This window comes from Kitasatospora sp. NPDC048540, from assembly GCF_040651175.1.
Lineage (GTDB): Bacteria > Actinomycetota > Actinomycetes > Streptomycetales > Streptomycetaceae > Kitasatospora.
The window spans coordinates 1-57,671 of record NZ_JBEZIR010000026.1 but is presented as its reverse complement, the minus strand read 5'-3'; the positions used below and the strand labels follow the sequence as shown (position 1 = coordinate 57,671).

Sequence of the window (57,671 nt, the reverse complement as noted above, 5' to 3'; positions counted from 1 at the left end):
GGAAGCGGGAGCCGAGCAGCAGGCGCGGGCCGCCGAGCAGGTGGAAGACGACGGCCCCGGCGAAGGCGGCCAGCGCCAGCTGGGCGGCGTTCCACAGCCGGCGCACCGGACCGGGCCGGGCGGCGTTGCCGAACAGCGCGGCCGGCACCGCGACCAGCGCGGCGGCGGCCGGGGGCAGCATCAGCACACCCGCGAACAGGACCGGGAAGAAGCTGCTGCCACCGCGCCGGCCCGGCTGGTCGGGGTGCGGGGCTCGGCCCGCCAGCCGGCGCCAGAGCCGGGAGCACGGGGTGGGCATGCCGTCCGCGAGCGATTCGAGGCACAGGTGCAGCAGCGCCAGGGGCGCGAGCCGCCGCAGGTCCACCGGGCCGCCGAGCCAGTCGGCGGGCGCGGGCGCCACCAGGGGCAGCAGGCACAGCAGGCCGGCCAGCAGCACCCCGGCGACACAGACGGCCACCGGGCCCGGCAGGGGCGCCCCGTCGCGATTCCTGGCGATACCGGCCTCCCCACCGCGTGCTCCGGCCCTGCGTCGTGAGGGCCAGTCAGGAGGATAGGGCGCGACCCGCGGGCTGCGGCGCACGATGGCGGATTGCCGCTGCCGCCACCGCGACAGCTCACCCGAACGAGTGAAACGGCGTGCCGGTGGGCCGGATCCACCGCCGCGCCGCAACGGGACCTTAAGAGAGTCCCAAGCCTGCCCCGGGCTCTTGACCCCCACAGGTGGTCCAGTCCATTTTATGGAGCAGCCCGGTCTCCGGTCAGGTCGGTCCCGGGCCGCAATCCCCCTGCTGCGCACCTCGGTTCAGCGCCATCCGTCCGCGCCCCGCCGCGCACGGGCGATCCCCCACACCCCCACTCGGAGAGGTTCCGCCATGGAACGCACCAAGCTCCGCTCCCCCGCCGCCACGCCCGGACGGCACCGCCGCCGCCGGGGCGCGGTCGCCGCCGCCGCCACCGCCGCGCTCGGCCTGCTGGCCGGCGGCGTGGCCGCGCTGTCCGGCACCGCGGCGTCCGCCGCCCCGGCCGCCGCCGAAGCCCTGGGCAGCAACTGGTACGCCTCGGCGCCGTACCTGATGCCGGAGGACAACAGCCCGCCGGACCCGGCCGCGGTGATGGACGCGACCGGCCAGAAGGCCTTCCAGCTGGCCTTCATCCTGGACGCGGGCGGCTGTCGGCCCGCGTGGGGCGGCACCTCCTCGATCGACACCGACACCGTGATGCCCGCGGTCATCCAGAAGATCCGGGCCAAGGGCGGCGACGTCTCGGTCTCGGTCGGCGGTTACGGCGGCAACAAGCTCGGCCAGGGCTGCGGCACTCCGGAGGCGACCGCGGCCGGGTACCAGAAGGTGATCACCAAGTACCAGCTCAAGGCGATCGACTTCGACCTGGAGGAGCCCGAGTACGAGAACACCGCGGCGATCCACAACGAGATCGGCGCCGCGAAGATCCTCCAGCGCGACAACCCCGGCCTGTACGTCTCCATCACCACGGCCGGCACCAACGCGGGCACCGGCTGGTTCGGGACCCAGATGCTGCTGGAGGCCAAGGGCCAGGGCTTCAGCCCGGACAACTACTCGATCATGCCGTTCGACGGCGGTTTCAACGGCGCCGCCGCGCAGACCGACGCGCTGGTGAAGTTCAACCAGATCCTGCAGACCACCTTCGGTTGGAGTGAGGCCACCGCCTACGCCCACGAGGGCGTCTCGCTGATGAACGGCCGCACCGACGCCGCCGAGTACTTCCGGCAGGCCGACTTCCAGACCGTGCTGGACTTCGCCACCGCGCACAGGCTGGCCCGCTACACCTACTGGTCCGTCAACCGGGACCGCCAGTGCGCGGGTTCGGTCGATCCGGGCCTGTCCGGCTCCTGCTCCAGCGTGGCGCAGAACGACTGGGACTTCACCAAGTTCACCGTGAAGTTCGCCGGGGCGACGCCGCCCACCACCCCGCCGACCAGTCCGCCGCCGAGCAGCCCGAGCCCCAGCACCAGCCCCACCTCGGGCTCCTGCACGCTGCCGGCCTGGAGCGCCACCACCACCTACACCAACGGCAACCAGGTCTCCTACCAGGGCCACAAGTACCACGCGAAGTGGTGGACCCTGAACGAGGTCCCGACGGCCAGCGGCCAGTGGGGCGTCTGGGCCGACGACGGTCCCTGCTGACGACGGCGCGGGCCGGCTCCGGGACCGCCCGGGGCCGGCCCGCGCGCGTGCGGGTGCCGGGACGCTACTCGGCGGTGGCCGCCGCCGGGGCGCCGTGCCCGGCCGGCGGACCGTCGGCCGAGGCCGCGGCGGCCTGCGCGGAGCGCTGGCCGGCCCGGATCGAGTCGATCCGCGCCAGCACCTTGGTGCGCAGGTCCGCGGGCGTGTCGTCGCAGCCGCAGGACCGCTTGATCAGCGCCTTGATGGCCTGTTCGAGACCGTACTTCTCCAGGCAGGGGGAGCACTCCTCGAAGTGCACCCGCAGCTTGGCGCAGTCGCCCTCGGCCATCTCGTTGTCGAGGAATTCGTAGAGGTGGTCGAGCACCTCGCCACACTCGGTGTCGTGCGGATCGCCGCAGCTCATGAGCCCGCGCCCTTCGCTTCCTGCCCTGCTCCACTGCCCGCCGGGACCAGCCCGCGGTCACGGGCGTAATCCTCCAGCATGCCGCGCAGCTGACGACGGCCCCGGTGCAGTCGGGACATCACCGTACCGATGGGTGTACCCATGATGTCCGCGATCTCCTTGTACGCAAAGCCCTCTACGTCCGCGAGATACACCGCGATGCGGAATTCCTCCGGGATCGCCTGCAGGGCGTCCTTCACGTCGCTGTCCGGCAGGTGGTCGAGTGCCTGCGCCTCGGCCGAGCGCAGCCCGGTCGACATGTGCGACTCGGCGCGGGCCAGCTGCCAGTCCTCGATCTCCTCGGCCGCGGTGCGCTGGGGCTCGCGCTGCTTCTTGCGGTACGAGTTGATGAAGGTGTTGGTGAGGATGCGGTACAGCCACGCCTTGAGGTTGGTGCCCTCACGGAACTGGTGGAAGGACGCGTACGCCTTGGCGAACGCCTCCTGCAGCAGGTCCTCCGCGTCGGCCGGGTTGCGCGTCATCCGGAGCGCCGCCGAGTACATCGGGTCGAGGTACATCAGCGCGTCGCGCTCGAAGCGCTCGCGCCGGGCCTCCTCGCTCTCGTCCGCGGACACCCGGAAGGTGTCCTCGCCGATCGCCTCGGCCAGCTCCTCGCCGGTCAGCGCCCCGCCCGCGGGCAGCCCCTCGTCCGGGGTGCCCACGTCCGGCACGGACTCGTCATCGGTCGCGACGACCGGACCCACCTCCTCGACAGCACCGGCCCGGCCCACCACGGGCCGACCCGAGATGGAGGATATCGGGCTCACGGGCTTCTCGCCCGCGACCAGCCACTCCGACCAGTCGGGTACGAGGGCGTTGGCCGCCGCTCGCTCCTCCGGCCGCTCGGGGCACGCGATCGAACCCATGTGCTGCGCCGCCTTTCACCCGGGACTCTGCTGACGGTGGGGTCAACCATCGGACACCGTTTCGCATTCCCGGGCGCGGCGGCGGCCCGGCCGGGCGGCTCAGACCAGGCGGGCCAGCCAGTCCGCGACCGCGCCGGTGATCAGGTCCAGCACCTCCTGCGGACCGAGCGCGGCACGCTTGGGGACCTTGAACCCGTGGCCCGCCTCGGGCACCTCCACCAGCCGGTGGGTGGCGGGCAGCCGCGGGAACTCCCCGGGCCCGCCGAAGGTGTCCGCGCCGCCCTGCACCACCAGGGTGGGCAGACCGGTGCCGAGCAGTTCGGCGGCCCGGCTGCGCTCGGGGCGGCCCGGCGGGTGCAGCGGGAAGGACAGCGCCAGCACGCCGGCCGCCCCGGACGCCAGACCGGTCCGGCAGGCCACCCGGGCGCCCGCGCTGCGGCCGCCGACCACCAGCGGCACCTCGGCCGCGGACAGCGCCGGGACCACCGGCAGCCAGCCGCCGTCCAGGGTCTTCGGCGGCGGCGCGACCTTCTTCCCGGCCACCCGCCAGGGCTGCTCGACCAGCGCGACGGCAAAGCCGAGCGGCGGCAGCACCCGCGCCAGCGCCTGCAGGTCGGCGGCCTCCACGCCGCCGCCGGCGCCGTGGCCGAGCGCCAGCGTGGCCCGCGGCCGGCCGGCCGGCTCGAACAGGGTGATCCGGGCGTCGCCGGCGGGGGTGGGGACCAGACTCTGCACGCGTGGCTCCGGGGGTCAGAAGAGGGTGGTGCGGTCCTCGTCGGTCAGCTCGCGGACCAGCTCGGGACCGTTGTTGCGGATGCTGCCGACGGCGGCGCCCACCGGGTGCACCCGCAGCGCGCCGGGGGCGGGCGGCGCCAGCAGCGACCGCAGGTCGTCCGGGTCGGTGCGGTCCGGGTCGAGCCAGGCGTCGAAGCCGCCCGGGTCGAGGAAGAGCGGCATCCTCTCGTGGATCGGCGCCAGCAGCGGCTCGGCCTCGGTGGTGACGACCGTGCAGGTGACCCGCCAGGCGTCCGGGTGGTCGGCGGGCAGCGTGCGGTCGCGCCAGAACTCGTACAGGCCGGCCAGCGCCAGCACCCCGCCGTCCGCGCGGGAGACGAAGTACGGCTGCTTGCCGGCCCGGCCCTTGGCGCCGGGTATCTGCTGCCACTCGTAGTAGCCGTCGATCGGGAGCAGGCAGCGGCGGGAGGCGAAGGCCTGCCGGTAGGCCGGCTTCTCGTGCACGGTGTCGGCCCGGGCGTTGATCATCTTGACCGCGGTCTCCGCCGACCTCGACCACGCGGGCACCAGGCCCCAGCGCAGCACCCGCAGCTGCCGCACCGGCGCCGGGCCGCCCCTGGGGGTGCGGTCCAGCACCACGTAGGCCCGGTCGGTGGGGGCCACGTTCCAGCTCGGCGCGAGCGTCTCCGCGGGATCCCACTGCTCCACCCCGAAGAGCTCGACCAGGTCCTCGGGCTTGGTGGAGGAGGCGAAGCGACCGCACATGGAGATCAGCTTGCCATGCCCGCCGCCGCCGCACGGCGGGGTTGCGCGGAACGGACCCGCCGACCGGGACGGCCGCGGGGAGAACCGCGCGCTACCGCTGCACCGTCCCCGCATGGGAGGCTGCCGCTCCGGCAGAGGACCGAGCGAGGTGGACGGTACGGATGGACATCGCTGACGTGTGGCACCGGCTGGTGGACCCGCAGCCCATGCCGCCTGGCTGGCTGGTGCTGGCCACCGCCGCCGCCGCGCTGCTCGCGGTGGTGCTGCACCCGGCCTGGCGGCTGAGCCGCAACGTGGTGACCATCGCGCACGAGGGCGGACACGGCCTGGTCGCCCTGCTCACCCGGCGGCGGCTGTCGGGCATCCGGCTGCACTCCGACACCTCGGGCCTGACCCTGTCCTCCGGTCCGCCGACCGGTCCCGGCATGGTGCTGACCGCGGCGGCCGGCTACACGGCGCCGTCGCTGCTGGGGCTCGGCGGCGCCGCCCTGCTGGCCGCCGGCCGGGTCACCGCGCTGCTGTGGATCTCCATCCTGCTGCTGGCCGGCATGCTGATCATGATCCGGAACGCCTTCGGCGTGCTCTCGGTGGTGGTCACCGGCGCCGCGTTCGTGCTGGTCTCCTGGTACGGCGGCGACGAGCTGCAGGCGGGCTTCGCCTACCTGGGCGTCTGGTTCCTGCTGCTGGCCGGGGTACGGCCGGTGGTCGAGCTGCAGCGCAAGCGGCGGCACGGCGGGGCGCCCGACTCGGACGCCGACCAGCTCGGCCGGCTGACCGGGGTCAGCCCGCTGCTGTGGGTCACGCTGTTCCTGGTGGTCTCGCTGGTGTGCCTGCTGATCGGCGGCGGCCGGCTGCTGGACTGGCCCACCCACTGAGCTGCGGCCGGCCGGGGCGGGGCGCGACGTCCGCACGCCCCCGGCACGCGCCCGGGCGCCGCACCGGCCGGTACACCCACCACCCCTAGACTTGGCGCATGACCGACACCCTGTGGCCTGCACCCGTCGCCACCGCCGCCGTCGACGCGACCGTGACCATCCCCGGCTCGAAGTCCGCGACCAACCGCGCGCTGGTGCTGGCGGCGCTCGCCGACGGCCCGGGCTGGGTCCGCCGGCCGCTGCGCAGCCGCGACTCGCAGCTGATGGCGGACGGTCTGCGGGCGCTCGGCGTCGGCATCGAGGAGACGGTCAACGCGGCCAGCGGCGGCACCGGCGGCGGCGAGGCCTGGCGGGTCATCCCGGCCGGCCGGCTGCGCGGCCCGGCCCAGGTCGACGTCGGCAACGCCGGCACCGTGATGCGCTTCCTGCCCCCGCTCGCGGTGCTCGCCGACGGCGCGGTCCACTTCGACGGCGACCCGCGCTGCTACGAGCGCCCCCAGCACGGCGTGATCGACGCGCTGCGCGCCCTCGGGGCGCGGATCGACGACGGCGGGCGCGGCGGCTTCCCGCTCACCGTGCACGGCACCGGTTCGCTGGACGGCGGCCCGGTCGAGCTGGACGCGTCCTCCTCCTCCCAGTTCGTCAGCGCCCTGCTGCTGTCCGGCGCCCGCTACAACAACGGTGTGGAGATCCGGAACACCGGCTCCACCGTGCCCTCGCTGCCGCACATCCGGATGACCGTCGACATGGTCCGCAAGGCCGGCGGCCAGGTCGACGCCCCCGAGGACGGCGGCGAGAAGGACGTCTGGCGGGTCACCCCGGGCGCGCTGATCGGCCGCGACCTGGTGGTCGAGCCGGACCTCTCCAACGCGGCGCCGTTCTTCGCCGCCGCGCTGGTCACCGGCGGCCGGGTGACCGTCCGGGACTGGCCGAAGCACACCTACCAGCCGGGCGACCAGCTGCGCGAGCTGTACACCCGGATGGGCGGCGAGTGCCGCTTCACCGACGAGGGCCTGGAGTTCACCGGCACCGGCCGGATCCACGGCATCGAGGCCGACCTGCACGACGTCGGCGAGCTCACCCCGGTGATCGCCGCGGTGGCGGCGCTCGCCGACTCGGAGTCCCACCTGTACGGCATCGCCCACCTGCGGCTGCACGAGACCGACCGGCTGGCCGCGCTGGCCAAGGAGATCAACGACCTCGGCGGCGACGTCACCGAGACCGAGGACGGCCTGCGGATCCGCCCGCGGACCCTGCACGGGGGCGTCTTCCACACCTACGAGGACCACCGCCTCGCCACCGCCGCCGCCGTGCTCGGCCTCGCGGTCAAGGGCGTCGAGGTGGAGAACGTGGCGACCACCGCCAAGACCCTTCCGGACTTCCCGCAGATGTGGGCCGACCTGCTGGGCCAGAGCTGACGGGAAGTAGAACAGCATGCGCCGCTACGGCAAGGACGCCGACGAGGACGACATCCGCAACCGCCCGGGCCGCAAGGGCTCCCGGCCGCGGACGCGGATCCGGCCCAAGCACGAGGACGCCGCCGAGGCGATGATCCTCACCGTGGACCGGGGCCGGCTGACCTGCCTGGTGGACGCGGGCACCAAGCAGGAGCGCCAGGTCATCGCCATGAAGGCGCGCGAGCTGGGCCGCAAGGGCGTGGTGGTCGGCGACGTGGTGAACGTGGTCGGCGACCTGTCCGGCGAGGCCGACACGCTGGCCCGGATCGTCCGGGTCGAGGAGCGCAGCTCGGTGCTGCGGCGCACCGCGGACGACGACGACCCGTACGAGCGGATCGTGGTCGCCAACGCCCAGCAGCTGGCGATCGTCACCGCGCTGGCCGACCCGGAGCCGCGGCCCCGGCTGATCGACCGCTGCCTGGTGGCGGCGTACGACGCCGGGATGGAGCCGCTGCTGGTGCTCACCAAGTCCGACCTGGCCCCGGCCGAGCCGCTGCTGGAGGCGTACGCGCCGCTGGGCATCCGGTACGTGGTGACCCGGCGGGACGAGCTGGAGACGGCCGGCGCGGAGGCGGTCCGGGAGCGGCTGCGCGGACTGTCCACGGTCTTCATCGGCCACTCCGGCGTCGGCAAGACCACCCTGGTGAACGCGCTGGTACCGCTGCACCAGCGGTCCACCGGGCACGTCAACGCCGTCACCGGGCGCGGCCGGCACACCACCGTGTCGGCGCTGGCACTACGGCTGCCGCCGCCGCCCGGGGTCAAGCCGGGTTCCAAGAAGGCGCTCGATCCGGGCTGGGTGATCGACACCCCGGGCTTCCGGTCCTTCGGGCTCTCGCACATCGACCCGTCCCGGGTCATCCTCGCCTTCCCCGACCTGGAGCCGGGCACCGTGGACTGCCCGCGCGCCTGCAGCCACGACGAGCCGGACTGCGCCCTGGACGCCTGGGTCGCGGACGGGCACGCCGACCCGGCCCGGCTGTACTCGCTGCGCCGGCTGCTCTCCACCCGCGAGGCGGGCGAGGGCGACTGACCCACGTTCGGCCGGTCGGGAGGTGTCGGACGGCCCCGGCGTGGCGATCATAGGAAGGTCGGACCGTCCGGTCCGGTGCCGCCGGGCGCAGGGAGACAGCGCGATGCCATGGGCCATGGTGGTCCTCGCCGGTCTGCTGGAGACGGGCTTCGCGGTCAACCTCAAGCTGAGCCACGGCTTCACCAAGCTCTGGCCCACCGTCGCGTTCTGCTGCTTCGCGCTGGGCAGCTTCGGTCTGCTCACCCTCTCGCTGAAGTACCTGCCGGTGGGCAGCGCCTACGCGGTGTGGACCGGGATCGGGGCGGCCGGCACCGCGGTGTACGGCATGGTCTTCCTGGACGAGTCCAGCAGCACCCTGAAGCTGCTCTCGATCAGCCTGGTGATCGCCGGGGTGGTCGGGCTCCAGCTCAGCGGCGGCGGGCACTGACGGCCGCGGCGGCCCGGGCGGTCCGGCCGGCCCTCGCGTCCACCGAGCGAGCCGTGGTGTCGGGATCGCGGGCGGCTCGCTATCGTTCGGGCATGGCCGACTACCACGACGATCTCCGCCTTGCCCACGTCCTCGCCGACTCGGCCGACTCCGTCACCATAGAGCGCTTCAAGGCGCTGGACCTCAAGGTCGAGACCAAGCCCGACCTGACGCCCGTCAGCGACGCCGACAAGGCCGCCGAGGAGCTGGTGCGCAGCGTGCTGCAGCGGGCCCGGCCGCGCGACGCGGTGCTCGGCGAGGAGTACGGCCTGCAGGGCAACGGCCCCCGGCGCTGGGTGGTCGACCCGATCGACGGCACCAAGAACTACGTCCGCGGGGTACCGGTCTGGGCCACCCTGATCGCACTGCTGGAGGAGGGCGTGGACGGCGAGCTGCAGCCGGTGGTCGGCATCGTCTCCGCCCCCGCGCTGAACCGCCGCTGGTGGGCGGCCAAGGGCCTGGGCGCGTACGCCGGCCGCAGCCTGGCCAAGGCGAGCCGGATCTCGGTCTCGGGCGTGGCCGACCTCGGCGACGCCTCGCTCTCCTACTCCTCGCTCACCGGCTGGGAGGAGCGCGGGCGGCTCGACCCGTTCCTGGACCTCACCCGGGCCTGCTGGCGGACCCGGGCGTACGGCGACTTCTGGTCGTACATGATGGTCGCCGAGGGCGCGGTGGACATCGCGGCCGAGCCCGAGCTGAGCCTGTGGGACATGGCCGCGCCGTGCATCGTGGTGCAGGAGGCCGGCGGCCGCTTCACCGGGCTGGACGGCTACGACGGGCCGAACGGCGCGGACGCGGTCGCCAGCAACGGGCTGCTGCACGAGGAGGCGCTGCGCCGGCTGAGCGTGTGAGCCGCTCGTCCGGCCGACTGGTCGCGGGCCCGGGAGCAGCCGTGCTGCTCCCGGGCCCGCAGCTCGTGCGGCCAGCGCTACTTCTGCTTGCGCAGCCCGCGGACGGCCTCCTCCAGGCGGCGGCCGTAGTCGGCGTCGGCCCGGCGGAAGTTGTCGATCGCCCGCTCGACGATGTCGTCGCGGTCGGCCGAGACCTTGGCGATGAAGCCCGCGAGATTGGCGATCAGGCGCTGCTTCTCCTCCTCGGAGAACAGCCGGTAGAGGGTGCCGGCCTGCCCGAAGTCGTCGTCCTCGGCGTGCGCGGGGGCCTCGTGGGTGCCGGTGGCGCCGGCCACCGGGACGGCGGCCCACAGCGGGCGGCCGGTCTGCACCGGGCCGCCGAAGCTGTTGGGCTCGTAGTTCTTGCGGCGGCCGTGGCGGCCGTCGTAGAGGTGGCCGTCGCGGTGGTTGGTGTGCGCCTCGGTGGCGTGCGGGCGGTTCACCGGCAGGTGGTCGGCGTTGATGCCGACGCGGTAGCGGTGGGCGTCCGCGTAGGCGAACAGCCGGCCCTGGAGCATCTTGTCCGGGGACGGGCCGATGCCGGGGACGAAGTGCGCCGGCGAGAAGATCGACTGCTCGACCTCGGCGAACACGTTGTCGGGGTTGCGGTTGAGCTCCAGGCGGCCGATCTCGATCGGCGGGTAGTCGGCGTGCGGCCAGACCTTGGTCAGGTCGAAGGGGTTGAACCGGTAGGCGGCGGCGTCGGCGGCGGGCATGATCTGCACCTGCACGGTCCAGCTCGGGAACTCGCCGCGCTCGATCGACTCGCGCAGGTCCCGCTGGTGGCTGTCCGGGTCCTCACCGGCGAGCGCGTTGGCCTCGGCCTGGGTGAGGTTGCGGATCCCCTGGTCGGTCTTGAAGTGGTACTTGACCCAGAAGTGCTCGCCGGCCTCGTTCTGCCACTGGTAGGTGTGCGAGCCGTAGCCGTTCATGTGCCGCAGCGTGGCCGGGATGCCGCGGTCGCCGAACAGCCAGGTCACCTGGTGGGTGGACTCGGGCGAGAAGCCCCAGAAGTCCCAGACGTTGTCCGCCTCCTGCGAACCGGTGTACGGGTCGCGCTTCTGGGTGTGGATGAAGTCCGGGAACTTGACGGCGTCCTTGATGAAGAAGACCGGCGTGTTGTTGCCGACCAGGTCGTAGTTGCCGTCCTCGGTGTAGAACTTCAGCGCGAAGCCGCGCGGGTCGCGGACCGCGTCCGCGGAGCCCAGGCTGCCCGCCACGGTGGAGAACCGCAGGAAGGTCTCGGTCTGCTTGCCGACCTCGGACAGGAACGCCGCCCTGGTGTACGGCGTCACGTCGGCGGTCACCGTGAAGGTGCCGTACGCGCCCGCGCCGCGGGCGTGCACCACGCGCTCCGGGATGCGCTCGCGGTTGAAGTGCGCGAGCTTCTCGAAGAGGTGCTGGTCCTGGAGGAGCGCGGGGCCGCCCACACCGGCCGTCTCGGTGTTCTGGTTGTCGGCGACGGGCGCGCCGGCCTCCGTGGTGAGGGTGGGCCGCAGGTCGTCCTGGGTGGTCATGGCATGCCTCCGCGTGGTCCGGTCGTGACAGACCAGATCCTAGCTTGGACATTGTCTAAGTCAACACGCACACCAATCCCAGAGGCCACCTACATCACCGGAAGGGGCGCTTTCAGGGGCGCGCGGAACTGCGCCCCTGGGGGTGACCCTGAGCGTCGCCGGGGAGCACCCCAGGGGTACGCCTCAGGCGCTGAGTTCCGCGTTGAGCGCGCCCAGCAGCCGCGCCGCCCGCTCCGCGACCTCCGCGGGCCCGTACTCGCCGGCCCGGCGGCACCAGTTCTCCGCCTGCACCGGCTCACCCCGCCGCAGCGCCAGCAGCGCGAGCCGCAGCGCCGCCCGCCCGTGTCCGGCATCCGCGGCCCGGGTGTACCAGAGCATCGCCTCCGCCTCGGAGTCCTGCCGGGCCAGCAGCAGCCCGAGGTTGAACGCCGCGCTGCGGCTCCCCGCCTCCGCCGCCCGCCGGTACCAGCTCTCGGCGATCTCCAGCGCGCCGCGCTCGGCCGCCCGCACCCCCATCCGGACCTGCGCCCGCCGGTGCCCGGCGTCCGCGGCCACGGCGTACCAGTGCTCGGCCTCGGAATCCGCGTCACCGCGCCGGTCCAGCAGCGAGGCGAGCCGGAACGCGCCCTCCGCGGAACCGCCGACCGCCGACTGGCGGTAGCGCTCCAGCGCCGCCGTCAGGTGGCCGCGCTGCTCCTGGGCGACGGCCAGTTGGAGCGCCGCCTCGCCGTGCCCCTCCGCGGCGGCGCGCGCGTACCACTCATGCGCCTGCTGCTGGTCCCCGCGCCCGGCGTGCAGCACGCCGAGGTTGAACGCGCCGTCCACGCTGCCGGCTTCGGCCGCCTTGGAGAACCAGGGCTCGGCACCGGACTCGTCGCCGCGCTGCAGCAGGATCACCGCCAGCGCGTTGCAGGCCTCGCGGTGCCCCGCGTAGGCGGCACGGCGGTACCACTGCTCGGCCTGCGCCTCACGTCCGGCGCCCGCGCACAGCAGGCCGAGGTTGAACGCGCCGTTGTGGTCGCCCGCCTCCAGTGCCACCCGGTACCAGCGCTCGGCCTCGACCGGCTCGTTGCGGCTCGCGTGCAGCGCGCCGAGCGCGTTGGCCGCGGTGCCGTCACCGGCGTCGGCCGCCTCCTGCCACCACTCGGCGGCGGCGGTCAGGTCACCGGTGTCGCGCAGCAGGAAGCCCAGCGCGCAGGCCGCCCGGGCCTCGCCGTTCTGCGCGGACTGCCGGTACCAGCGCGCGGCCTCCTCGACCAGCGCGGGCTCCTCCTGCGCACGCTCCTCCAGCAGCACGCCGAGCCGCAGCGCGGCCCGGGCGTGGCTGCGCGCGGCGGCGGTGCGGTACCAGGTCTCGGCGGTCTCCTTGTCACCGGCCGCCTCCCGCATCCGGGCCAGCCGGTACGCGGCCTCGCGGTGCCCGGCGTCGGCGGCCGCCTTGAACCAGCGCTCCGCCCGGACGTCGCGCCGATGCTCCATCAGATCGCCCAGCACGTACGCCCCGAGCGGGTGGCCGTGCTCGGCCGCGAAGTGCAGCCAGTACTCGGCGGCCTCCTCCTCGCCCTGGTCGCGCAGTTGCAGACCGAGCGCGTGCGCCGCCGGGGCGCTGCCCGCGACGGCGGCCTGCCGCCACCACTGGGCGGCCTCGGCACGCTGGCCCTGCTGGTGCAGCAGCACGCCCAGGTTGTTGGCGGCGGCCCGCAGTCCGGCCGCCGCGGCCGAACGCAGGTACGGCTCGGCGTCGGCGAGGTCGCCCCGGCGCAGCAGCAGCGCGCCGAGCTGGCTCGCCGCGTTGGCGTCACCGCCGTCGGCGGCCTGCCGGTGCCGGGACTCCAGGGCGGCCTGCTCGCGGGCGGCGAGGGCGCTCTCAAAGCTCGCGGCCTCCGGCTCGACCGCCTCGGGGGCGGCGCTCCGGGCGTACGGGCCGATGGCGTCGACGAGTTGCCGGGCGGAGACGTGCACCAGGCTCTCGGGGCCGTAGCCCTCGGGCCGCGGCGCGGTCTGCACCCCGGTGCGCTGGGCGGGCAGAGCGGTGTGCGTGTCGTCGGGGCTGATCGCCCAGCCCTCGGTGTCCGCCTCGATACCGTGGTGCGGGTCGTCCGCGCCACGGGCGGCGCCGGTCCCCGCTCCTCGCTCGTTCCTGCCGATCAGCTTCATGCCGACTCCCGCTCCCCCAGAGTGCTGCGGCACCCTCCCCCAGCCTTCGGCCGGGGGTACCCCCACCCCAGCCTCCCGACCAGGACGGACCCCCACCCCAGCCTCCCGACCGGGACGGACCCCCACCCCAGCCCACGGCCGGGCGAACCCGACCCACGGCCGGAAGTGGACCCCCGAGGGACGTGTCGGAGCCGACGGCCCGTCAACGGCCGTACTGCGTCCCCCATGTGCTCCATCGTCGCACCACCCGCAACCCGCGTACACCTGCCCCGGACGAATTTGACGGGGCGGAGCCGAAGCCCGGCGAGATTGCTTCAGCGCTTTGTCGATTTCCCGACACTTGTCCCCCACAAACCCCGGTCAGGCATCGTACCGGAGTTGATCACTCATTCGGCCACTCATGACACCCACCTCATGGCGAAGGCCCGGAGGATCTGATCCTCCGGGCCTTCTGCTACTGAGTAGCGGGGACAGGATTTGAACCTGCGACCTCTGGGTTATGAGCCCAGCGAGCTACCGAGCTGCTCCACCCCGCGTCGGTAACTCCACAGTAGCACGGACGCGGGGCAGATCATCAATCGGTTACCGCAGCTCAGGAGCCGGGCGTGGGCGAGGCACTCGGCGCCGCCGACCCGGTCGCACCCGGCGAAGGCGCCGGCGCGGGGCTGCCCCCGCCGCTCGGCTGCGCCGCCGACTGCGCCGCGGCCGCCCGGTTGAGCGCCTCCTGGAGCGCCTTCTGGGCCTCGCCGTACTTGGCCCAGTCACCGCTCTTCAGCGCCGCCTGGCTGTCGTCGTACGCCTTCTGCGCGTCCTGGATCGCCTTGGTCACCGCCGGGTCCGTACCCGGCCCCGGGGTGCTCGGGGTGGCACCCGGGCTCGGGGTGCTCCCCGGGCTGGGCGTGGTGGGTGCGGTCGGGGTGGTCCCCGGTGCGGTCGGCGCCGTCGGCGTGATCGGCGCGCCGCTGGCCGCGTTGCCGAACACCTTGGCGAGCGCCTTCTCCAGGGTGTCCTCCAGCGCCACGTTGTCGTTGCCGTACACCGCGAGGACCTTCTTCAGCACCGGGACCTTGGCGCTGCGGCCGAGCAGGTAGACCGGCTCGACGTTGAGCAGGCCGCCGCCGACCGGGAGGGTCAGCAGGTTGCCGTACTCGATGTCGGAGTCGGTGCCGGTGCGCAGCAGGGTGAGCTGGTTCGCCACGGCCGGGTCCGAGTTGAACTTGGCCTGGGTCAGCTTCGGTCCGAGCGCGCCGGAGCCGCTCGGCACCTTGAGGATCCGGATCTTCCCGTAGTCCGGGCCGGGGTCCGCGCTGACGGCCATGAAGGCGGCCAGGTTGTCCCGGCCGCTGGGCACGAAGCTGGTGGTCAGCGAGAAGCTCGCGGCCGGGGCGTCGGGCATCCGGACGGTCAGGTAGTACGGCGGCTGGACCTCACCGGCGGCGGTGGTCGGGTCGACCGGCACCTGCCAGATGTCGGTGCCGTTGAAGAAGCCGCTGGCGTCGGTCATGTGGTACTGCGAGAGCAGGTCGCGCTGCACCTTGAACAGGTCCTGCGGGTACCGCAGGTGCGGCAGCAGGGTGGCCGGAATGTCGGCCCTCGCCTTGACCGTGCCGGGGAAGGCCTTCATCCAGGTCTTCAGCACCGGGTCGGTGTCGTCCCACTGGTAGAGCGTCACCTCGCCGGTGTAGGCGTCGACGGTGGCCTTCACCGAGTTGCGGATGTAGTTGACCGTGTTGACGGCGGTCAGCGTGCGGCCGCGCTGGTCGGTCAGCGAGTCCTTGGTGACGTCGCCGAGGGTGGTCTTGGAGGAGAACGGGAAGCCGTCCGAGGTGGTGTAGCCGTCCAGCACCCAGACCAGCTTGCCGTCCTGCACCACCGGGTACGGGTCGGCGTCGATCGACAGCCACGGGGCGACCTTCTCCACCCGCTCCTTGGGGGTGCGGTCGTAGATCACCTTGGCGCCGTCGCCGATCGCACCGGAGTAGAGGATCTGCGGCTCGGCGAACTTCACCGCGTACGCGGCCCGGGTGAGCGGGTTGTCCAGCGAGACACCGCTGCCGCCGCTGTACTTGTAGCTGACCGCGGCGCCGGACTCCGAGGTGTAGTCGATCTCGTCCATGTCGGTGCCGGCGACGATCGAGTAGGTGCCGGTCTTCTCGCCGTAGTAGACCCGCTGCTGGTAGTCGCCGAGCGAACCCTGGGTCGGCAGCGAGGACTCGGTGTAGACCGGGTTGCCCAGCGCGTCGACCTGGTTGCCCTTGGCGGCGACCAGGCCGTAGCCGTGGGTGTACTTGAAGTGGTCGTTGATCCAGTTGCGCTGCTGGACCCCGTTCAGGTCGAGTTCGCGCACGCCGACCACGGTGTCCTGGCTGCCGTACCGGTCGACGTCCAGGGTCTTGGGGAACGCGTAGTACTTGCGCAGCGCCTCGTTCTGCTGGAACGTCGGCGAGACCACGTTGGGGTCCAGCAGCCGGATGTCGGCGACCGTCTGGGCGTCCGGCTTCAGCGCGTCGGCGCTGGTGGTGCCCTTGGGGTCGTACTGCTGGGTCCGGCTGTCCGCGATGCCGTACGCCTGCCTGGTGGCGTCGATGTTCTTCTGGATGTACGGCGTCTCCTTGGCCTGCTCGTTCGGCTTGACCTGGAACTGCTGCACGATCGCCGGGTACAGGCCGCCGATCAGCACCGCCGAGAGTGCCATCAGACCGAAGCCGATCAGCGCCGGGGCCCAGGTGCGGCGGACCGGGGTGAGGAAGAACAGCAGTGCGCAGATGATCGCGACGAAGAACAGGATGGTCTTGGCCGGCAGGAACGCGTTGGCGTCCACGTAGCGCAGGCCGGTCCAGCCGTCCACGCCCTTGTACGCACCGGACTTCACCGCCAGCGCGTACCGGTCCAGCCAGTACGCCACCGCCTTCAGCAGCACGAACACGCCGAGCAGCACCGCGAGATGGCCCTGCGCGCCGGCGCTGGCCCGGCGGCCCGGGCCCTGCAGCCGCAGGCCGCCGTACAGGTAGTGCACCAGCAGCGAGGCCAGCAGCGAGACGATCACCGCGCTGAACGCGAAGCCCAGCAGGAACTCGTACCAGGGCAGTTCGAAGGCGTAGAAGGAGACGTCCAGGTGGAACTGGCTGTCCTTCACCCCGAACGCGGTCTCGTTGGTCCACAGCATCCAGGTCCGCCACTGGCCGCTCGCCGCGGCGCCCGCGACCAGGCCGACCAGCAGCGAGACGCCGATCAGCAGCCACTTCCGGTACGGGGCCACGCCCATCCGGTAGCGGTCCAGGCTCTGCTGCTCGACCGACATCGCGGCCAGCGGCGGGCGCAGCCGGTAGGCCAGCCAGAGGTTGGCCCCGACCACCACGGCCATCAGCAGGCCGAAGACGGCGAACAGCCCGGCCTTGGTCCACAGCTGGGAGGTGAAGACGGAGGAGTAGTGGACCGACTTGAACCACAGCCAGTCCGTCCACACGCCGGAGAACAGCACGAAGAGCACGAACAGGGCGGCGAGCACGCCCGCGGTCAGCAGGAGCACCTTGGTGCGACGGGAGGGCGGGCCGACTCTGGCACGGAAGCCCGGGCCGGGGCGATCCGGCATCTGGAATACCAAGGTGGCACCTCTGCTGTTGTGTCGTGGACGTGTGTCGCGGACGTGTGTCGTGGACTTCGTGGTGGGTCGGACTCCAGTGCAACTTAATCGGTCTTTACCGGAGTTCCCACGGTTGGGAACGAGATCGGGCCTTCCCCGGACCCGGCCCCGCGGCCCGGCGGAGCGGCGGTCCCTTCGGCGCATGTGAGGATTGGGGCATGTCCGATGCCCACAACATCCCGTCCGGCACGCCGTCCGAGGCCGCCGGCCTGCCCGCCGCGACCCCGCTCACCCGGGCCGCGCTGGAGATCGACGAGTACGCCGCCACCCTCGGCTGGGACCTCCCGGCCCGGCTGTTCGCCCTGGTGGACACCGCGAAGCTGCGCAAGGCGGACCCCCGGCTGGCCAAGCAGCTCGGCCTGACCGACGGTGACGCCGCCGGTCTGACCCCGGTCGAGCAGGAGGAACTGCCGGCCGGTGCGGCGCTGGACAAGTTCCTCGGCACCATCGCCTGGCCGGACCAGGTGGTCGGCTGCGCGCTGGTGGTCGAGCGGCTGATGCTCCCGCCGGGCGCCGAGCAGACCCGCCCCAAGAACGCCACCGAGGCCGAGCTGGCCGACTGGGTGGCCAACCACCCGGCCCGCCAGGAGGTCCGGATCACCGCGGCGGTGCTGCGCGACGGCTCGCGCGAGATCGCCCTGCGGCTGCGCGAGAAGGACGTCGCCCGTGAGGTGCTGACCGGGCCCGACCTGGTGCCGGGGCTGACCGAGGCTCTGCTGGCGACCTTCTCCTGACCGGCCGCCCGTCCCGCCTCCGCGGGCCCGGCCGGGTCAGCGGGGGCAGGCGGGCAGCGCGTCGTTCTGGCCGGCCCGGACGGAGTCCAGCGCCTTGAGCGCGCCGTCGAGGTTGTCCACCTTGATCAGGGTCAGCCCGCTCGGGGTGCCCTTGACGGCCTCGGCGCAGTTGTCGGCCGGGGTGAAGAAGTACTGGGCGCCCTTGTTCCGGGCGGCGATCAGCTTCATCTGGATGCCGCCGATCGGCCCGACCTTGCCGTCGTCGGCGATGGTCCCGGTGCCGGCCACGAACTTGCCGCCGGTCAGGTCGGTGGGCGTCAGCTTGTCGACGATGCCGAGCGCGAACATCAGGCCGGCGCTCGGGCCGCCGACGTCCTGCAGCCCGATGTCGATCTTGAACGGGTAGGTGTGGTCGATCCCGGGCACGATGCCCACGATCGCCCGGTCGCCGCCCTGCGCCTTCGCCGTGGGGATCGACACGTCGGCCTTTGCGGAGTCCGCCGCGCCGTGCGGGACCACGGTGAAGACGGTGGTCTCACCCGGCTTGTGCTTGGTCACCTGCTCGGCCACCGAGGCCGCGGTGGTCACCGGCGTGCCGTCCACCGCGAGGATCCGGTCCCCGGCGTGCAGCCGGCCCTCGGAGGGCCCGCCCGCCGCCACCGAGGCCACGATCACCTGCGCGCCGACCGGGATGCCGAGCTCCGTGAGGGCGGCGGTCTTCGCGCTGTCCTCGGAGGAGGCGAACTCCTCGGCGTTCTGCTGCTGGGCCTCCTTGTCGGTCTGGCCCTTGGGGTACACGTTGTCGTGCGGCACCACCAGCACGTCGTCGCGCAGCCAGCCGACCACGGCGGAGACCAGGCTGGGCTGGTAGTTGGCCCCGGTCACCTGGACGGTGGTCATGTTGAGGTTCCCGCTGGTCGGGTACGTCTCGTGCCCCGTGATGCTGATCACCGGCTGCCCCGTCCCGTCCTGCACCCCGAGGGTGTTGAAGGTCGGACCCGGGCTCATCTCGGTGTACGGGACCTTCATCACCACTGAGGCGCAGAGCAGGCCTATCAGCAGCAGAGTGGCGGCGAGCATCGTCGCGGAGCGGCGTGGCATGGCTCGACAGTACGGGAAGCCGGTGACCGGGCGCTGCCGGGGCCCGGGCTCAGCGCCCGCCGGGTTCGCGGCCGCCGGCCGTGCTGCGCTCCATCGCGGCGCGGAAGCGCTGGTGCTCGGCGAGCGAGGCGGGATCGGCGGTGGCTCTCGGGGTACGGGCGGCCCACAGGGCCCACAGGGTGCCGAGCAGCAGGGCGACAACGGGAATGATCAACCAGGCGAGCGCAGCCATATCCGTACTCCCAGCTCGTCGTGTCTATGAGCAGATTAGCCGCCCGGGTGGAGAACGGCTGCAGCGCCATCCGGGTTACGGGACCCCCGGAGGCGTCACCGCCACGGGGGATCCCCGGCACCGCCCGTCGGCCGAACGGGTGAGGAACCGGGCGCGCTCAGCAACCGCCGGCGCCGACCCACTCCTCCTCGCCGTCGGCGAAGACCTGGTGCTTCCAGATCGGCACCTCGTGCTTGAGGTCGTCGATCAGCCGGCGGGCCGCCGCGAAGGCCTCGCCGCGGTGCGCGCAGGAGACCGCGACGATCACCGCCTTGTCGGTGATCTCCAGCCGGCCGATCCGGTGCACGGCGGCCAGCGCCCGGACCGGGAAGTCCGCGACGACCTTCTCGGCGACCCGGCGCAGCTCGCGCTCGGCCGTGGGGTGGGCGCTGTACTCCAGCGCGGCGACCGACTTGCCGCCGTCGTGGTCGCGCACCGTCCCGACGAAGACGGTGGTGCCGCCGGCCGCGTCGTCGCCGACCGCCTCGTAGACCTCGTCGAGCGAGAGCGGGGTCTCGCGGATCGCGAGCAGACGGATCGGGTCGTGGTTCTCGGACATGCCCCCAATGATTGCCCATCGCCGCCGCGGGAGAGCAAGAGTCTTCCGCATTACGATTCGACAATTTCGCATCGTGACAATGCCGAGGTCCGGACGGGTAGGAGCAGGCACGGGCCGGTGCGGGCAGGTACGGGCCGGTGCAGGTACGGGCCGGTGCAGGTACGGATCCGCCGGCCCGGCCGGCGGCCCGGTCTCAGAACCGGCGCCGCTTGCGGGCCCGGCGCACCAGCGCCGCGGTACCGACCAGGGCGACCGTGGCCCCCGCCGCGCCCAGGCTGGTCGCCGCCTCCTTGCCGCCCAGCCGGCGTCCGGCCACCGCGTGCTTCCCGGAGACCTGCGCGAGCAGCTCGGCCAGCACCTCCTCATTGGTGAAGCCCGGCCGCCAGCCCGCCTCGTGCAGCCGGCTGCCGGAGACCACCCACGGGTACATGGTGTACGCCAGGTCCCCGGCCGGGGCCGGGGTCAGGCCCAGGCGGTGCAGCCGGGCCGCGGTGCCCAGCGCCAGCGCGGCCGGCAACTCCATCCGGCGGATGCCGGAGAGCTTCTCGACGTCCTCCTGCTCCAGCCAGCCGTCGCAGCCGACCGTCACCTCGCCCTCGACCAGGCCGAGCGCCGCGTACTCCAGCGCCGACGCCAGGTCGTCCACGTGGCAGAACTGCCAGCACGGCCGGGACCCGGCCACCACCAGCAGCCTGGGTGCCTCGAAGTGCCTGGTCAGCACGGTGTCGATGCCGGGGCCGACCACCACGGCCGGGCGCAGCACCGTCACCTGCAGGCCCGGGTGGGCGCGCGGTGCCCGGCGGGCCAGCCGCTCGATCTCCAGCAGGTCGCCGACCAGCGAGGCCTCCTCGGTGGCCCGCAGTTCGGAGTCCTCGGCCAGCGGCACCTCGTTGTCCGGCAGCGCGCCGTAGACCATCGCCGAGGTGCACAGCACCACCCGGTGCACACCGGCGGCCGCAGCGGCGGTCACCACCGTCTGCGCGCCCCGCACGTTGTACGCACTCCGGGCGCGCGGGTCCGACTCCATGCCGAGGTCCATCGCCAGGTGGACCACCACGTCGACGCCGGCCAGCCGTTCGGCCACCGCCGGGTCGCGGATGTCCAGCACCCGCCACTGGGCGCCGGGCACCTCGCCGCGCCGGTCGTCGACGGCGAGCACCTTGCGGACCGCGGGCGAGGCCACCAGGCGCGCGGCGACCCGCTCACCGAGCACCCCGGCCGCGCCGGTGACCGCCACGGTGAGCGGCCGGCCGCCGTAGGCTGGAGGCGGCGAACCCGTGGTGACAGGGGCGTCCTCATCTCCGGTCAGCCCAGAGCGAACGTCCGAAGGCGGGGAACTCACCGACCATCCTCCACGGTTAGCTTATGTGCGTACGTACGAGTGTCACGTACGGTCCATCCTGCCCGAGGCGCGGGTCCAGCGGTGCACCCGGCGCGGTCGGGCCGCCAGACCGTTGTCCCGCCCGCCGCCGCGGGCGCGCCGCCTCCCCCGCCACACCACCTGCGTGACGGCCGACCAGATCGAGGACCCCGTGAGCGACCTCCCCTTCGGATTCTCCACCCCGCCCGAGGAGCCCGAGGACGGCAAGGGCAAGCCCGGACAGAGCGGCCAGGACAAGGACAGGAGCGGCCAGGACGAGGGCGCCTCGAAGGATCCGGGCACCCCCGGCGCCTCGGGCACCTCTCCGGAAGGTACCCCGCCGCAGCAGCCCTTCGGCTTCGGTCCGGGCAATCCGCTGGGCGCGTTGTTCGGCATGGGCGCCCCCGGAGGCCCCGGCGGCCCCGCCGGGGACAACCCCTTCGGTGCGATGCTCGGCAACCTCAACCCGGGCGACCTGGGCGCGGCGTTCCAGCAGCTCGGCCAGATGCTCTCGTTCGAGGGCGGCCCGGTGAACTGGGACCTCGCCAAGGACATCGCCCGGCAGACCGTCGTCGCCGAGCAGCCCGAGGGCCGCTCGAAGGACCGCTCGGTCAGCGCCACCGAGCGCACCGCGGTCGCCGACGCCGTCCGGCTGGCCGAGCTCTGGCTGGACTCCGCCACCGAGTTCCCCTCCGGCGCGAACACCGCCGTGGCGTGGAGCCGGGCCGAGTGGATCGAGGCCACCCTGCCGGTCTGGAAGGACCTGGTGGACCCGGTCGCCGAGCGGGTCGGCAACGCGATGGGCGGCGTGCTGCCCGCCGAGATGCAGGCGATGGCCGGTCCGCTGATGGGCGTGATGCGCTCGATGGGCGGCGCGATGTTCGGCACCCAGATCGGCCAGGCGCTCGGCGCGCTCGCCGCCGAGGTGCTCGGCTCCACCGACGTCGGCCTGCCGCTCGCGCCGGCCGGGAAGGCCGCGCTGCTGCCGCAGAACATCGCCGAGTTCGGCGAGGGCCTGAGCGTGCCCGCCGAGGAGGTCCGGCTGTACCTGGCCCTGCGGGAGGCCGCCCACCAGCGGCTGTTCGCCCACGTGCCGTGGCTGCGGGCGCACCTGTTCGGCGCCGTCGAGGCGTACGCCCGCGGTATCAAGGTCGACAGCTCCCGGATGGAGGAGCTGGTCGGCGAGCTCGACCCGAGCAACCCCGAGGCGCTCCAGGAGGCGCTGGCCGGCGGTCTGCTGCAGCCCGAGGACACCCCCGAGCAGAAGGCGGCGCTGGCCCGGCTGGAGACCGCGCTCGCGCTGGTCGAGGGCTGGGTCGACGCGGTGGTGCACGCCGCCGCCGAGCCGCACCTGCCGCAGTCCGGCGCGCTCCGCGAGACCCTGCGCCGCCGCCGCGCCACCGGCGGCCCGGCCGAGCAGACCTTCGCCACCCTGGTCGGCCTGGAGCTGCGCCCGCGCCGGCTCCGGGACGCCTCCCGGCTGTGGGCCTCGCTGGCCGACGCCCGCGGCATCGACGGCCGCGACGCCCTGTGGAGCCACCCCGACATGCTGCCGACCGCGGCCGACCTGGACGACCCGGACGGCTTCGTGCACCGCCCCGCCGGCGACGGTCTGGAGGGCGGCATCGACTTCGACGCCTTCGACAAGCTGCTCGGTGACGCCGCCAGGGGCAAGGACTCCGCGGACGGCACCGGCACGCCCCGGGAGCGCGGCGCCGACGGCGGGCCGGCCACCGACGGCGGGTCCGACACCGACGACCGCAGCGAAGGCGACCGCAACGACGGCGAGGGCCCGAAGGCATGACGACCGCGCACACCGGCGCCGGGCCCGACACCTCGGCGGCGCTGCACGCGGACGCCGTCCGCGCCCTCGCCGCCTGGGCCGCCGAGGGCCCGGACCAGCGGCAGCTCCGCCAGGACTACCTCGACCACCTCGCCGCCCACCCGGACGGCCTGTGGCGGGACTGCCTCCCGGCACACATCACCGCCAGCGCGGTCGTGGTGGACCCGGCCGCCCGCCGGGTCCTGCTCACCCTGCACCCCAAGGTCGGCCGCTGGCTCCAGATGGGCGGCCACTGCGAGCCGGGCGACCCGGACCTCGCGTCGGCGGCACTGCGCGAGGCCACCGAGGAGTCCGGCATCCCCGACCTGGAACTGCTCGCCCCCGACGGCGGTCCGGCGCCGGTCAAGCTCGACCGGCACCAGGTCCGCTGCTCCGGCAAGGACCGGCCGGAGAACACCCACCTCGACGTCCAGTACGTGGCCCTCGCACCGGCCGGGGCCACCGCCCTGATCAGCGAGGAGTCGCTGGACCTGCGCTGGTTCGGCTACGACGAGCTGCCCGAGCTTACGGACTCCTCCGTCCGCGAGCTGGTCGCCATCGCCCGGCGGCTCACCGGCTGACCTGCCGATCCGACTGTTGGCCGGGGCCCGGCGGTCCGCCGCCGGGCCCCGGCCATCGGTGGTCCTGGGGCGCGTTGACAGAGTCCCGCCGGGGACGGCGCAGCCGCGGGCCGGAGGCCGGGCGGTCGCTCAGCCGCAGATCTCGTGGGATCCGGCCGGGTCGTCGGCGTCGTCCCCGGGCCGGCCGGGGCCGGTCCGGGCGCCCGGGATGTGCGGCAGCCGGGCGGCCGAGGCGACGCCCTCCAGATAGCCGCGGGCCCGTTCGGTCCGCGGGTAGCTCTCCAGCAGCGCCCAGAATCGCGGGCCGTGGTCGGGCACCAGCAGGTGCGCGAGCTCGTGCAGCAGCACGTAGTCGACGACGTACTCGGGCATGCCCTGCAGGCGGTGGGAGAGCCTGATCGTGCGCTCGCTCGGGGTGCAGGACCCCCAGCGGGAGTTCTGGTTGGTCACCCAGCGGACCTGGCCGGGCACCGCGCGGCCGTCCAGGTACGCCCGGGACAGCTCGGCCGCCCGGCGCTCCAGCGCGTCGTCGCCGAGCGCGCGGCGGCTCTCCTGCGCGGCCAGCCGGTCCAGCATCTGGGCCACCCAGCGCTGCTCCTCGGCGTGCGACATCCGGGCCGGGATCAGCACGATCGTCCGGTCGCCCTCGCGGTAGGCCGAGACGGTACGGCTGCGGCGGGCGCTGCGGCGGACCTCGACCTCGGGGCGGTGCGCGGGTGACGGCTGGGTACGGGACCCGCCCGCCTCGCCCCTGGGGACGGCGCTCGGGGCGGTCGACGGGCCGGTGGCCCTCTCGGCGGCTGGCCGGCCGCGCGCGCCTGGCGCCGCGACCCCTGCCCCGGAGGCCGGCCGCGCACGCCGACGCGACGCCGACCGCTGGGAATCCCGTTCGGCTGTCACGGCACAGGACGTTACCTGGTGGCACTGACAGAAGTCCGCTGTCGCGGCCGGAACCGGGGAGAACCGCCGGGGGCGAGCGGGAGAAAGTTATCCACAGGCTGTGCATGCAGCTTGTCCGACGATAGGCCAGGGCCTGTGGACAACCGGATTCACGGCCTCCACGAGGTCGGGCATGCTGCTCCCACCAGGGCGGCCGGCCCTGGTGTACGACGGCCCTGGAGGCAGCCATGCGTCCGATGCTCAAGCCTGCCCTGCCCCGGCTCTGGCGTGACCGGGAGACCCTGCAGTTCGGCGCGGTCCGCCGGCACGCCCGGGTGGTCGAGTCCGTCGACCGCGCGGTGGCGGCCTTCCTGGAGCTGATCGACGGCAGCCGGGACAGCCCCACCCTGCTCGCCGCCGGGGAGCGGCTCGGCCTCGACCGCGACTACTGCAACGCCATGCTGGACTCCCTGGCCCGCAGCGAGCTGCTGGACGACGCGGACGCGCTCCAACAGGCGCTCGGGCGCCATCCCCGCCCCCGCCAGGAGTTGCTGGGCCCGGACCTGGCCTCGCTCTCCCTGGTCCACCCGGAGCCGGGCGAGGCCGCCGAGGTGCTGCAGGGGCGGGTGCTGGCCAGGGTCGAGGTGCGCGGGGCCGGCCGGGTCGGCTCCGCCGTCGCGGCCGTCCTGGCGGCCGGCGGGATCGGTGCGGTCACCGTGGCCGACCGCGGCCGGGTGTCGGCCCGGGACTGCTCCCCGGCCGGCTTCCCGCCGACCGAGGTCGGACGGCTGCGCGCGACGGCCGCCCGGGAGGTGGTGCACCGGGCCGGCGGCGCGGCGGCGGCCGACCGGCAGCGGCACCGGCGGCCGGGTGCCGAACCACCCGGCCCGCCGACGCTGGTGGTGCTCGCACCCCGCAGCGGCGGCGGTGCCTTCACCGGCCTGGCCACCGAGGCGCGGGAGCTGATGCGCTCCGGCCGCCCGCACCTCTACGTCGGCGTCCTGGAGCACCTGGGCGTGGTCGGGCCGCTGGTCGTACCCGGCGCCTCCGCGTGCGGCAGCTGCGCGACCCTGGCCCGGACGGACGAGGACGAGGCCTGGCCGAGACTGCTCGCCCAGCTCGCGGACGACGGCCCGGGCCGCGCCCGCAGCCCGGCCTGTGACAGCGCGCTGGCCACCACGGTCGCCGGGCTGGCCGCCCTGCACGTGGAGCTCTACCTGGACGGGGTGCTGCCGCCGAGCGTCGACGGCTGGTGCGAGATCTCGGCGGCCGACGGCATGGTCAGACGGCTGCGGCTGCCCGGCCACCCCGACTGCGGCTGCCGCTGGCAGTCGGTCCCGCTGGCCCGCCCCGGGCCGGCCGAGACCGTACGGGGAGGGTGAGGCGGTACGGCGAGGCCCGACCAGAGCTCTCGAGCTCTCGAGCCCCCGCCGCCCGGCAGCGCGGCAACCCGGCGGCCTGTCGACCCCAGCAGCGCCGCTACCCGGCTGCCCTGTGCGTCGAGCGGCGACCCGACAGCCACCGGGCGGGCACCCTCGCCGACCTCACGCCACCGGGTCGGCGCACTCCTGGTCCTCCACGCCCCGATCCGCAACCACCCGACGGCGCATCCGCCCCGAGCATGCGCCTGCCGTCCACCGCCCGCGCCCGCCCGCGACGTCGGCGACGCGGTCACCTCGGCCCGCCGCCCACCGAACACCCTCCACCGCCGACCATCCCGCCGCCGATCCCACCGCTGATCCCTCCGCCGATCCCGCCGACGGCCCGCGGGTTGGATCGGCAGGCCGAACGGCAGTCCGGATTTTCCGTCGGCCGCAGAAGGACGAGCGGGCACAATGGCCTGGTGACCACGGCCCCGTGGTGCGCCGCGCCACACCGTGGGCGGCGGCGACGGCACGGGGCGTACCAAGAGGGAGGCCCGGGTTGAGCGATCTTCCGCGCAAGGCAGTGACCCGCACGGCGCGGCTTGCCGCCCTGCCGCTCGGCATTGCCGGCCGGGCCACTCTCGGGCTGGGCAGGCGGATCGGCGGGCGCCCGGCCGAGGAGGTGACCGCCGAACTCCAGCAGGCCACCGCCGACCAGCTGTTCAAGGTGCTCGGGGAGCTCAAGGGCGGCGCGATGAAGTTCGGTCAGGCGCTCTCGGTCTTCGAGGCCGCGCTGCCCGAGGAGGTCGCGGGGCCATACCGGGCGGCCCTGACGAAGCTTCAGGAGGCCGCTCCCCCGATGCCCGCGGCCAAGGTGCACGCGGCGCTCGCGGAGCGGCTGGGCCCGCAGTGGCGCAAGCAGTTCCGCAGCTTCGAGGACCGGCCGGCCGCGGCCGCGTCGATCGGCCAGGTCCACCGGGCGGTCTGGCACGACGGGCGGAAGGTCGCGGTCAAGGTCCAGTACCCGGGCGCCGGGGACGCGCTGCTCGCCGACCTCGGCCAGCTCAGCCGGGTGGCCTGGCTGATCGGCCCGCTGATCCCCGGCCTGGACGTCAAGCCGCTGATCTCCGAGCTGCGCGCCCGCGTGGCCGAGGAGTTGGACTACCAACTGGAGGCCGAGGCCCAGCGCCGGCACGCGGAGGTGTTCGCCGATGATCCGGACATCCTGGTGCCCGGCGTGGTCGCGCAGGCCGACCAGATCCTGATCACCGAGTGGATGGACGGCACCCCGCTGGCCGAGGTCATCGCCAAGGGCACCCAGGAGGAGCGCGACCGGGCGGGCCGGCTGCTGGCCCGTTTCCTGTTCGCCGGGCCGTCCAGGACCGGGTTGCTGCACGCCGACCCGCACCCGGGCAACTTCCGGCTGCTCAAGGACGACGGGCCGATCGAACGGTGGCGGCTCGGGGTGCTCGACTTCGGCACGGTCGACCGGCTGCCCGGCGGCCTGCCGACCCCGATCGGCGACTCGCTGCGGATGGCACTCGCCGGTGACGCGGCCGGGGTGCTGGAGATGCTCCGGGAGGAGGGTTTCGTCAAGCCCTCGGTCGAGTTGGACCCGGACGCGGTGCTCGACTACCTGCTGCCGATCATCGAGCCCGCCGCGGTGGACACCTTCCACTTCACCCGGAACTGGATGCGTGCCCAGGCCGCCCGGATCGCCGATCCGCGTTCGCCCGCCTACAACCTCGGCAAGCAGCTCAACCTGCCCCCCGCCTACCTGCTGATCCACCGAGTCACGCTGAGCACCATCGGGGTGCTCTGCCAGCTGGGCGCCAACGCGCCGTTCCGGGAGGAGATGCTGACCTGGCTGCCGGGCTTCGCCGGGAAGTCGACAACCGCCTGACGGCCCGGCCCGGACATCCTCCGGCCCGACCAACGGCGATGGCCGCTCCCCCTGCGCGGGGAGCGGCCATCGCCGTCTGTAGTGCTGGTCCCGTCGGCGCCCGCCCCACCCGCACCGACCCACCGCACCGTTCCACCGCACCGACCCTGGCGGCCGCTGGTCGTGCGGGTGGTGGTGCTGGTGTCGGACAGTGCTGGCGTTGGACGGTGCCGGTGGTGCTGGTGGTGCCGGCGGCGGGCGGTGCCCGTGGCCGGCGGTGTCACCGCCGGCCGTCGGGGCTACCGGTGACCGGCCGTCACATCAGCGCGACGGCAAGCGCCCGGCGGGCGCGCAACGAGGCCCGCTCGGCCTTCCGGACGAGCTTCGCCGCCCGGTGGGCCCGCAGGGCCATGCGTTGGTGTTCGGCCTCTTGCAGGCGTTCCTGCATATGGGCTCGGGCCAGGGATTCCTGGAGAAGATGCATTTCGAGGGTCCTGTTCTGGATCTGAAGTTCGGTGGCCCGTTCGGCGCGGGCGGTCATGTCGATGGCGTTGGTGGTCATGTGGTGGTCCTGCTTGTGATGCGTCGTCGGAAAGTGGCTGGCTGCTGCGGCATCCGCCTTGGCGGCGGCGAGGCGTACGGACAGGCGCAGTGCGCGGTCCGTCGGGGGCTGCTCTCCCCGTCGGATCACGGCTGAGCGTGCGGTGGTCGTACCGGCGGGGTTCACGCCATGACCTCGGTCTTGCGCGGACGGCCACGCGGCCGCTTCCGGGCCACGACCACACCCTGGACGAAGAGCTCGCCGCCCCAGACGCCCCACGGCTCGCGGCGCTCCAGCGCACCGGTCAGGCAGGCCGCCTTGACCGGGCAGGTGCCACAGAGCGACTTGGCGTACTCGACGTCGGCCGGCGTCTCCGCGAAGAAGACCTCCGGGTCGAAGGAGCGGCAGGGGACGGGCACGCCGAGGGCGTCGGCCTCGTCGATCGCGGTGAGCTGCATAAGAGAAACCTCCGGGGGGTCGGCCTGGTCGGCCTTGACGGTCTTGTCGGTCGGTACGGACGGGAGTGGCGGCGGTGTGATGACCGTGGACACGTGGTCTTCCTCGTCTTTTCGCTGTGGGTCCGGCTCAGCTGGCTGGTCGGGCTGGCCGGAGGCCCCGGAGGGCCTGGGTGGTCTTTCGTACCGGACAAAACAGAAGGGCCGCGGATCCCGGTGAAGGATTCCGCGGCCCTGGAGGCTCGACCTGAGGGTTGCTCAGGTTCGTTCTCTCCAGGGTTCAGGCCCGCGGAAGGCCTGCATCCGGATGGCCGAGGCGCCATTGATGGCGGCCTTGACCTGGTCGATCTGCTGCTCGTCCTGCTTCTTGGTGGCTCCGGCACCGATGACCTGCAGATAGCCGCCATGCTTCGCTGCTGCTACTGCCGCCTTCGGTGCCTGGGTCGGTCGCTCATCGCGCAGCCCGAGGCCGCCGGCGAACGTCGCCCAGTCACGGGACAGACCCGTCTCGACGGAGATGCCCGCAGTGTCGCCCAGGCCACTGACAGTGAGACCACTGACAGCGGAACCCGCGGCAACGCAGACACCGGTGGCGTCGAGACCCAGACCGCCACCGGCAAGCACGACCACGTCACGCACCTGCGTGGCGCTGGTCGAGAAGCCGGGAGTGCCGAACGAAGAGACGGCACCCGGAGGCATGGCGATAACGGTCTGGCCAGTCATTTTGGTGATCATCATGGTGGTTTCCACTGTCTTCGCCTCCTCTCGGCGTCTCGCGGTGCCCAGTCCCCCGGGCCCCGATGTTCGGATGTTGGTCAGGTCAAGCAGGTATTGCCACATGCGGAAGGAGGCCCTTCCACCAGCGGCTTGCGATCTCGTCCCCTTGACCGCTCCGGCAGGCTATTGCGCTCCATGCACGGGGCGCAAACTATTTTCCCGGCGAGTTTTCCGGTCGGCCGGGCGGCCGCCCTTCGAGCGGCTCAGGCCGGCTCGTCCGTCTCCCCGTCGGGCTCGGGCCCGGGCTCCTCCACGGGCTCGCCCGCAGGCTGCTCCGCGGAGTCCTCCCACGGATCCTCCCCCGCACACAACGAGAGCACGGCGGCCCCGTACTTGTCCAGCTTCATGGCGCCGACCCCGGAGATCATCGCGAGTTCGCGCTCGCCCGCGGGCACGTCCTCGGCGATCGCCATCAGGGTCGCGTCGGTGAAGACCACGTACGCCGGCACCGCCTGCAGCTTGGCCTGCCGGGCCCGCCACTCGCGCAGGCGCTCGAACAGCGCCTCGTCCATCGACGAGGGGCAGCTCTCGCACCGGCGGAGCTTGCGCTCCACCGCCTCGGTCAGCGTGCGGTCGCAGACCCGGCACTTGACCGGACCGCGGGCCCGGCGCGCGGCCGAGCCGGACCCGCCCTGCTCGACCCCGCCGCGCCCGCCGCGGGAGCGCGGGCCGGCCGAGCCCGAGCCGGGGCGAAGCCCGTCCAGGAAGCGCGTCGGCTTGCGGCTCGCGCGCCCCCCGGGGGAGCGCGAGAGCGCCCAGGAGAGCGACAGGTGGGCGCGGGCGCGGGTGACGCCGACGTACAGCAGCCGGCGCTCCTCCTCGACCTGCTCGTCGGTCTTGGCGTAGATGATCGGCAGGGTGCCCTCGGTCAGGCCGACCAGGAACACCGCGTCCCACTCCAGGCCCTTGGCGGCGTGCAGCGAGGCCAGCGTGACGCCCTCGACGGCGGGGGCGTGCTGGGCGGCCGCGCGGGCGTCCAGCTCCGCCACGTACGCCGCCAGGTCGGCCCGCTCACCGGACGCCCGGCGGCCCGCCTCGAACTCCTCGGCCAGCCGCACCAGCGCGGCCAGCGACTCCCAGCGCTCGCGCACCGCGCCGGAGCCGGCCGGCGGGTTGGCGCCGAAGCCCCGGGTGGCGAGCACCGCGCGCACCTGCGCGGCGAGGTCGGGGGCGTCCGCCGTGAGCGGGTCGTCGGCGGCCCGGGCGGCGCCCTTGAGCAGCACCCCGGCCTCCCGCACCTCGGGCCGCTCGAAGAACCGCTCGGCGCCCTTGAGCTGGTACGAGATGCCCAGATCGGCGAGGGCCTGCTCGTAGACCTCGGACTGGCCGTTGGTCCGGAACAGCACCGCGATCTCGCTGGCCCGCACGCCCTGCGCCATCAGCTCCCTGACCCGCTGCGCGGTGGTCTCGGCCTCGGTCGGCTCGTCGGCGTACTCGGCGTAGACCGGCTCGGGGCCGGCCTCGCGCTGGGAGACCAGCTCCAGCCGGTGCTGGGCGGCCTGGCCGCGGGCCTGCGAGAGCAGCCCGTTGGCGAGGTGGACCACCTGCGGGGTGGAGCGGTAGTCCCGGACCAGCTTGACCACGGTCGCCTCGGGGTGGCGGTGGCGGAAGTTCAGCAGGAAGTCGGGGGTCGCGCCGGTGAAGGAGTAGATGGTCTGGCTGGCGTCGCCGACCACGCACAGGCTGGCGCCGCCGCCGGTCCACTGGTCGAGCAGCCGCTGCTGGAGCGGCGAGACGTCCTGGTACTCGTCGACGGTGAAGTGCCGGTACTGGGCGCGGACCCGCTCGCCGATCTCCGGCCGGTCCTCCAGGATCGCGGCGGTGAGCAGCAGCACGTCCTCGAAGTCGATCACGCCGCGGTCGCGCTTGGTCTGCTCGTAGGTTGCGTAGACCCGGGCGATCTCGGCCGGGTCGCGCGGGGCGTCGCGCCCGGTCTTGAGCACGGCGGCCGGGTAGTCGTCCGGCACGATCTGGGTGACCTTGGCCCACTCGATCTCGGCGGTGAGGTCGCGCAGCTCGGTGCGCTGGACCCGCAGGCCGCTGCGGCCGGCCGCCTCGGCGACCAGCTGGACCTTGCGCTCCAGCAGCCGGGGCACCTCGCCGCCGACCGCGCGCGGCCAGAAGTACTGGAGCTGGCGCAGGGCGGCCGAGTGGAAGGTGCGGGCCTGGACGCCCTCGGCACCGAGCTGGCGGAGCCGGCCGCGCATCTCGCCGGCCGCGCGCGCGGTGAAGGTCACCGCGAGCACCTGCTGGGGCTGGTAGACGCCGCTGCGCACGCCGTAGGCGATCCGGTGGGTGATGGCCCTGGTCTTGCCGGTCCCGGCGCCGGCGAGCACGCAGACGGGCCCGTGCAGGGCGGTGGCGACCGCGCGCTGCTCGGGGTCGAGACCGGCCAGCACGGCGTCGGCGCCGGGCGGCGTCGCGCCGCCGGGGCCGTAGGCGTCGTACCGGCCGAGGTCACCCAAGAGCTCTTCCTGCATGCGGTCCATCCTCTCAGCCCGGCGGGCCCGGCCGACGGGTCCCGACATCCTGACAGGCTCTGCCGACAGTCTGCCCGGGATTGTCCACAGCTCGACCGCAATGGTCAGACCATCACCACGGCCCCCGGCGCGTGCGCGGAATCACACGCCGGGGCGGCCGTGGAATGGCCGGGGCGCGCCGCGCGTTCAATCCGGCGACCGTACGCCCACCCGACCCGAGGGAGCTCCAGCCATGTCCGGCAGCGTCACGATGTACAGCACGACCTGGTGCGGCTACTGCAACCGCCTCAAGAGCCAGCTGGACCGCGAGGGCATCGGCTACACCGTCATCAACATCGAGGAGGACCCGGACTCGGCGACCTTCGTCGAGTCGGTGAACGGCGGCAACCAGGTGGTCCCGACCGTGCTGGTGGTGCCGGCCGGCGGTGGCGACCAGGTCGTGATGACCAACCCGAGCCTGCGTCAGGTCCAGGCCGCGCTGGCCGGCTGAGCCCCACCGCGCCGCCCGGCGGCCGGCAATCCCGGCATCCCGGGCGGGATCCCGCGGCCCCGCACCGGCCCGCCGTCGGCGGGGTGCGGGGCCGCGGCGGCTCGACGGCCAGCCCGGCGGCGGGTTCAGGCGTCGGCGGGTGCGGGGCGTCGGCGGACCCGGGGCGTCGGCGGGTGCGGGGCGTCGGCGGGTCAGCGCGGAACCGGCGGCCGGCCGGCCGCCTCGCCGAGGCCGTACAGCAGGCGGCAGCGGTCCGCCGCGTAGCGGGTCTCGATCACCCGGACCGGGCCGCGCCGGTCCGAACTGACCCGGGTCTGCACCAGCAGCGGCACCCCGGGGCCGATCTCGAACCAGGCCGCCTCGGCGGGCCCGGGCATCCGGGCCACCAGGTGGTCCACCCCGCCGGTCTCGGTGCGGTCGATGGCGGCGAGCGCCGTCTCGTCCCCGCCGGGCACCGGCTCGGGCTCCATCAGCGCGGTGCCGGCGGCGAGCCCGGCGCGGTAGTGGCTCTCCTCGATGGAGAACGGCTCGCGGTCCGTCATCCGCAGCTGACGGCGCACCACCACCGCCTCGCCGGGGACCAGCCCGAGCCAGCCGGCGATGTCCGCCCGGGCCCGGACGATGAGCATCTCGAAGTCGACGGTCAGCCGGCGCCCGGTCTCCCGGGCCTCCTTCGCGTAGACCTCCGAGGGGGCCGCCAGCGAGTCCCGCTGGCCGGGGACGCGCGCGGGCGCGTACGCGCGGTGGTCCAGCAGGGGCTGCTGCTTCAGGTAGGTGCCCTTGCCCTGGAGCCTGACCAGCCGCCCCTCGTTGACCAGCAGGTCGACCGCCAGCCGGACGGTGTTCCTGGCCACGCCGTAGTGGTGCTCCAGCTCGCTCTCGACCGGGAGCTGGGCGCCGCCCTGCCATTCGCCCGCCTCGATCCGGCGGCGCAGGTCGGCCGCGAGACGCTGGTACTTGGGAGACGGCACGCCGCCGCGAGGGATTGTCACCCGAGTGAATGTAGCCATTCGGCTTGCGCCATTTCAGCGAAACCCGCCAATATTGGCCAGGCCCGGGGATTCCGAGGCCGATCCCGGCCGGATCGATCGCAGTCGAATTCTTCCCATCACGCGCACCCCGGGGGCGGACCATGCCCGTCAGCAGTACCCCGCAGCGGCGGAACGCCCGCCACCTCGAGCAGCACCCGACCGACTCCTCCGGCGCGGCCGGACGGCCCGGCCGCGCGTTGTCCGCGGCCGAGCGCGGCTCCTGGTCGGCGACGGCCAGCTTCCCCCCGCAGCCGCGGAACGTCGCGCTGGCCCGCCGGCTGACCCGTACCGCGCTGGCCGCCTGGGGCGTTCCCGAGCTGGCGGACAGCGCCGAACTGGTCGTCTCCGAGCTGGTCACCAACTCGGTGCGGTACGGGCGCGGGGCGGTCTCCCTCACGCTGGTGCTGACCGACGGCGCGCTGCAGATCTCGGTCGCCGACTTCGGGCGCGGCCTGCCCCGGGTCCGCCGGGCCGGTGACGACGAGCCCACCGGCCGTGGCCTGAGCATCGTCACGGCGATCAGCGCGCGCTGGCTGGTGACCACGCGGCTGACCGGAAAGACCGTCAGCTGCTGGCTGGACCGGTAGGACCGGACGGTTCGGGCACACTCGGACCGGGCCTCTCGGCGACGGCCGGAAAGTGATTGCGCGCCGAACGCAAGGGGCGCGCGGAGAATCCGCGCGCCCCTTTTCGCAACCATTCACGGCCGCCCGCCGTATTCACGGCCGGACCTCGGCCCGTGGCCGAATGCCTGCCGAAATGTTTCGAACCCCATTCGACCCCGTTTTCGATACGTTCCGGGGCCGCTGCCGCTCCGGGGCCACACCCGCTGCCGTTCCGGGGCCGCTGCCGGCTGCTACCAGCGGGCCGCGGAGGGCAGCGGTTCGCCGTACCAGAGCTCGACCAGGTGCCGGGCGATGGAGATCCCGGACGGCGGCAGGATCTCGCCCGCCGCCATCCCGGCCCGGAGCTCCTCGCGGGAGAACCAGCGGGCCTCCGCCAGCTCCTCGCCGTCCACCGTGATCCCGGTGCCGGACGGGTCGGCGGTGCCCATGAACCCGAGCATCAGGCTGGACGGGAACGGCCAGGGCTGGCTGGCCACGTACCGGACCTCGCCGACCTTGACCCCGGCCTCCTCCAGCACCTCCCGGGCGACCGCCTGCTCCAGCGACTCGCCCGGCTCGACGAAGCCGGCCAGGGTGGACCAGCGGCCCTCCGGCCAGAGCGCCTGGCGGCCCAGCAGGCAGCGGTCCTCGCCGTCGGTGATCAGCATGATCACGGCGGGGTCGGTCCGCGGGTAGTGCTCCGCCGCGCAGGAGGTGCAGCGGCGGACGTGCCCGGCCCCGGCCTTCTCGGTCGGGTGCCCGCAGCGGGAGCAGAAGCTGTGCAGCCGGTGCCAGTGCTCCAGCGCCACCGCGTGCACCAGCAGACCGGCGTCCCGGTCGGTCAGGCTCGCGCCGACCTCGCGCAGTCCGGCCGGCCGGGCGTCGCCGTCCAGCCGGCCGGGCAGGCTGTCGACGGCCAGCGCGAAGTAGGACACCCCGGCGTCGTCGGTGCCGAGGAAGTAGCGGTCCCCGGTCTGCGGCGCCTCGAAGGAGGGCAGCAGGACCAGTTCGCAGCCGTCCTCGGTGTCGACCACGAAGGCCTCGCCGGCGGAGATCGGCAGCACCTGGGTGCTGGGGTGGCTCCACGCGGCGGCCAGCCACGGCTCGTCGAAGCGGTGGTGCGCGGCCCGGTCGACCCCGGCGCGGGCCAGCGCCAGGTGCTTGGTGTCGGGCACGTCAGGCACGCTGCTCAAGTCGGCTCTTCCCGTTCGGATCATCAGGAGCGGTCATCTTCGGTCTGTCTGCGCGGCCGGGCGCGGCCGGCCGGGAGCAGGGCTGCGGCCCGGGACCGGCCTCGACGGCGGTCCCGGCCGGGGAGCCGCTCACGCCTGCGGCCAGGTCTCGGCGAGGTCGCCCCACAGGTACGCGGCGGCCTCGACGCCCTTGCGCAGCAGGTCGAGCTCCACCTTCTCGTTGACGGAGTGCCAGCCGTCCGAGGGCACCGAGATGCCGAGGAACAGCACCGGCGCGCCCAGCACGTCCTGGAGGTCCGCGGCCGGTCCGGAGCCGCCCTCACGGGTGAACAGGATCTTCTGCTCGAAGGCCCGGCCCATCGCCCGGACGGTGGACTGCAGCGCCGGGTGGTCCAGCGGGGTCAGGCAGGGCCGGGTCGCTCCGGGGAAGACGATCTCGTGCCGGATGCCCTCCGGGACCCGTGCGGCCACCCAGTCGCGGACGGCCTCGCGGACCTTCTCCACCTCCTGGCCGGCCACCAGGCGGAAGGACAGCTTGAGGTGCGCCTCGGCCGGGACGATGGTCTTGCCGCCGGGGCCGGTGTAGCCGCCCCAGATGCCGTTGACCTCGGCGGTCGGCCGGGCCCAGACCCGCTCCAGGGTGGTGTAGCCGCGCTCGCCGCGGGTGCCGTACGACTTGGCCACCCGCAGCCACTGGGCCTCGTCGAACGGCAGCTCGGCGAAGAGCGCGCGCTCCTCCTCGGTCAGCTCGACCACACCGTCGTAGAAGCCGGGGACCGCCACCTTGCGGTCTTCGTCGTGGAGGGCGGCCGCCAGCTCGGCGGCGACGGCGGCCGGGTTCGGCACGGCGCCGCCGAACGAACCGGAGTGGATGTCGCTGTCCGGACCCCGGAGGTCGATCTGGCAGTCGGCCAGGCCGCGCATGCCGGTGCAGACGGTCGGGGTGTCCTCGGCCCACATCCCGGTGTCCGAGATGATCACCACGTCGGCGGCCAGCCGCTCGGCCTCGCGGCGCACCAGCGCGGCGAAGTTCGGCGAACCGGACTCCTCCTCGCCCTCCACCAGCAGCTTCAGGTTGACGGCCGGGGCGGTGCGGCCGGTCGCGGCCAGGTGGGCGCGCAGGCCCAGGGTGTGGAAGAAGACCTGGCCCTTGTCGTCGGCGGCGCCGCGGGCGAACAGCTGACGGCCGATCACGGTCGGCTCGAACGGCTCCGTCGCCCAGCCGTCCTCCTTGGCGGCGGGCTGCACGTCGTGGTGCCCGTAGACCAGCACCGTGGGCGCGTCCGGGTCGCCGGACGGCCACTCGGCGAAGACCGCCGGAAGGCCGTCGCTCTCCCACACCTCGGCGACCGGGAATCCCGTCTCCCGCAGCTTGGCGGCCAGCCACTCGGCGGACCTGCGGACCTCTCCGGCCAGGCCGGGGTCGGCGGAGACGGAGGGGATGCGCAGCCAGTCGGCCAGGTCCTGCAGGAAGCCGGCCTCGTGCTGGTCGATGTAGGAGCGGACGGCGCTGTCCGGGGTTTTCGTCATACGGACGACTTTAGTTCGCCCGGGTGGGCGCGCGCCCGCGCCCTCCGGCGTCCGGCCCCGTAACCTCCGTCACTCGACGGTGGCCACGGGGCCGGGGCGTCCGCGCGGCGGCCCACACCGCCCGCGGACTCAGGCGCGGCGGCGGACCAGGCTCAACCGGGAGCGGGTCAGCAGCATCGCCAGCACGGTGGCCACCAGCGGCAGCCCGATCAGGGTGATCGCCATATCCGCCCAGGGGAAGGCGATCACCGGCTTGGCGGTGGCGGCGAGCGACACCGGCCCGTACGAGGGCGCCGTGGCCGCCTCCAGCTTGCGCAGCGCCACGGCCGGAACCACCCCGGCCAGGGTGCCGAGGACCGCGCCCATCGCCGCGATCGTCCCGCACTGGAACCCCGCCAGCCGGCGCCGGATGCCCCCGGTCGCCCCGACCGCCGAGAGGGTCGCCAGGTCCTGCTGGGAGTCGGCCGCCGCCAGCCCGGTGGCGATCCCGGCCGCACCGAGGGCGACCAGGGCCGCGAACCCGGTCAGGCCGAGGGCGATCAGGGTCCGCTGCGGCTCGAACCCCCGCTCGACGGAGAGCTGGGCGCTGTCGCCGATCTTGGCGACGGCGGCCGAGGCCTTCTGCTCCGCACTGTCGGCCGGGGCGGCGTCGGGCAGCCAGACCGACCCGACGGCCGTGGTGTCGAGGTGCAGCCGCTGGGCGGTGTCGGGGGTGATGAACGCCCCGCCGCCCGGCGTACCGGACGCCACCACCACCGCGTCCAGGCTGACGTGCTCGACCTTCGGCCGGTCCGCGGCATCGACTCCGGACCGCCCGCGGTTGGGACCCGGCCGCTCGGAGCGGGCCGTCAGGTCGAGGGTGATCTTCCCGTCCTTGACGTACAGCTCGTCGAAGACCACGGCCTTGCCCTGGGCGAGCGCCCGGGCCGCGGCCGGGTCGTCCACCCCGAACAGGTTGTGCAGCGCGGTGGCGTCGCCGACCGGAATCGGGCCGAACTCAGCGCCGCCGTACGCGAAATCGTGCCGGCAGCGCGGGTCCTCCCGCATCACCCGCTTGAACTCCGGGTCGTCGTAGGCGGGCGGCTGTTCGAGGTCGGCGTCGGTGACCGGGCAGCGGCGCTCCTTGGGGATGGACACCTCGATGCTGCCGCAGTTGTCGGCGGTGCGGCAATCGCCCTGGTAGTGGGCGGTCGACAGGTCACCGCGCGCGCCGAGGTCGGGCATCGACGCGGCGACCGCAGCCCGCAGGGCGGGCAGCTTGGCCGGGTCGGCGTCCGGGCCGTACCCGATCGACAGCGAGACCGCCCCGGCCGGCAGGCTCGCCCGGTAGTCCTGGCGTTCCTGCTCGTCGGTGCTGGTGGTGTAGATGCCGACCGCGACCGATCCGGCCACCGCCGCCATCACGGCGGCGACCGCGGGCGCGGTCCGGCCGCGGTGGCGGACGGCGTCGCGCAGGGCCAGCCGCGGGGCGAGCGGCAGTTGCCGGCCGAGCCGGCCGAACAGGCCGACCAGCATCGGGGTGAGTGCCACCATGCCCAGTTCGGCGATGGCGGAGCCGCCGAGCACCGAGGTGGAGCGGCCGCCGACCCCGGTGCCGCCGCCGATCAGCGCCAGCGCGGCGCCACCGCCGACCATCACCAGGCCGAGCACGGCCAGCTTGCGGTTGGGGGGCTTGACCGAGCCGCGCCCGGTGAGCGCCTCCACGACGTCCTGGCGGGAGGCCTGGACGGCCGGTACGACGGCCGCGAGCAGCCCGGTGACCAGACCGATCGCCGCCACCGCGAGCATGTCCAGCGGTTGCAGGTTCAGGTGGCCGAACCGGGTACCGCCCTGCACCTCGAGCCAGGGCCGGGCGGCCACGACCAGGGCGACCGCCAGCACCACGCCGACGACGGCTCCGGTCAGGCCCAGCACCACCCCGCCGCCGAGCACCACGGCCCGCACGTGCGCGCGGTCGCCGCCGCCGGCGGCCAGCAGGCCGAGCTGGCGGCGGGAGCGGCGGGCGCCGACCGCGAAGGCGGGCCCGGCCAGCAGGACGATCTCCAGCAGCGCCATGCCGACCACGGTGCCCAGGACGATCAGCGCGGTGTTGGAGCCGTCCCCTGATCCGGCGCGGCCGTCCATCTCCACGTAGTACGGCACGTCCGCGCGGGCCGGCAGGTCGGCCAGCACGGCGCGCGAGGTCGCCGCCAGGCCGTACTTGTTGAGCTCCAGCACCTTCGACCAGTCCATGGTGGCCCCGGGCGGGAGGTCGACCAGCCACTGCAGGCCCGCCGAGTAGCGGTCCTGGTACTGCGGCTGGGCTGCCTTGAGCGGCTCGATCAGGGCGCCGGGCCGGCCGATCAGCTCGACGGCGCTCAGGGTCTGCGGGTACTCGACGGCCGCCGTGATGGTGAACGGCTTGCCCTCGAGCCCGCGCAGGGCGGTGGTGTCGCCGATCCGGAGCCCGGCCTGGTCGAGGAAGGCCTGGGTGGCCGCCAGTTCCTGCGGCGCGCTCGGGGCGCGGCCCGCCCTGATGGTGATCGACCCCTGCCAGAGCGGGTCGGTGAGGTCGGCCTCCGCCGTCCCGACCCGGAGCCGGCCGTCACGGCTGGTGGCCGAGGCGCCGCTGCCGTGGACCACCGGGACCAGCACGGTACCGGCCGGCAGCAGTTCCCTGGCCAGGGCGGCCGGGTCGGTCGCGGCCAGGCTACGGGTCTGCTCGGGGGTGGGCGCCTGCCCCTTCTTCATCTCGGCGGCCCCCCGGCCGTCGCCGGCGTCCGGTTCCTGGAGCACGATGCTCCCGGGCACGTCCATGATCAGCAGGGCGTCCGCGCGCCCCATCAGCCGGTCGGCGTGCTCGGCGGGGGTCAGCTGGGAGCTGCGGAAGACCACGTCGGCGCCGGCCACGCCGAGCACCGGGAGGGCGATCATGGCGAGCACCAGGGCGCTGCGGCCCTTGGCCCGCAGCGCGTCGCGCCGGGCGATCCGCAGGGTCGCCCGCCAGGCGGCGAGCCTCACCGCCCGTCACCGCCCTTGACGCTGTTGGTGGCGGCGGTGACCAGCAGGGTGGCGGCGTCCTGCTGCGCGGTCTCGTCGACCAGCCGGCCGTCGCGCAGGAAGACCACCCGGTCCGCCCAGGCCGCGTGCCGGGCCTCGTGGGTGACCATCATGGCCGCCGCGCCGGCGTCGCAGCGGGCCCGCAGCACGGCGAGCACGGTCTCGCCGGTGGTCGAGTCCAGCGCGCCGGTCGGCTCGTCGGCGAGCACCAGCCGGCGGTCGCCGATCAGCGCCCGGGCGATGGCCACCCGCTGCTGTTGACCGCCGGACATGTCGTCCGGGAAGCGGTCCGCCAGCTCGTCGATGCCGAGCTCCTCCAGCGCGGCCAGCGCCTCGCGGCGGGCGGCCCGGGCGGAGACGCCGTCCAGCTCGCGGGGCAGGGCGATGTTCTCGGCAGCGGTCAGCGCGGGTATCAGGTTGTAGTCCTGGAAGACGTAGCCGACCGCCCGGCGGCGGACCTCCGCCTGCTTCTTGCGGGTCAGCCCGCCGAGGGCGATGCCCTCGACCAGCACCCGGCCGTCGGTGGGCGAATCGAGTCCGCCGGCGAGCGTCAGGAGGGTGGACTTGCCGGACCCGGACGGGCCCATCACGGCGACCAGTTCACCCGGGTGGACCCGCAGGTCGACGCTCCGCAGGGCGTGCACCTGGGCGGCGCCCTGGCCGTGGACGCGGCTGACCTGCTCCAGGTGCAGCACCGGCGCTTCGGTTTGAGACATGGTCAACTTCCCCCTGCGCTTAATGGTTCATCGGTACTCGGTGCCCGGCGTGGGGCCGGGCGGACGGCGGACCCCGTGGTCGGCGCGGCCTGGGCTCGGCCTAGAGGCGGCTGCGCAGCCGCTTGGACGGCGCGGGCGCCGAGGCGGACGCCGCGGCGGTCTGTCCGCGCTCCTCCTGCCGCCTGGTCAGCCGGGTCTCGCAGTGGTCCAGCCAGCGGATCTCCGCCTCGGTCTGGAAGATCAGCTGCTCCAGCACCAGCAGCCACGCCAGATCGGCCTCGCCCCCGGTGTCGCCGGCCAGGGCCTGGCCCTTGAGCCGGGTGTAGTCCTGCAGCGCCTTCATGCTGTGCCGCCGCTGGCTCTGGACCACGGCCGGGACGTCGACGCCCGGCACGGTCACCGCCATCGCGAGCTTGATCGCCAGCTCGTCCCGGGGCGGGTTGGTCCGGGGCACCGGGGTGTCGAACCAGCGACGCAGTTCCGCGCGTCCCTCGTCGGTGACGGCGTAGAACAGGTGCCCCTCCTCGTCCTCACCCGCCGGGGCGACCAGCCCGTCCCGCTCCAGCCGGCCGAGCGTGGTGTACACCTGGCCGACGTTGAGCGGCCAGGTGGCGCCGGTCCGGGCCTCGAACTCGGTGCGGAGCTGGTAGCCGTAGCGCGGGCCCTGGTCGAGGAGGGCGAGAAGACCGTGTCGGATGGACATACCACGTATGTATACCCGGTATGTGCGAACTGCTCAAGCCCGGCACCCGGTACCGTCGTACGGTGTGAGCCAGCTGCGCATCGCCACCTTCAACCTGCTGCACGGTCAGCCCCTGGCCCCGGACGGCAGCCCGCTGCCCTTCCCGGACACCGGCGGCGACCCGGGCGGTCCGCTCGGCGAGGCCGTCGCGGCGCTGGACGCGGACGTGCTCGCCCTCCAGGAGGTCGACCGCCACCAGGAGCGCTCCGGACTGGTCGACCAGAGCGCCGTCGCCGCCAAGGCGATGGGCGCCGCCGACTGGCGGTTCGCCGCCGCGGTGCACGGCCGGCCCGCGCCGGTGGCCGGCTGGGTGGCCGACCCGGCCGTCAGTGGCCTCCAGGTCTACGGCCCCGCCGAGGTCGAGAGCCGGACCGACCGGCCCGCCTACGGCACCGCCCTGCTCACCCGGCTGCCGGTGCACCACTGGCGGGCCCGCCGGTTCGCGCCCGCGCCGTTCGGACTGCCGCTGCGGGTGGCCGGACGCCGCGGCCTGACCCCCGTGCCGGACGAGCCGCGGGCGGCACTGGCCGCCGTCCTGGAAGGCGTCCACGGACCGTTCACCGTGGTCGCCACCCACCTGTCCTTCGTGCCCGGGTGGAACGTCGCCCAGCTCGCCGGGATCCGCCGGTGGATCTCCGACCTGCCCAAGCCGTACCTGGTGCTCGGCGACTTCAACCTGGTCGGGGCGGTGCCGCGGACGGTGCTCGGCAGCGCCAGCGCGCTGGAGCGCTCCACCTCGCAGCAGCGGATCAGGGAGGCGCGGGCCGCGCGCCGGGCCCGGGCCGCCCAGCCGGGGCCGCGCCGCAGGCGGGTCCGTGAGCCGCGGCCGCGGCTCCAGGGCTGGTACGACCTGGCCCGCACCCCCACCTACCCGTCGCACCGCCCGACCGTCCAGTTCGACCACGTCCTCGCGGTCGGCGTCCCCCGCCGCGCCGTCGGCCCGGCCGAGGCCCCGCGCACAGCGGTCTCCGACCACCGCCCCCTGGTCGTCGACGTCACCCTCTGACGCCCACCCCGGGGGCACCCATAGGGGCACTGGGGTACCCCCGGCCGAAGGCTGGGGGCGGAACTGCGCGAAGCGGAAGAGCGCGTGGCGAGGACGGCGTCCGAGGGCGTGGAGCACCTCCGAGTCCGTCCTTGCGCAGTACCCTTCCGCTCCGCGCAGTTCCTCGCGCCCCTGAAGGTGCCCCGGGGGTACCGCTACCTCAGGGGGTGACGGTGGCGGCCCGTTGGGTGGTCTGGTGGGGGAGCTGGCAGCCGAGGGGCTCGTACTGGAGCAGCAGCATGGCCGCGTCGTCGCCGAGCTTGTGCCCGACGTGCCGCACCACGTCCTCGTGCAACCGCCGCAGCACCTCCACCGGACCGCCGACCGCGAGGTCCGGCAGCCGGTCGGCGAGGGGGTAGAAGCGGCCGTCGTCGTCGCGGGCCTCGATCACGCCGTCGGTGTAGAGCAGGACCCGGTCGCCGGGCCGGAACGAGACCTGCTGGACCGGCGGCCGTACGTCCGCCGGGTCGAGCACGCCGAGCGGCGGGACCGGCTCGGCGGGTTCGAGCAGTTCGAGCTCGCCGCCGCCGCCGCGGATCAGCATCGGGCCCGGGTGGCCGCAGTTGACGATCTCGGCGGTGCCGTCCGGGCAGACGCCGATGAGGACCAGGGTGACGAACTCCTCCTCGACGCCCGGGTGGTCGTTCTCGTGCAGGGCCCGGTCCAGGCTGTCGGCCAGCCAGCCGGCCACCCGCTGCAGCGACGGCTCCTGGTGGGCGGCCTCGCGGAAGGCGCCGAGCACGGCCGCGGCGGTCTCCACCGCGTTGAGCCCCTTGCCGCGGACGTCGCCGACCACCGCCCGGACGCCGTGCCGGGTGTTGACGACCTCGTACAGGTCACCGCCGATCGAGGCGTGCGCGGCGGCGGCCGCGTAGTGGACGGCGGCGCGGACGCTGCCGACCCGGTCGGGGACGGAGCGCAGCAGCACCCGGCGGGCGATCTCGGCGACCAGCTGCGCCTCGGCCAGCGCCCGTTCCTGGCGCAGCCGCAGGGTGGCGCTGATCCAGCCGATGCCGGCGACCAGGGCGATGGCCAGCACCGTGGCGGTGTGGACGGACTCGCCGAGGACGTGGTTGTAGGCGGCCATCAGGAAGGCCACCGCTTCGGCCACCACGCCGATGAACAGCGGGTACCAGGTGCGTCGGCTGACCACGGCCGCGAGGGCGGGGACCGCGGTGAGGGCGGGTTCCAGGGTCACCCGGTTGTTGCTGAACCAGTCCAGTGAGGCCACCAGCAGCATGCCGATGAGCGGCAGTGCATGGGACAGCCTCGGCCAGGTTCCTGTCGCCGTTCCGGGCAGCGGCCCGGGGGCCGGCCCGGCGATCCGTTCTCTGATCCATCCGGTCGCGCTCAACGTCGGTCTCTCCAGCGAAGGTGGCCGGTGCCAGGGGACACCTGCAGTGATGACGGAAAGTCAGGGACTGCGTCCCTGCCGGTGGGTCGGAGTACGGAGGTGACCGGTTACCGACCCCACAATAGGCGCGAAACGTGCACACCGCACAGGTTTCGCATGATCCCGTGACGACTTGGATGCTCTGAGTGACTCATTCTTCACTATTCCCGATCAGAAGCCTGGTCAACTCTTTTCGGTCGGGAAGTCCTGATGGTCTTTCCACCCGGCCGCTGCGGACATACAGGAACGAAGCCGTGACCTGCTCGACCGGAACCCCCGCCTGCTCCGCCCAGGCCACCCGGTAGATGGCCAGTTGCAGCGGGTCGGCCGTCTCCTCGCGGTGCGTCTTCCAGTCCACGACCTCGTAGCGTGACGAGCCCGGTGACGCTGAGCCACCGTCACTCTCCCGGTAGACCGCATCGATCCGGCCGCGCACCACTCGCCCCGCCAGCATCAGCTGGAAGGGCGCCTCGACCCGCAGCGGCCGCCGCGCGGCGTACGGGCTGCGCAGGAACGCCTCCTTGAGCCGCTCCAGGTCGCGCTCGTCCTCGATGCCGTCCTCGTCCGCCCCGGGCAGCGCACCGGGCTCGATCAGCATCAGCGGTTCGATCCTGGACTGCACCCAGGCGTGGAAGCGGGTACCGCGGCGGGCGGCCGGCTGCGGCGGGCGCGGCATCGGCCGGGCCAGCTCGCGGGCGAAGCCGTCCGGGTCGGCCGCCAGCCGCATCAGCTGGGACGCGGACAACGAGGCGGGCAGCGGCACCTCCCTGACGGTGCGCCGGGACTTCTCCAGCTCGCCGAGCAGCGCGGACAGGTCACGGTCCCAGGAGGCCACCGTGCGGCGGCCCTCCGGGGTGAGCTCCGGCGGCTGCGGTCCGGGCGCCCCGGCCAGCCGGGCCTGCACCACCTCGGCCACCCGGCGCCGGGCGGCCTGCGCCGCGGGGTCCAGCGGCAGCGGCCACGGGGTCTCCACCGAGCCCGCGAGCACCGGGTTCTGCGCGTCGGGCAGCGGCTCCTCGGCCCAGTGCTCGACCTCGCCGCCGCCCGTCCGCTCGCAGAACTCCCGCACCTGGTGCAGGAAGTCGGACGGGCCGCGGCGGCGCTTCTGGCTCGGCCCCCACCAGTGGCCGCCGGCCAGCAGCAGCGAACGCGGCCGGGTGAAGGCGACGTAGCCGAGCCGCAGCTCCTCGGTGGCCGCGTGCGCGGCCATCTCCTTCTTGAACAGGCCGATGCCCTTGGCGGTCCACTGCGGATCGGCGGGCAGGGTGGCCGCGTCCCCGCGCAGCGCGTGCGGCAGCACCTTCTTGGTGCTGGTCCAGCGCTCGCGGCCCTTGCCGCTCGGGAAGACGTCCTTGACCAGGCCGGGGACGGCGACCACGTCCCACTCCAGGCCCTTGGACTTGTGCACGGTGAGCACCTTCACGGTGTCCTCGCCGCCGGGCAGGCTGGTGTCCAGGCCGCGCTCGTACTCCTGGGCGGCCCGCAGGAAGGCCAGGAAGGCGGACAGGCCCGGGTCGCCGTCCAGGTCCGCGAAGCCGGCCGCGATGTCCAGGAAGGAGTGCAGGGTCTCCCGGCGGCGGGCGGCCAGGGCGAGCGGGGACGCCGACAGCTCCACCTCCAGGCCGGTCACGGACAGCACCCGGTGCAGCACGTCCATCAGCGGCTCGGCCAGGGCCCGGCGCAGCTCGCGCAGTTCGCGGGCGAGCCGGGCGAAGCGGACCTTGGCCTGCGGGGAGAACGGCAGCTCGTCCGGCGGCTGGGGCTCCAGGAAGGTCTCCAGCGCGTCGGCGAGCGAGACCACCTCGGTCGGGTCGGTCTCCGCGACGGCGGCGGCCAGCGGGTCGGCGCCCGGCAGCCGTTCGGTCCGGACCAGGTCGGCGGCGCGGCGGCCGAGCAGGGCCAGGTCGCGCGGCCCGATCCGCCAGCGCGGGCCGATCAGCAGCCGCACCAGCGAGGCGTTGGCGGTCGGGTCCTGGAGCACCTCGCAGACCGCCACCAGGTCGGCCACCTCGGGCAGTTGCAGCAGGCCGCCGAGCCCGACCACCTCGACCGGGACCTCGCGGGCCACCAGCGCGGCGTGGATGTCGGGGAACGCCGCGCCGCCCCGGCACAGCACCGCGATCCGGCCGGGCGCGGTGCCGGTGCGGACCAGGTGCGCGATCGAGTCGGCCAGCCAGCCGATCTCCTCGGTGTGGGTCGGCAGCAGCGCGCAGCGCACGGAGCCGTCCTGCTCGACCCCGGGTGCCGGGCGCAGCGCCTCGACGCCTTCGTGCATCGCGCGCAGCGGGGCGGCCAGCCGGTTGGCGAAGTCGAGCAGCCGGCCGCCGCTGCGGCGGTTCTCGCTGAGCGCGTACCGGGCGGCCGGGGTGCGGTCGCGGCGCGGGAAGTGCAGCGGGAAGTCGTCCAGGTTGGCGACGGAGGCGCCGCGCCAGCCGTAGATGGCCTGGCAGGGGTCGCCGACGGCGGTGACCGGGTGACCGGCGCCGCCCTCGCCGCCGAACAGCCCGGCCAGCATCAGCCGCTGGGCGACCGAGGTGTCCTGGTACTCGTCCAGCAGCACCACCCGGAACTGCTCGCGCAGCAGCCGGCCGACCTCGGGGCGCTGCTGGGCGAGCCGGGCACCGGCGGCGATCTGGTCGCCGAAGTCCATCAGCCCGGCCGCGGCCTTGCGGCGGCGGTAGTCCTCGACCAGGTGCAGCAGCTCCTGCCGGGCCCGGGCGGCGGCGGGCACGGACCGCAGGTCGTCGTTGGTCAGCCTGACCGTCGCGAGGGCGTCGAGCAGCTGCTCGTCGTACGCGCGCAGGGTGTGCGGCTCGGTGAGGTGCTCGGCGAGTTCGCCGTCGAGCGCGATCAGGTCGGCGACCAGGGTGGAGAAGGTGCCGGTGAGCGCGGGGAACGGGCCGCGGGCGGCGCGCAGCACCTTGGCGGCGAGCTGGAAACGGGTGGCGTCGGCGAGCAGCCGGACGTCCGGCTCGATGCCCAGGCGCAGTCCGTGCTCCTTGAGCAGCCGGCCCGCGAAGGCGTGGTAGGTGGAGATCTCCGGCTCGCCGAGGGCGTCCTCGTCCGGCTCCAGCACCCGGGCCCGGACCAGGGCCTTGCGGACCCGCTCGGACAGCTCGCCGGCCGCCTTGTTGGTGAAGGTGAGGCCGAGCACCTGCTCGGGACGGACCGCGCCGGACCCGACCAGCCAGACCACCCGGGCGGCCATCACCGTGGTCTTGCCCGACCCCGCGCCCGCGACGATCACGGCGGGCTCCAGCGGGGCACCGATGGCAAGCATCTGCTCCCGGTTGAAGGGGACGCCGAGGATCTCCTTCAGCTGGTCGGGGTGGGTGAGCACGGCTTGCACGCCGACAACGCTAACCGGTGCCGCCGACAACGCGGGTCGAGCGGGCGGCGCGGACCGGTGGAGCGGGCGCGCGGATCAACAGGGCGGCGCGGATCAGTCGAGCAGCTGGCGGCCGTCGCGCTGGGCGGAGCAGCTGGCCTTGAAGGAACAGCGGGCGCAGTTCTCCCCGGCGGTCGGCACGAACCGCTCGGCCAGCACCCGGCCGGCCGCGTCGGCGAGCAGGTTCTCGATCCACGGCTCGCCCTCCGGCGGGCCCTGGTGCTGGACCTTGGGGCCGTCCGTGTCCCGTCGGGCGGGCTCGCGCAGGTGGACCAGCTCGGCGCCGCCCACGGCGGCGCCGTCGGGGAAGCCGGGCAGGCCGTCGAGCGCGCCGTTGCGTACCGCCAGCTGGTAGACGGCGAGCTGCCGGTGTTCGGGCAGCGACTTGTCGGTGGGGATCTTCTTGCCGGTCTTGAAGTCGACCACGTAGGCCCGGCCGAGGGCGTCCTGCTCGACCCGGTCCATCGACCCGCGGATGCGGACCGCGACCCCGCCGACCGTCAGCGTCAGGTCGAAGCCGTGCTCGGTGGCGACGGTGGTGCGCTCGCGCTCCAGGACGTGCCAGTGCAGGAAGCGTTCCAGGGCGGCGCGGGCCTCGGTCTTCTCCTGCTGGGACTTCCAGGGGGCGTCGAAGGCGAGCGCGTCCCAGACCGTGTCCAGGCGTTCCATCAGCACGGCGAGGTCGGCGGGGGTGCGGCCGGAGCCGACCTCGTCGGCCAGGGCGTGCACCACGTTGCCGAAGCCCTGGGCGGCGGTGGTGCTGGTGGCCGCCTTGACGTCCTTGTCCAGGAACCACTGGAGGGCGCAGCTGTCGAGCTGTTCCAGGCCGCTGCCGGAGAGCCGGACCGGCAGCCCGGCCTCGCGCAGCGGCTCGGGGGCGGCGCTCTGGTCCACCAGGCCCCACCAGCGGTCGGGGTGGGCGGCCGGGACCAGCGGGGCGCCGTCCTCGTCGGCGGCGGCCGCCAGCAGCGCGAGCCGTTCGGCGGCGGCCTGCCGCAGACCGGGCGGCGCGGCGCCGTCCACGGTCACCGCGCGCAGCTCGGCGACCAGCGCGGCCACCGACAGCGGACGGCGCGGGCGGCTGGTGACGTCCTCGACGGTGACCTGCGGGGTGCGGCGCAGCACCCGGCCGGTCCTGGGGTCGAGCTCCTCCCGGTACAGCTCGCGCAGGAAGCGGGAGGGCTCGTCGCCGTCCTCGGCCTGGGCCTTGACGGCGGTGACGATCAGGCGCTCCTTGGCGCGGGTCGCGGCCACGTAGAACAGCCGGCGCTCCTCACCGAGCAGCGCGGCCGGGGAGAGCGGTTCGGCGAGTCCGTCGCGGCCGATCCGGTCGGCCTCCAGCAGCGAACCGCGGCGGCGCAGGTCGGGCCAGAGCCCCTCCTGGACGCCTGCCACCACGACCAGCCGCCACTCCAGGCCCTTGGAGCGGTGCGCGGTCATCAGCCGGACGGCGTCCGGGCGCACCGCGCGGACGGTCAGGGTGTCGGCGGCGATGTCCTGCGCCTCCAGTTCGGCGAGCAGCTCGGCCGCGCCGCGATGCCCGGCGACCTGCTCCTCGGCCCGGGCCGCGGTCTCGAACAGGGCGCAGATCGCGTCCAGGTCGCGGTCGGCGTTGCGGCCGCCCGCGCCGCCGCGCAGGGCGGCCCGTTCCAGGCGCTCGCGCCAGCGGCGGCTGCCGTCCCACAGCTCCCAGAGCGCCTCCTCGGCGCTGCCGCCGCCGGCCAGCAGTTCGCGGACCTTGCGCAGCAGCATGCCGAGGTCGCGGGCGCGGCGGGCGTACAGCGATTCCATCGCGACCAGCCGCTCCGGCTCGGCGAGCGCCTCGCGGATCAGCTCCTCGGCGGAGCGCGGGGCCCGCCGGCCCGGCCCGCGCTGCCCCTCCCGACGCTGCCCGGGCACGGCCACCCGCAGATCGTCGGCCCGCTCCTCGTCAGCGTGCTCCTCGATGCCCTGCTCCTCGCCGGAGCGCACCTCGACCGTCCACTCGCGGTCGGCACGCTCTTCGCCGACGCGCACCTCGTCGGACGCCTCGTCGCCGACGCGCGGCCCGGCAGTCCGTGCCTCGTCGGCGGGCAGCCCGACCAAGATCTCCTCGGGGGTGTGCGCATCAGGGGTGTGCGCATCGGGGGCCCACAGCCCGGCCGCGAGCTCCTGCGGGCCGGGCTCCGCGGACTCCCACTCCTCGCGGTCCCACTCCCCGGGACCCCAAGCGTCCGGCTCAAGCTCCGGCTCCGGCTCCGGCTCTGTGAGGTCCCACTCCCCGTCCCCGTCCCCGTCCCCGCCCTCGGCCTCGGCCCCGGCCGCCGGCCGCCGGTCCGCCGCCCGCAGGGCGAGCCGCTCCTCCTCGCGCAGTGCCCGGCCGAGCCGGCGCAGGTCGGAGCCGTCCAGTCCGCCGAGCGGGCCGGTGAGCAGGGTGTGCGCGAGTTCGGCGGTGAGCGCCTCGGCGGGCTCGGCGCAGACCCGCAGGGCCAGCAGCAGCGGGGTGACGGCGGGTTCCTCGCGCAGCGGCAGGTCGTCGCCGTCGATCTCCAACGGAACGCCGGCCGAGGTCAGGGCCCGCCGGACGCCCGGGATCGAGCGGGCGCCGGCCCGGACCAGCACCGCCATCTCGCCCCAGGGCACCCCGTCCTCCAGGTGCGCGCGGCGCAGCAGGTCGGCGATGGAGTCCAGCTCGGCGCCGGGCGTCGGGTAGGTGTACACCTCGGCCCGGCCGCCCTCCCGGCCGGGCAGCAGCGAGCGGTGCTGGGCGAGCTTGTCGGCGGGCAGCCGGCCCATCGGCATCCGGCGGGCCAGCTCGCGGGAGGCGGCCAGCAGGACGGCGCCCGAGCGCCGGGACACCCGGAGCACCTTGACCTCGGCGGGCGCCCCGCCGGTCTGCCGGAAGGTCTGCGGGAAGTCGAGGATGCCGTTGATGTCGGCGCCGCGGAAGGCGTAGATCGACTGGTCGGGGTCGCCGACCGCGACCAGGTCCCGGCCCTCGCCGGCCAGCTGCCGCAGCAGCCGCACCTGCGAGGGGTCGGTGTCCTGGTACTCGTCGACGAAGACCACCTCGTAGCGCTGCCGCAGCTCGGCGCCGACCTCGGGGCGCTCGGCGAGCAACACCGCGCGGTGCACCAGCTCGGCGTAGTCGAGCACCCCGCGCAGGTCGAGCACGTCGAGGTAGTCGGCGAGGAAGTGGGCGGCGGCGGCCCAGTCGGGGCGCTGCACGCCGTCGGCGAAGCGGGCCAGTTCGGCCTCGCCTAGGCCGAGCTCGCGGCTGCGCGCGAGGACCGCGCGGACCTCGTCGGCGAAACCGCGGGTGGTCAGGCAGGCGCGCAGGTCCAGCGGCCAGCCGATCCTACCGACCCCGTGCCTGGCGTCCTCGGCGTCACCGGCGAGCAGTTCGCGGACCATCACGTCCTGCTCCGGGCCGGAAAGCAGGCGCAGCGGCTCGGCGTACTCCTCGGGGCCCTGGTGGGCGCGGAGCAGGGCGTAGCAGAAGGAGTGGAAGGTGGTGGCCTGCGGTGCGAGGCCGCCGCCGACCCTGGCGGTCATCCGGTCGCGGAGCTCCATCGCGGCCTTGCGGCTGAAGGTCAGCACCAGGATCCGTTCCGGATCGGTGCCGTCGGCGATCCGCCGGGCGACCGCCTCGACCAGGGTGGTGGTCTTGCCGGTGCCGGGCCCGGCGAGCACCAGCAGCGGGCCCGAGGCGTGCTCGACCACCGCCTGCTGATACTGGTCCAGCACAGGCGGGGCGGGTTGCGCCAGGGGGTTGCGCACCAGGCGGAAAGGGGAGGTCAATGCGGTCCGATGAGGTCGTACGGGGGTGGTGTTCCGGTCAGCGTCGGGGCGGGCCGCGCGGGGCCCGCCCGTATCGAGCCTACGATCCTGCCCCGTCATTCCCCTCCGCGCACCCGGTTCCGGCGGATCGGGGGCGTGCTGCGGGGCCCGCGCTACCGGCCGTCCCAGCGGGCCTGCCGGAGGTCGACCCGGGGTTCGCCGGCGACGGTGCGCAGCGGGGTGCCCTCGGTGCGGTACTCGGGCAGTGCCCGGTGCTCGTGGCCGGGCAGCGGCCGTCCGTCGGCGCGGATCACCCGCCACCAGGGCACGGCGCCGCCGTAGAGTGCCATCACCCGGCCGACCTGGCGGGGGCCGCCCTGGCCGAGGTACTCGGCGACGTCGCCGTAGGTCATCACGCGGCCGGGCGGGATCCGCTCGGTGAGGTCGAGAACGGCCTCGGCGAAGGGGGGCAGGCCGTGCTGGTCGTCCTGGGCTTCCGGGCCGGCCGCCCGGCCGGTGGGCTCGCTCATCTGCCGCATTCTTCCGCATCCGGTCGATTTCGGGGCCTCGGGCGGATGATCCGCCGCGCCCGATGCGCCCCCTGTCCAGCACCGGGCGCCCGGGCATGGCAGCATCTTCGGGGCAGCGCGTGGTGATACAAGGACAAGACCAGATGACCGGGACGGCAGACGTGAACGTGGACAAGGGCTCGGACGAGTCCGCCACCGACAACGCCGCGGGACCGGAACACCCCGATCCGGATGCGGTGTCGCTGCACAAGACGCCGCGCCAGAACGGTTTCGAGAGCCACCGCAGGAAGGACCTGCCGCCCTCCCCCGAGCCCACCGGCGACCATCCGCTGGCCGTCGACGAGCCGCTGCTGCCGCCGCGTGCGCACCGTCCGTCCGACCTGCTGCGCTTCATCGCCGGGGTGCTCGGCATCATCGCGGTCTTCGTGCTGGCCCAGGTCGCGGTCGCGACCACCACCGGCATCGGGAACGACATCAAGATCAACGCCGACAAGGTGCCCGGCCTGCTGAGCACCATCGCCGCGCTGGTCTCCAGCGTCGCGGTGCTGGCGGTGCCGCTGGCCTTCGCGGTGGAGCGGCTGATCAAACGCGACGGCCTGCGGGTCGCCGACGGCGTGCTCGCCTCGGTACTGGCGTACGGGGTCTCGCTGGGCATCGACTGGTGGGTCGCCGCGGGCGCGCCCGACGCGGTCCGCGACGCGCTGACCCAGCTGCGGGACGGCGCCGGGGGCACCCTGACCGATCCGGTGCACGGCTACCTGGCACCGGTGATCGCCTACATGACGGCCGTCGGCATGTCGAGCCGCCCGCGCTGGCGGGTGGCGCTGTGGATAGTGGTCGTGCTCAGCGGCACCACCGAGCTGATCAGCGGCTACACCACCCCGCTCTCGCTGCTGCTGACGGTGCTGATCGGCTGGTCGGTGGCGTACGGGACGCTGTACGCGATCGGCTCGCCCAACATCCGGCCCACCGGCAAGACCCTGCTGATCGGACTGCGCAAGGTCGGCTTCAGCCCGTCCACCGCGCACCGGGCCCCGGACGCCCCGGGCGACACCCGCCGCTACCTGGTCACCCAGCAGGACGGGCCGCTGCTGGACGTCCACATCATCGACCGCGAGCAGCAGGCCTCCGGCTTCTTCTACCGGGCCTGGCGCCGGCTGCGGCTTCGCTCGGTGGCGGTTCGCCGCAGCCCCCAGTCGCTGCGCCAGGCGCTCGAGCAGGAGGCCCTGATCGCGTACGCGGCCGCCGCCTCCGGGGCCCGCGCGCCGCAGCTGGTGGCCACCTCGGAGCTGGGCCCGGACGCGGCGATCCTGGTCTACCAGAACGTCTTCGGCCGGACCCTGGACGAGCTCACCGAGGAGGAGATCACCGACGACGTGATGGCCTCGCTCTGGGAGTCGGTCGGCGCCCTGCACGAGCGGAGGATCGCCCACCGGCGGCTGACCGGCGAGTCCCTGCTGGTGATGGACGAGAAGACCGGTTGCCTGGTCAACCTCTCCGGCGGCGACATCGCGGCCGGCGACCTGACCCTGCGGATCGACGTCGCCCAGCTGCTCACCACCTTCGCGCTGCGGATCGGCCCGCAGCGGGCGGTCTCGGTCGCCAACGCGGTGCTCGGCCCCGAGCGGGTGGCCGCCGCGCTGCCGCTGCTGCAGCCGGTCGGTCTGAGCCGCTCCACCCGGATCGACCTGCAGCGGATGACCAAGGAGCGCAAGGCCGCCGCGCAGGCGCTGGCCCTGGAGCAGGTCGCCGCCGGCGAGCGCACCCAGGAGCAGGCCGAGGAGGACATCGCGGTGGCCGGCGAGGACCTGCTGAGCCGGATCCGCGGCCAGATCCTGCAGATCGCGCCCGAGGCGCCGATGGCCCCGGCCAAGCTGGAACGGCTGAAGCCGAAGACCCTGATCATGGTCATCGCGCTGACCTTCGCCGCCTACCTGGCGCTCACCACCATCCAGCCGGGCCAGCTCAAGCTCTCCCAGATGGACTGGGCGTGGGCGTCGGTCGCGCTGCTCGCGGCGGCCGCCAGCTACGTCGCCGCGGCGATGAGCCTGACCGGCTTCGTGCCCGAGCGGCTGCCGTTCAAGCGGACCGTGGCGGCCCAGCTGGCGGGTTCCTTCGTCAAGCTGGTGGCCCCCGCGGCGATCGGCGGCATCGCGCTCAACACCCGCTACCTGCAGAAGTCCGGGATCCGTCCCGGGCAGGCGGTGGCCAGCGTCGGCGCCTCCCAGCTGGCGGGCCTCGCCGGGCACCTGCTGCTGCTGTTCGGCTTCGGCCTGATCACCGGCACCCAGACCAACGGGGACCTGGGCGCCTCCCGGGCCGTGATCATCGGCGTCCTGACGGCGGCCGTGCTGGCCCTGGTGGTGGCCGCCGTGGCGCCGCTGCGGCGGTTCGTGGTGACCCGGGTGCGGTCGCTGTTCTTCGGCGTGGTGCCGCGGATGCTGGACCTGATGCAGACCCCCTCCAAGCTGGTCAGCGGCTTCGGCGGGATCCTGCTGCTGACCCTCAGCTTCACCTCCTGCCTCTACGCCTCCGTGCAGGCCTTCGGCGGGTCGATGACCTTCTCCGCGGTCGCGGTGGTCTTCCTGACCGCCAACGCGGCGGGCTCGGCGATCCCCACCCCGGGCGGCATCGGCCCGGTCGAGATCGCCCTGATCGGCGCCCTGACGGTCGGCAACGTCCCGCCCTCCGCGGCCACCCCGGCGGTCTTCCTGTACCGCCTGCTGACCTTCTGGCTGCCGGTGCTGCCCGGCTGGATCTCCTACAACGTGCTCCAGCGCAAGGGCGCCCTCTGACCTCCGCCCACCGGACGCACGAGCAGGGCCCCCGCCGGTGGCGGGGGCCCTGCTGCGCTTCACCGCGGTGCGGCTAGTACACCGGCTTGTGCGGCTCGATCTGGTTGACCCAGCCGATCACGCCGCCGCCGAGGTGGACGGCGTCGCCGAAGCCGGCCGACTTCAGCACGGCCAGCACCTCGGCCGAGCGCACGCCCGTCTTGCAGTGCAGCACGATCTTCTTGTCCTGCGGCATCTTCTCCAGCGCGGTGCCCATCAGGAACTCGTTCTTCGGGATCAGCGTCGCGCCCGGGATCGAGACGATCTCGTACTCGTTGGGCTCGCGGACGTCGATCAGGAAGATGTCCTCGTCCTCGTCCAGCCACGCCTTGAGCTGCTTGGAGGTGATGGTCGCGCCCTGGGCCGCGGCCTGCGCCTCCTCCGAGACGACGCCGCAGAAGGCCTCGTAGTCGATCAGCTCGGTGACGGTCGGGTTGTCGCCGCAGAGCGCGCAGTTCGGGTCCTTGCGGACCTTGACCTGGCGGTAGTTCATCTCCAGGGCGTCGTAGATCATCAGCCGGCCGACCAGCGGCTCGCCGACCCCGGCCAGCAGCTTGATCGCCTCGGTGACCTGGATCGAGCCGATGGACGCGCACAGCACGCCCAGCACGCCGCCCTCGGCGCAGGACGGCACCATGCCCGGCGGCGGGGCCTCCGGGTAGAGGCAGCGGTAGCAGGGGCCGTGCTCGGCCCAGAACACGCTGGCCTGGCCGTCGAAGCGGTAGATCGAGCCCCAGACGTACGGCTTGCCGAGCAGCACCGCGGCGTCGTTCACCAGGTACCGGGTGGCGAAGTTGTCGGTGCCGTCCACGATCAGGTCGTAGCCGGAGAAGATCTCCATCACGTTGGAGTTGTCCAGGCGGTCCTCGTGCAGGATCACCTCGACGTAGGGGTTGATCTCCTTGACCGAGTCGCGGGCGGACTCGGCCTTGGAGCGGCCGATGTCGGACTGGCCGTGGATGATCTGGCGCTGCAGGTTGGACTCGTCGACCGTGTCGAACTCGACGATGCCGAGCGTGCCGACGCCGGCCGCGGCCAGGTACATCAGCGCGGGCGAACCGAGGCCGCCGGCACCGACGCACAGCACCTTGGCGTTCTTGAGCCGCTTCTGCCCGTCCATGCCCACGTCGGGGATGATCAGGTGGCGGGAGTACCTGCGGACCTCGTCGACGGTGAGCTCGGCGGCCGGCTCGACCAGGGGTGGCAGCGACACGGAAACTCCGATGGTCGTCAGATCGGTATTGCCTACGCCAACAGTGTCACGTGCCCCCGGTATTCCGAGACAGCGCGTCCGATGGGCGAGACACCGCCCACCGGATCGTGGGACCACCGGCCGGGGCCGCGATCAGGCCCGACACCCTTGCCGCCACGGCGCTCCGACCCCGTCAGACCCGGCAGGCCGTCTCCATCCAGACGTCCCCGAGCGACTCCTCCAGCGGGACGTGCGTCCGCCAGCCGAGACGGTCCCTGGCGGTCCGGACGTCCGCCTGCCGCCACGGCACCGGCTCCAGCACCGGCCGGGCCGCCTCCACCGGACGGTACGGGCCCTCGGCGTGGCCGGGCCCGGCCTGAGCGGGCAGCAGCACCTGCCGGGCGTCCTCCGTCACCGAGCCCTCGAAGCCCGACGCCCGGACCAGCAGGTGGGCCGCCTCCCGGGCGCGGACGGCGTGCCCGCTGCCGATGTTGATCACCCCGGTGGCGGCCGAGACGGCGGCCGCCTGGATCGCCCGCGCGACGTCCCGGACGTCCACGAAGTCCCGGTAGCCCGACAGGTCCGGCATCCGGACCTGCAGCTCGTCCTGGACCAGCGCCCGGCGCAGCCCCTCGGCCAGCCGGCCGAACAGCGAGGCGGTCGGCGAGCCCGGCCCCACCACGTCGAAGATCCGCAGCACCAGCGCGTCCAGCCCCGACGCCAGCACCAGCTCCGTCCCGGCCAGCTTGGACACGCCGTACGGGCCGATCGGCCGCGGCTCGGCGCTCTCCGGGATCGGCCCGCCCGCCTGTACCGGCCCGTACTCCGCCGCCGAGCCGATGTGCACCAGCCGGGCCGGCTCCCGGCTGCGCCGGATCGCCTCGCAGACCGTGGCGACGGCCAGCGTGTTGGCCTGGATCAGCAGCCGCGAGGTGCCGTAGGTCGCCCCGGCGCAGTTGACCACCACCTGGGGGGCCACCGCGTCCAGGAACCGGGCCAGCGCACCGGGGCTGCCCGCCGTCAGGTCGAACCGGATGTCGGCCGAGTCCCGCCGGCCGAGCACGGTGACCTGCATGCCCGGGTCGGCCAGCAGACGCTCGGCGACGCGGCGGCCGATAAAACCGTCGGCGCCCAACAGCAGCACCCTCATCGGGGGTGTCCTTCCATGAGGCCCCGGACACGGTCGCCGGGGCGGGTCTGTGACGAACTGCTCGAACTGCCCGGGCCGACGGCCGCGGCGGGCCCGACCGCCGCCGACCGCCGCCCGGCACTCAACCGCCGGGTTCCCCGGCACCCCCGCGGTACGCCCCGGGGCGGCCGAACACCGACCAGGCGTACGGCAGCAGCACCACCGCCGCCCCGCCGCAGGCCAGCAGCCGGGCCCCGGCCGCCCCGACACCGGGCAGCACCGCCGGGAGCACCAGCGCGGCCAGCGCCGCCACCGGCAGCGCCGTCGCCGCGAGGACCGGACGCCCGCACCGCAGCAGCGCGGCGACCAGCACCAGCAGCAGCCCGACCGCGGCCTGCGCGGCCCACTGCCCCTGGCCCGCCCGGTGCGCGGCACCGTGCAGCAGGCCGTCCCCGGACGCCGGGCCCGGGGACGGTCCGGCCGCGGCCAGGGCCGCGAAGGTCAGCACCCCGAGCACCGCCAGCTGCGCCAGTACGGCGACCGGCAGCACCGGCAGCATCCGCGCCCGGAACTCGGCCATCGTCGGGGCCGCGCCGAGGTGGCCCAGCCCGGTCCGGCGCAGCCAGCCCGCCGCCCAGGCGGCCGGCGCGGCGCCCAGCACCGCGACCGCGGCCAGCAGCGCGTCGGGCCCGTCCGGCCCGCCGGAGGCCGGGCCCAGCACCTGGCCGGCCGCCGGGGCCAGCAGCAGGGCCAGCCCCAGCCCGTACCCGCCGCGCACCGGGCGGCTCCCCGCGGGGGCGGCCAGTGCGAGCACGGCGGCGGCCGGCAACAGCAGGGCGAGCACGGCCGGGCCGGTGAGGCCGGGCAGCGCGAGGCCCACCCCGAACAGCAGCACCGCCGGCAGCCCGTGCCCCAGCGCGCCCCGCACGGCCGGACGGCCGCTGCGGGCCCAGGGCTCCGGCCGCCCGGGCGGTTCCGGCTCCGGCAGCCGCCGCGGGACCCGGGCGTAGAGCTCCTCGGCCAGCGCGAAGACGTCCGCGTGCCGGTACCGGCCGACGGTGCCGGCGCCGATCCCGGCGTCCTCCAGCGCGGCGGCGATCTCCAGGGCGTCGACGGCCTGCTCGCAGACGGCGCGGTGCCGGACGATCAGTTCCCGTACCGGGTCGGCCGGCGGCGGACCGCCGCCCGCGCCACCGGCGGCGGGTACAAGATCGACGTGCAGATCGCCGATCCGGCGGGCC

General features: G+C 74.2%; 43 protein-coding genes, 1 tRNA gene and 2 pseudogenes (1 of these 46 running past the window's edge). 15 read left to right on the top strand and 31 right to left on the bottom strand.

Features of this window, described 5'->3' with window-relative positions:
• A protein-coding gene (locus AB0D08_RS13380; RefSeq protein ID WP_033818931.1) for an HD-GYP domain-containing protein crosses the window boundary here: on the bottom strand, positions 1–457 show its beginning. Its footprint begins 965 nt before the window's first position; the window shows 457 of its 1,422 coding nt (coding positions 1–457); the start codon lies at positions 455–457; its stop codon lies beyond the left edge, outside the window.
• A gap of 415 nt (positions 458–872) precedes the next feature.
• On the opposite strand from AB0D08_RS13380, the gene AB0D08_RS13375 reads away from it, so the two are divergent.
• On the top strand, positions 873–2,162 hold the full coding sequence (locus tag AB0D08_RS13375; protein WP_359888460.1) for a carbohydrate-binding protein: 1,290 nt from the start codon (positions 873–875) through the stop codon (positions 2,160–2,162).
• Positions 2,163–2,226: 64 nt separating this feature from the next.
• Here the strand turns inward: AB0D08_RS13375 and rsrA are convergent, their stop codons facing one another.
• The 4 genes from rsrA to AB0D08_RS13355 all read right to left on the bottom strand — a co-directional run bounded on the left by rsrA (position 2,227) and on the right by AB0D08_RS13355 (position 4,970).
• Positions 2,227–2,565, bottom strand: a complete 339-nt coding sequence (rsrA, locus tag AB0D08_RS13370) for a mycothiol system anti-sigma-R factor (protein WP_033825363.1) — start codon at positions 2,563–2,565, stop codon at positions 2,227–2,229.
• Positions 2,562–3,200 carry a sigma-70 family RNA polymerase sigma factor gene (locus AB0D08_RS13365; RefSeq protein ID WP_051814216.1) on the bottom strand — a complete coding sequence of 213 codons (639 nt, stop codon included), beginning with the start codon at positions 3,198–3,200 and terminating at the stop codon, positions 2,562–2,564. The genes rsrA and AB0D08_RS13365 overlap by 4 nt, the downstream gene beginning before the upstream one ends.
• Positions 3,201–3,569: 369 nt before the next feature.
• The gene (locus tag AB0D08_RS13360; RefSeq protein WP_359888457.1) at positions 3,570–4,205 is read right to left on the bottom strand and encodes an alpha/beta family hydrolase; all 636 of its coding nucleotides are present in this window, start codon (positions 4,203–4,205) and stop codon (positions 3,570–3,572) included.
• 15 nt (positions 4,206–4,220) lie between these two features.
• A complete protein-coding gene (locus AB0D08_RS13355; RefSeq protein ID WP_033825361.1) occupies positions 4,221–4,970 on the bottom strand; it encodes an SOS response-associated peptidase in 750 nt (249 codons plus the stop codon).
• A 161-nt stretch (positions 4,971–5,131) separates the two neighbouring features.
• Here AB0D08_RS13355 and AB0D08_RS13350 point away from each other — a divergent pair, with 161 nt between their 5' ends.
• From AB0D08_RS13350 to hisN, 5 genes are all read left to right on the top strand, one after another.
• A complete protein-coding gene (locus tag AB0D08_RS13350) occupies positions 5,132–5,845 on the top strand; it encodes a M50 family metallopeptidase (protein WP_033825360.1) in 714 nt (237 codons plus the stop codon).
• Positions 5,846–5,943: 98 nt separating this feature from the next.
• Positions 5,944–7,263 carry a 3-phosphoshikimate 1-carboxyvinyltransferase gene (gene aroA / locus AB0D08_RS13345; RefSeq protein WP_033825359.1) on the top strand — a complete coding sequence of 440 codons (1,320 nt, stop codon included), beginning with the start codon at positions 5,944–5,946 and terminating at the stop codon, positions 7,261–7,263.
• A 16-nt stretch (positions 7,264–7,279) separates the two neighbouring features.
• A complete protein-coding gene (gene rsgA, locus AB0D08_RS13340) occupies positions 7,280–8,335 on the top strand; it encodes a ribosome small subunit-dependent GTPase A (RefSeq protein WP_033825358.1) in 1,056 nt (351 codons plus the stop codon).
• 103 nt (positions 8,336–8,438) lie between these two features.
• Positions 8,439–8,762, top strand: a complete 324-nt coding sequence (locus AB0D08_RS13335; protein WP_033825357.1) for a multidrug efflux SMR transporter — start codon at positions 8,439–8,441, stop codon at positions 8,760–8,762.
• Between the two features lie 92 nt (positions 8,763–8,854).
• A complete protein-coding gene (hisN, locus tag AB0D08_RS13330) occupies positions 8,855–9,652 on the top strand; it encodes a histidinol-phosphatase (protein ID WP_033825356.1) in 798 nt (265 codons plus the stop codon).
• Between the two features lie 77 nt (positions 9,653–9,729).
• Here hisN and AB0D08_RS13325 read toward each other — a convergent pair whose 3' ends face one another.
• The 4 genes from AB0D08_RS13325 to AB0D08_RS13310 all read right to left on the bottom strand — a co-directional run bounded on the left by AB0D08_RS13325 (position 9,730) and on the right by AB0D08_RS13310 (position 16,957).
• Entirely contained in the window at positions 9,730–11,208 is a 1,479-nt protein-coding gene (locus tag AB0D08_RS13325) for a catalase (protein ID WP_359888451.1), read from the bottom strand.
• Positions 11,209–11,391: 183 nt separating this feature from the next.
• Positions 11,392–13,365, bottom strand: a complete 1,974-nt coding sequence (locus tag AB0D08_RS13320; protein WP_359888448.1) for a tetratricopeptide repeat protein — start codon at positions 13,363–13,365, stop codon at positions 11,392–11,394.
• 462 nt (positions 13,366–13,827) lie between these two features.
• Positions 13,828–13,901: transfer RNA gene (locus AB0D08_RS13315), tRNA-Met, on the bottom strand.
• A 56-nt stretch (positions 13,902–13,957) separates the two neighbouring features.
• The gene (locus AB0D08_RS13310; RefSeq protein WP_063794533.1) at positions 13,958–16,957 is read right to left on the bottom strand and encodes a UPF0182 family protein; all 3,000 of its coding nucleotides are present in this window, start codon (positions 16,955–16,957) and stop codon (positions 13,958–13,960) included.
• A 209-nt stretch (positions 16,958–17,166) separates the two neighbouring features.
• Between AB0D08_RS13310 and AB0D08_RS13305 the strand changes: the two genes are divergently transcribed.
• A complete protein-coding gene (locus AB0D08_RS13305; RefSeq protein WP_051814209.1) occupies positions 17,167–17,742 on the top strand; it encodes a PPA1309 family protein in 576 nt (191 codons plus the stop codon).
• A gap of 36 nt (positions 17,743–17,778) precedes the next feature.
• Here the strand turns inward: AB0D08_RS13305 and AB0D08_RS13300 are convergent, their stop codons facing one another.
• The 4 genes from AB0D08_RS13300 to AB0D08_RS13285 all read right to left on the bottom strand — a co-directional run bounded on the left by AB0D08_RS13300 (position 17,779) and on the right by AB0D08_RS13285 (position 20,910).
• A complete protein-coding gene (locus AB0D08_RS13300; RefSeq protein WP_359888445.1) occupies positions 17,779–18,843 on the bottom strand; it encodes a PDZ domain-containing protein in 1,065 nt (354 codons plus the stop codon).
• Between the two features lie 49 nt (positions 18,844–18,892).
• Entirely contained in the window at positions 18,893–19,075 is a 183-nt protein-coding gene (locus AB0D08_RS13295; protein WP_033825352.1) for a hypothetical protein, read from the bottom strand.
• A 157-nt stretch (positions 19,076–19,232) separates the two neighbouring features.
• The gene (locus AB0D08_RS13290) at positions 19,233–19,673 is read right to left on the bottom strand and encodes a molybdenum cofactor biosynthesis protein MoaE (protein WP_051814206.1); all 441 of its coding nucleotides are present in this window, start codon (positions 19,671–19,673) and stop codon (positions 19,233–19,235) included.
• Between the two features lie 193 nt (positions 19,674–19,866).
• Positions 19,867–20,910: an NAD-dependent epimerase/dehydratase family protein gene (locus AB0D08_RS13285; RefSeq protein ID WP_233289405.1), complete on the bottom strand. Its 1,044-nt coding sequence runs from the start codon at positions 20,908–20,910 to the stop codon at positions 19,867–19,869.
• A gap of 295 nt (positions 20,911–21,205) precedes the next feature.
• Between AB0D08_RS13285 and AB0D08_RS13280 the strand changes: the two genes are divergently transcribed.
• A complete protein-coding gene (locus AB0D08_RS13280; RefSeq protein ID WP_359888482.1) occupies positions 21,206–22,837 on the top strand; it encodes a zinc-dependent metalloprotease in 1,632 nt (543 codons plus the stop codon).
• Positions 22,834–23,436: an NUDIX hydrolase gene (locus AB0D08_RS13275; RefSeq protein WP_359888440.1), complete on the top strand. Its 603-nt coding sequence runs from the start codon at positions 22,834–22,836 to the stop codon at positions 23,434–23,436. The genes AB0D08_RS13280 and AB0D08_RS13275 overlap by 4 nt, the downstream gene beginning before the upstream one ends.
• A 129-nt stretch (positions 23,437–23,565) precedes the next feature.
• Here the strand turns inward: AB0D08_RS13275 and AB0D08_RS13270 are convergent, their stop codons facing one another.
• Positions 23,566–24,336 carry a M48 family metallopeptidase gene (locus AB0D08_RS13270; protein WP_359888437.1) on the bottom strand — a complete coding sequence of 257 codons (771 nt, stop codon included), beginning with the start codon at positions 24,334–24,336 and terminating at the stop codon, positions 23,566–23,568.
• 236 nt (positions 24,337–24,572) lie between these two features.
• Between AB0D08_RS13270 and AB0D08_RS13265 the strand changes: the two genes are divergently transcribed.
• On the top strand, positions 24,573–25,697 hold the full coding sequence (locus AB0D08_RS13265) for a ThiF family adenylyltransferase (protein WP_359888434.1): 1,125 nt from the start codon (positions 24,573–24,575) through the stop codon (positions 25,695–25,697).
• Positions 25,698–26,238: 541 nt separating this feature from the next.
• On the top strand, positions 26,239–27,582 hold the full coding sequence (locus AB0D08_RS13260; RefSeq protein ID WP_359888431.1) for an AarF/ABC1/UbiB kinase family protein: 1,344 nt from the start codon (positions 26,239–26,241) through the stop codon (positions 27,580–27,582).
• A 295-nt stretch (positions 27,583–27,877) separates the two neighbouring features.
• Here AB0D08_RS13260 and AB0D08_RS13255 read toward each other — a convergent pair.
• The 4 genes and pseudogenes from AB0D08_RS13255 to AB0D08_RS13240 all read right to left on the bottom strand — a co-directional run.
• Positions 27,878–28,063: pseudogene (locus AB0D08_RS13255) on the bottom strand (hypothetical protein); the annotation flags it as partial.
• A 221-nt stretch (positions 28,064–28,284) separates the two neighbouring features.
• On the bottom strand, positions 28,285–28,653 hold the full coding sequence (locus AB0D08_RS13250) for a WhiB family transcriptional regulator (RefSeq protein WP_082527184.1): 369 nt from the start codon (positions 28,651–28,653) through the stop codon (positions 28,285–28,287).
• Between the two features lie 162 nt (positions 28,654–28,815).
• Positions 28,816–29,307: a hypothetical protein gene (locus tag AB0D08_RS13245; protein ID WP_033825349.1), complete on the bottom strand. Its 492-nt coding sequence runs from the start codon at positions 29,305–29,307 to the stop codon at positions 28,816–28,818.
• Positions 29,308–29,537: 230 nt separating this feature from the next.
• A complete protein-coding gene (locus tag AB0D08_RS13240; protein ID WP_359888479.1) occupies positions 29,538–31,733 on the bottom strand; it encodes a UvrD-helicase domain-containing protein in 2,196 nt (731 codons plus the stop codon).
• Positions 31,734–32,046: 313 nt separating this feature from the next.
• On the opposite strand from AB0D08_RS13240, the gene AB0D08_RS13235 reads away from it, so the two are divergent.
• The gene (locus AB0D08_RS13235) at positions 32,047–32,304 is read left to right on the top strand and encodes a mycoredoxin (RefSeq protein ID WP_033824794.1); all 258 of its coding nucleotides are present in this window, start codon (positions 32,047–32,049) and stop codon (positions 32,302–32,304) included.
• A 191-nt stretch (positions 32,305–32,495) separates the two neighbouring features.
• Here AB0D08_RS13235 and AB0D08_RS13230 read toward each other — a convergent pair whose 3' ends face one another.
• Positions 32,496–33,296: a GntR family transcriptional regulator gene (locus AB0D08_RS13230; RefSeq protein ID WP_359888427.1), complete on the bottom strand. Its 801-nt coding sequence runs from the start codon at positions 33,294–33,296 to the stop codon at positions 32,496–32,498.
• Between the two features lie 140 nt (positions 33,297–33,436).
• On the opposite strand from AB0D08_RS13230, the gene AB0D08_RS13225 reads away from it, so the two are divergent.
• Positions 33,437–33,922, top strand: coding sequence for an ATP-binding protein (locus AB0D08_RS13225; RefSeq protein WP_359888424.1), 486 nt, complete (start codon positions 33,437–33,439; stop codon positions 33,920–33,922).
• Between the two features lie 269 nt (positions 33,923–34,191).
• Here the strand turns inward: AB0D08_RS13225 and nudC are convergent, their stop codons facing one another.
• The 5 genes from nudC to AB0D08_RS13200 all read right to left on the bottom strand — a co-directional run bounded on the left by nudC (position 34,192) and on the right by AB0D08_RS13200 (position 41,121).
• Positions 34,192–35,133, bottom strand: a complete 942-nt coding sequence (nudC, locus tag AB0D08_RS13220) for an NAD(+) diphosphatase (RefSeq protein ID WP_051814076.1) — start codon at positions 35,131–35,133, stop codon at positions 34,192–34,194.
• A 129-nt stretch (positions 35,134–35,262) separates the two neighbouring features.
• On the bottom strand, positions 35,263–36,663 hold the full coding sequence (locus AB0D08_RS13215; protein WP_359888421.1) for a dipeptidase: 1,401 nt from the start codon (positions 36,661–36,663) through the stop codon (positions 35,263–35,265).
• Positions 36,664–36,792: 129 nt separating this feature from the next.
• Positions 36,793–39,663, bottom strand: a complete 2,871-nt coding sequence (locus AB0D08_RS13210) for an FtsX-like permease family protein (RefSeq protein ID WP_359888418.1) — start codon at positions 39,661–39,663, stop codon at positions 36,793–36,795.
• Positions 39,660–40,418: an ABC transporter ATP-binding protein gene (locus tag AB0D08_RS13205; RefSeq protein ID WP_033824786.1), complete on the bottom strand. Its 759-nt coding sequence runs from the start codon at positions 40,416–40,418 to the stop codon at positions 39,660–39,662. Before AB0D08_RS13205 ends, AB0D08_RS13210 begins: the two co-directional genes overlap by 4 nt.
• A 100-nt stretch (positions 40,419–40,518) precedes the next feature.
• Positions 40,519–41,121: a PadR family transcriptional regulator gene (locus tag AB0D08_RS13200; RefSeq protein ID WP_149038598.1), complete on the bottom strand. Its 603-nt coding sequence runs from the start codon at positions 41,119–41,121 to the stop codon at positions 40,519–40,521.
• Between the two features lie 64 nt (positions 41,122–41,185).
• On the opposite strand from AB0D08_RS13200, the gene AB0D08_RS13195 reads away from it, so the two are divergent.
• A complete protein-coding gene (locus tag AB0D08_RS13195; RefSeq protein ID WP_051814077.1) occupies positions 41,186–42,166 on the top strand; it encodes an endonuclease/exonuclease/phosphatase family protein in 981 nt (326 codons plus the stop codon).
• Between the two features lie 199 nt (positions 42,167–42,365).
• Here AB0D08_RS13195 and AB0D08_RS13190 read toward each other — a convergent pair whose 3' ends face one another.
• The 4 genes from AB0D08_RS13190 to AB0D08_RS13175 all read right to left on the bottom strand — a co-directional run bounded on the left by AB0D08_RS13190 (position 42,366) and on the right by AB0D08_RS13175 (position 51,275).
• Positions 42,366–43,559: a PP2C family protein-serine/threonine phosphatase gene (locus tag AB0D08_RS13190; protein WP_359888414.1), complete on the bottom strand. Its 1,194-nt coding sequence runs from the start codon at positions 43,557–43,559 to the stop codon at positions 42,366–42,368.
• Between the two features lie 190 nt (positions 43,560–43,749).
• Positions 43,750–46,947 (bottom strand): ATP-dependent DNA helicase, encoded by a 3,198-nt coding sequence (locus AB0D08_RS13185; protein ID WP_359888411.1) that lies wholly within the window; start codon positions 46,945–46,947, stop codon positions 43,750–43,752.
• Between the two features lie 93 nt (positions 46,948–47,040).
• Positions 47,041–50,709 carry an ATP-dependent DNA helicase gene (locus tag AB0D08_RS13180; protein WP_359888476.1) on the bottom strand — a complete coding sequence of 1,223 codons (3,669 nt, stop codon included), beginning with the start codon at positions 50,707–50,709 and terminating at the stop codon, positions 47,041–47,043.
• Positions 50,710–50,918: 209 nt separating this feature from the next.
• On the bottom strand, positions 50,919–51,275 hold the full coding sequence (locus AB0D08_RS13175) for an MGMT family protein (protein ID WP_082527106.1): 357 nt from the start codon (positions 51,273–51,275) through the stop codon (positions 50,919–50,921).
• 143 nt (positions 51,276–51,418) lie between these two features.
• Here AB0D08_RS13175 and AB0D08_RS13170 point away from each other — a divergent pair, with 143 nt between their 5' ends.
• Positions 51,419–54,070, top strand: a complete 2,652-nt coding sequence (locus AB0D08_RS13170) for a lysylphosphatidylglycerol synthase transmembrane domain-containing protein (RefSeq protein ID WP_233289344.1) — start codon at positions 51,419–51,421, stop codon at positions 54,068–54,070.
• Between the two features lie 73 nt (positions 54,071–54,143).
• Here AB0D08_RS13170 and moeZ read toward each other — a convergent pair whose 3' ends face one another.
• The 3 genes and pseudogenes from moeZ to AB0D08_RS13155 all read right to left on the bottom strand — a co-directional run.
• Entirely contained in the window at positions 54,144–55,322 is a 1,179-nt protein-coding gene (gene moeZ / locus AB0D08_RS13165; RefSeq protein ID WP_359888408.1) for an adenylyltransferase/sulfurtransferase MoeZ, read from the bottom strand.
• Positions 55,323–55,494: 172 nt separating this feature from the next.
• Entirely contained in the window at positions 55,495–56,451 is a 957-nt protein-coding gene (locus AB0D08_RS13160; protein WP_359888405.1) for an NAD(P)-dependent oxidoreductase, read from the bottom strand.
• A 121-nt stretch (positions 56,452–56,572) separates the two neighbouring features.
• Positions 56,573–57,671 (bottom strand): annotated as a pseudogene (locus AB0D08_RS13155) (hypothetical protein); the annotation flags it as partial.

Coding starts and splice junctions, on each gene's coding strand:
- AB0D08_RS13375 (WP_359888460.1), top strand. CDS start 873: ATGGAACGCACCAAGCTCCGCTCCCCCGCCGCCACGCCCGGACGGCAC.
- rsrA (WP_033825363.1), bottom strand. CDS start 2,565: ATGAGCTGCGGCGATCCGCACGACACCGAGTGTGGCGAGGTGCTCGAC.
- AB0D08_RS13355 (WP_033825361.1), bottom strand. CDS start 4,970: ATGTGCGGTCGCTTCGCCTCCTCCACCAAGCCCGAGGACCTGGTCGAG.
- AB0D08_RS13350 (WP_033825360.1), top strand. CDS start 5,132: ATGGACATCGCTGACGTGTGGCACCGGCTGGTGGACCCGCAGCCCATG.
- aroA (WP_033825359.1), top strand. CDS start 5,944: ATGACCGACACCCTGTGGCCTGCACCCGTCGCCACCGCCGCCGTCGAC.
- rsgA (WP_033825358.1), top strand. CDS start 7,280: ATGCGCCGCTACGGCAAGGACGCCGACGAGGACGACATCCGCAACCGC.
- AB0D08_RS13335 (WP_033825357.1), top strand. CDS start 8,439: ATGCCATGGGCCATGGTGGTCCTCGCCGGTCTGCTGGAGACGGGCTTC.
- hisN (WP_033825356.1), top strand. CDS start 8,855: ATGGCCGACTACCACGACGATCTCCGCCTTGCCCACGTCCTCGCCGAC.
- AB0D08_RS13325 (WP_359888451.1), bottom strand. CDS start 11,208: ATGACCACCCAGGACGACCTGCGGCCCACCCTCACCACGGAGGCCGGC.
- AB0D08_RS13320 (WP_359888448.1), bottom strand. CDS start 13,365: ATGAAGCTGATCGGCAGGAACGAGCGAGGAGCGGGGACCGGCGCCGCC.
- AB0D08_RS13310 (WP_063794533.1), bottom strand. CDS start 16,957: ATGCCGGATCGCCCCGGCCCGGGCTTCCGTGCCAGAGTCGGCCCGCCC.
- AB0D08_RS13305 (WP_051814209.1), top strand. CDS start 17,167: ATGTCCGATGCCCACAACATCCCGTCCGGCACGCCGTCCGAGGCCGCC.
- AB0D08_RS13300 (WP_359888445.1), bottom strand. CDS start 18,843: ATGCCACGCCGCTCCGCGACGATGCTCGCCGCCACTCTGCTGCTGATA.
- AB0D08_RS13295 (WP_033825352.1), bottom strand. CDS start 19,075: ATGGCTGCGCTCGCCTGGTTGATCATTCCCGTTGTCGCCCTGCTGCTC.
- AB0D08_RS13290 (WP_051814206.1), bottom strand. CDS start 19,673: ATGTCCGAGAACCACGACCCGATCCGTCTGCTCGCGATCCGCGAGACC.
- AB0D08_RS13275 (WP_359888440.1), top strand. CDS start 22,834: ATGACGACCGCGCACACCGGCGCCGGGCCCGACACCTCGGCGGCGCTG.
- AB0D08_RS13265 (WP_359888434.1), top strand. CDS start 24,573: ATGCTCAAGCCTGCCCTGCCCCGGCTCTGGCGTGACCGGGAGACCCTG.
- AB0D08_RS13235 (WP_033824794.1), top strand. CDS start 32,047: ATGTCCGGCAGCGTCACGATGTACAGCACGACCTGGTGCGGCTACTGC.
- AB0D08_RS13225 (WP_359888424.1), top strand. CDS start 33,437: ATGCCCGTCAGCAGTACCCCGCAGCGGCGGAACGCCCGCCACCTCGAG.
- AB0D08_RS13215 (WP_359888421.1), bottom strand. CDS start 36,663: ATGACGAAAACCCCGGACAGCGCCGTCCGCTCCTACATCGACCAGCAC.
- AB0D08_RS13205 (WP_033824786.1), bottom strand. CDS start 40,418: ATGTCTCAAACCGAAGCGCCGGTGCTGCACCTGGAGCAGGTCAGCCGC.
- AB0D08_RS13200 (WP_149038598.1), bottom strand. CDS start 41,121: ATGTCCATCCGACACGGTCTTCTCGCCCTCCTCGACCAGGGCCCGCGC.
- AB0D08_RS13175 (WP_082527106.1), bottom strand. CDS start 51,275: ATGAGCGAGCCCACCGGCCGGGCGGCCGGCCCGGAAGCCCAGGACGAC.
- AB0D08_RS13170 (WP_233289344.1), top strand. CDS start 51,419: ATGACCGGGACGGCAGACGTGAACGTGGACAAGGGCTCGGACGAGTCC.
- AB0D08_RS13160 (WP_359888405.1), bottom strand. CDS start 56,451: ATGAGGGTGCTGCTGTTGGGCGCCGACGGTTTTATCGGCCGCCGCGTC.